Source organism: Vulcanisaeta sp. JCM 16159 (assembly GCF_001316265.1).
In the GTDB taxonomy this organism is placed as follows: domain Archaea; phylum Thermoproteota; class Thermoprotei; order Thermoproteales; family Thermocladiaceae; genus Vulcanisaeta.
This window is the reverse complement of sequence record NZ_BBDN01000007.1, coordinates 52,112-106,508: the sequence shown is the minus strand read 5'-3', so window position 1 is coordinate 106,508 and position 54,397 is coordinate 52,112. Positions and strand designations below refer to the sequence as shown.

Here is a 54,397-nt window from a genome sequence, read left to right as displayed (position 1 = left end):
TGGTAATGTGGTTGCTGTTGTAAGTGGTGGCAATATTGACATGAGTATGCTGTTCAGGGTAATTAGTAAGGCGTTGGCCCTCGAGGGCAGGATTGTGAAGATAAGTGGTTTATTGCCGGATAGGCCGGGCATGCTTGGTAAGGTCACGACAACCCTAGGCGAATTAGGGGTTAACGTGCTTGATGTTTTCCATGAGAGGTTCGACCCAACAATAACGCCAGGCTACGCGGAGGTCTCATTCATCGTGGAACTACCGCCTGAGGAGGATGCCGCAGGTAAGGTCATCAATAGGCTTAGGGAGCTCGGCTTTAACTTTAATATTGAGAAACCATAATGCTTTAAAGTACATGGCATTATTCCCCTAGTAATGCCCAGGGCAACGGTATTTACGGAGAAGGCGCCAAAACCAATAGGTCCTTACTCACAGGCCGTGCAGGTTGGCAACTTCCTATTCGTCAGTGGGCAGATACCCATTGATCCATCCACGGGACAGTTAGTCAAGGGCGGCATTAAGGAACAGACTGAGAGGGTTCTCGAGAATATTAAGGCCATACTCGAGGCCGCCGGTTACTCACTAAACAATGTTACTTGGGTCTTTGTAGCACTCAAGGACTTGAGCAAGTTCTCAGAGTTTAATGAGGTTTATTCAAGGTACTTCAGGGAAAGCCCGCCAGCACGTATTACTGTTGAGGTGAGTAATTTACCCAGCGGTGCTTTGGTGGAGATATCCGTTATAGCCGTTAAGGATTAGGCAATTAAATCAATTTAATTATACATTATTCTTATTAATGATTAGAGAATTAACCAGTGTATCTTTGTGAACAACTCGGTTATTAGGTTTAGTCGGGATCACGTAACCGTCTCTGAAATAGCCCAACAACTTTATTGTGAATATAAGTTACATTTGTCAATAATTGAAGGCAAAGTTCAAACTCCAGCCATGGAAACAGGTATAATAATTCATGACGAGGTATTCAGGGGTAGGAGAGTTAATGAGGAGGAGTTCATTAATGAAGTCAAGAGTAATGAGTTTGTAGTTGCGACGTTACCATTAATGATTAATATAGGCGGAATTAACATAATTGGCATACCAGATGCCGTAGTGTTTAGGAGGGGTATCGCCAAGGCGGTCATTGAGTTAAAGACGAGCAATAAGTGGTTGGATAGGTTATTTGATAGTGAGTATGTACAGGCACAGTTGTATGCATACCTAATTAACAAGCTGGGCTTAGGCGTTGATCCCCTCGTTATGGTGGTGAAGATGAAGCGTGATGTGAGTATTACGGAGAAACTACGTAGGGATATATTCTCCAACGCAATTAAGTACCTAATGAGTGCCGTAGAGTTGCCGGCCAAGGTCAGGTTTAGGGACTACACTATGTACATTAATGAATTCGACAGGTCAATAGAGGCACACCTTAGGTGGGCCCTTGATTATTGGCTAATGCGTAGGGAACCTAGGGCTGCGCCATCAATTGGTAAATGCGCTGTATGTGAGTTTAACGGTAAGTGCCCATTCAGGATCTACGGCCCAATGCAGTGAAAGCCTAAGTCCATCATCCCCTTCTTACTCCTCAATAACCTCGTTGTACTTTTGAACCCGCTTTAGGTTCATGCGCCTCAGCACTGATAATACCTGGTCAATGTACTTATTCACCTCACTTTCACTCAGCCCTTTATCCTTAATTATCACTTCCATAACCCTGGCGTAGCTTCTATACTCCTCATTTAACCTCCTCCAGGGTATGCCCTTCAATGACTGCATTAATCCTTCATTAATCGGCAATAACTTCTTAAGCATTAGGAACGAGATTATTGGGTAACCAATGTAGCCCCTATGTACTGTTCCATTATCTGTACTATCAACCTCCCTCCTGGAAACATCCACATAGACCTTATACACCTCGTACCATCAGAGGACTTAACCACCGCCTCCTTATCATTAATCACCTCAACCCTACCATCGGCAAGGGCCCCAAGAGCCTCGAGAACCTTAATCCTAGGCGGCATCCTTAGGTAGGTGGAACTCACGTAATTATTGCATAACCCTCATTTTTAAGCCATTTTAATAACCTGATTAAAGTTAAATGCCATATAAACACTAGGCTTTAGCATGGGATTCAAGGCTACGAAGACCATAGACCAGGTACTTAATGAGGTCATTAAGCACATTAGGCATGTACCCAGGATAATCGAGGTAACCCTAAGCGAGGCGCTGAATAAGTACATTGCCGAGGATATAACGGCTAGGTTTGACGTACCTGGATTCAACAGGTCTGCAGTTGATGGATACGCCGTGAGGAGTGCGGACACGTTTGGTGCCTCGCCAACAAACCCAATAACGCTTAGGGTCGTGGGATTCATGGCTGTCAGTGATGACCCAGGTAAGTACTCATTAAATCCAGGTGAGGCAGTTGAGATAAGTACAGGCGCTCCATTGCCCGTCAACGCGGATGCCGTGGTCATGTACGAAGATACACGTAGGTCTGGCGATTACGTTGAGGTGCTGAGACCCGTACCACCCATGGGCAACATATCAAGGAGGGGGGAGGATGTTAGGGCAAATGAGGTGATGTATAGGAGGGGGATGAAGATTCTTCTGGGATTTAGGGGTTCTGGCATCGATGGGTGTTTACAGAGTTAAAGTGTTCTCACCGAGGATTGCAATAATAAGCACCGGTAATGAACTCGTGGAGGTAACGGATGTACCAGTTAATGGGCCACCGCCTGGCAGGGTGATTAATAGTTCGAGGTTCGTGATTGAGGGATTACTTAAATCCCTTGGTTGTGAACCGAATTACTTGGGCATTGTTGGTGATAATGAGGATGAGATTGCGAGGACTGTGGGTAATGCCCTTAAGGATTACGATGCCGTAATTACGACGGGCGGAGTATCCGTGGGTAAGGTCGATTATACCATAAGGGCCGTGTCAAGGTTAAACCCTGAGTATTTAAACCATGGACTTTCAATCAGGCCTGGAAGACCAAATAGTATAGCGGTGGTTAATGGTAAGCCCGTCTTCATGCTTAGTGGTTTTCCCGTGGCTGCGGCGACTGGTTTTGATGTATTGGTAAGACCTATTTTGCTGCACATGATGGGTGCCATTGATGATCCCAAACCAGTCATTAAGGGGGTCTTAACTAGGAGGGTTTCAACTCCTGTTAATACTAGGTCTTTCGTTAGGGTTAGGGCCTACCTGGGTAGGGATGGTAGGGTCTATGTTGAGCCATTGGCATTGACGGGTAGTGGCATACTTAGTACTTTGGTTAGGGGTAATGGGATCCTAGTTGTTCCTGAGAATAGGGAGGGTTTTGATGAGGGTGATGAGGTTGAGATCGCATTAATTAGGCCATTATTCGTAGATGAGACACGATAAAGATAGCTTTTTAATCTAGCCTACTTAGTCCTCCCTTTGAAGGCAATGTCATCTTCAATTCCTGAATACTTAAGACAATCAGTGAAGGTTAAAGAAACCATAGATGGTGTGGAGGTTAATTCATTTAGGGTGCCTCCGCACAAGTTCTTTGTTAATGAGGAAATAACGTACCTAACCTTGCCGCTCAATGTTGATGAGAAGGTCATAATGAATAAGATAAATGAGTTAAAGCTTGGTAGAAAAACAATTGAGAAATTATATGCAATAAGGCTTGATGCTGATCCATGGCAATACAACGAACTTGAATTACCAGACCTACTCAGTAATGAGATTGACGGCACGGCCATGGAGAATAAAGGCAACGTGATATACTCAGTCTATATCCATGTGAATGGTATTAAGAACTTCCTTAAAATTATAGCATTTAAGTACGTAAGCTATGTTGAGATAGACATCATAAGACTTGCGGGCTATAGAGGAGTAATCAGATACCTTATTCATTTCTAAGGCAATTGACAATTAATCCTGGGCTTCCTCGGGCTGAGGATTTAAATCAATATTAAATGCCATACCAAACCTCCTCTTTGTTTGTATCTTTAACTTATTTACAGCTGCCATTACATACTCAAGGAATTGATCCTCACCGAAGTTGGCATACTCATGGGCAAGCCAAAGCAATTTATTATAATGTATTGGATCTCTATACATACTCATTAATAAGTTTAAGTGATCATTAATGTCTATTTTATCATAAAATAATTTCCAGGGAACTCCCTGATTAAACATTGGCCAATCATAATACGGTATCTCGACCGTAATTGGGCTATCGCTTTCATGGAACTTAACATACGTCATCACTATCCTCGGAAAATTCACCAATACCCTCCTAACCCTGTTCAGTTCATCGGCGATGTCTAGGTTACCGTAATCATCAACAGTCCTTAACCCCTCACTATCCTCAATCCTATCTTTAATGAACTTAAGGAGATTATCCACCTGAGTTAATGATTTATGGTTTAGGTACGCATCCATGGCACCAATCAACAGTCTTCTAGTCGTTCCAATCCTGATACCCTGCCCCCTAGCCAATTCCTCCAGAAGTATCACATCGGATATCGACTGACTAAGCACCATCCTAATGCCAATCCTAATCAAGTCCTTATGAACGCCATTATAGTTCTTGGCCAATGACAATAACTTATTCCTATAATTCCTGATCCAGACAATGCTATACCAATCAATACCCCTATTAAGTACATCAAGTAACTCCTTACTAACATTGATAAAAGGCGCATCACTAAGTATGATCTCCTTAAGGGCCTTAAACAATATGTAGTCCTTAAAGATCTTCAACTTGGAGTCCTTGGCTACAAAAATAATATTAACACCTAGTTCCCTAGCCCTGTCAAGCAAATTATACAGACTTTCTAAGGCCCTTATTACCTCAGGTATGTAATAGAGATCCAGGAATCCCTTGGTTAAGATGAGTTCGTGAATCAATGCCGTAATCTTAGCGTATAAACTACCATCCAGCAATAGAAAGTTGTACCTACCGCCAGTTATTGCCCTTAATGCAACCTCGCTCTCTATGTATGACAATAATACCCACTTAATAGATGGCGTGAATACTGGTACCCAATTCACAATGACGTCTCTGGTCGGTTGTTCACCGGCATTATTAACCGCAATAGCCCTCGCAATTACTATGGCGCTCCCATCCCTAAGCTCAAGCTCCCTAACACCACCATCAACAGCGACAGCCTTAGCATCACTGGTCCTATTAAGTACTGGGAGGGGTTTCCAGAGATCCTTAATATCACTGGCATTGATTATCCTACTCAACATATCATGTGTTGCATTAATCCTCCTCATACCGTGAGCTCCGTTAAGTTCGATTAATCGTTTATAGTAAATATCGTAGAATATGTCGGCCACTAAGCATTAATGGTTCAATGTTATAATAGTTTTTGCTTATTAATATACCACTGAGTACAGTGTAAGTTTTAATGCAATACCTGAGCGCCATAAGGCGGCATTACATTATAGTAAATATTTATTAATAGGCATGTGTGGAAAGTTATGGTCATTAGTTATGAATATGAAATACGTAATAATAGCCGTGATAGCGGTGGCCATAGTGGTAATAGGTATCGTCGTAGTACCTCAAACACATCCAAGCCTAAATGAATTGCTTGCACGAACAAGTAACAACACCTATACAGCTAGTTATAGTTATTACATTTACTATAACATATTAAATCAAAATAGTAAGGAAAGTGGCATCCTTACATATAGTCAAAAAGGAATCACTGACAGATACATCTTTGTCATTTCGTCAAGCTATCCGCAAATGGGCGCTTACATGGTAACCGCGAAATTAAGTAATGGAACAACAATATTTTGCACGGCTGGACCCACTAGCGCCGGTTGTTCCCCAATTAATCAAACCTTTAACCTGATAAGTCTTATGTTACCCATTATCAATTACTCAAAATTCACATACGCAGGCACGCAAAAATTACTTGGCTATAATGCTACTGCTACATATCAAGAAACTCAACAACACTAGGTTCCATAATGCCCATTGCGATAGAAGCCGGCCTTGGTTCATTACCAATAAATATAATGGGCGAAGTATGCATGACACAGGATGGGATACCACTCCTAATAGAATTAAGTATGTATGGTTCATCTAACGTTAATGGACAACAGATAACTATAAACATGACACAGGTATTACAGGCAACCAGCGTCCAAGATGGAACCTACCTAGTCAGTAATGCAACATCATTGCTCAATAAGCTCGGCATAAATGCGACAGGCTGAAAAATTCAGTAAAAACCGCAATTACCTTAAAAACAAGGCTTAATTGACCACGGAACTGTGAACACCCAAAACATTGAGGTATTCATACACCCGACATGCAGTACCTGCCACACGTTAATCAGGTTATTGAAGCAGTGGGGTTACCTGGATAGGGTTAGGGTGATAGATACGTCCAGGGATCCATACACAGCCATGGAAAGGGGCGTCAGGTCCGTGCCAAGCATCTTCATTAATGGCGAGTTAGTGTTCGCTGGGATAGTTGATTTCAAGAGACTCAAGGCGTTACTGGACGGTGAGTATTTAGGTAATAAGTTCGAGGGTGACTTAAGGGAGCTTGAGGAGAGGTTCTTCAGGGGCGTTCTCGATAGTGTGGCAACGGCATTATGGCTATACGTTAATGAGGACTGCGATGCCTTTCTCAGGGATAAGGAATTCGTAATGGCAATAACGAACCTATCGGTGTATAGTGATCGTGAGGAGCTATACGATGAACTACGCAAGTACCTAGGCAATGTTAATGCGTGCAGGGAGGCCATAAGGAGTAGGGAGGATAGGTTCCTAGCTGTGATAACTAAGAACTTCGCCAGGGAGATTTATTGGCTCCATAACAAGTTACTGGGTTGGGGTGAGGTGTCGAAATTATATAGTAAGGAGGTCATTGCCCACTGGATGATTATACGAAGCGCCCTTGGCAGGGTTGGCCTTAGGGCGTACCCAATCAGTAATGAGAAGTTTAGGGAGAAGGTTGAGAGGGTTTATGATTACATGAGTAGAACGTTTGATGAGTACATGAGGCAAGTCATTGATGAGCAGACAAGCATATTCAGTGATTCGGAGTATGTCGAGGTCATTGAAGGCTTCATGAAAAGTATAAAGGGGTCTTAAGCCATGATTTGGTGAGGCATGGATAGGGTAGTAATACTTGATGGGTATACGGATGAGCCGGCAGGGCTTGGTGTACCGCCCTACTTAGATGTTTATCCGCGTTATGTCGCTGGTGCCGCGTGGAGCGTGGATAAGTCCATCGATGTTAGGTACTTCACGATAGACCAGGTCAGAGGCGATTGGGCAGGCTTTGTTAAGATTGCCAATGAGACCAGGGTACTCATTGTAATAGCCGGCATTGTAACGCCTGGTAAGTACCTTGGGGGCGAGCCCATAAGGCTTGAGGAGATTGAAAGGATTGCCAACATGATTACTAAGCCCATAAAGATCCTCGGAGGCCCAGTGGCCAGGTTTGGTTATGGTTCAGCAGGTAGTGCAATAGCTATTCCTAGGAGTAGGTTTCAGAGGTATTATGACCTGGTGGTCACGGGCGATGCGGACCTGGTCGTTTATGAATTACTGAGGAATAGCTACCAATCATCGAAGGTCTCACCCGCATTGACGCACGTTGACTACGGGCTAATTAATAAATTCGCCGTGCTTGGTGCTCGAGTAGTCACCCAACACCCTAACTACGGCAAGAACCTGATCATTGAGCTTGAGACGTATAAGTCCTGCCCAAGGTACATCACTGGCGGCTGTTCCTTCTGCGCCACTGTTAGGTATGGCCCAGTTAAGTATAGGGAGGCTGAGGCGATTGTTGAGGAGGTTGAGGCGTTATACAGCTTGGGGTTAGGCACTTCAGGCTTGGTAGGCAGGCCGACTTCTACACTTACATGGCCCATGACACGGGTAAGCTGGAATTCCCAAGGCCTAATCCAGAGGCTATTGAGAAGTTACTCGTTGGTATTAGGAACGTGGCGCCCGAATTGGAGACCCTGCACATCGACAATGTTAATCCAGGCACTATTTATCATTGGCCTAAGGAGAGTATTGAAGTTACGAAGATATTAATGAAGTATCACACGCCCGGTGACGTGGCTGCGATGGGTATCGAGACCGCGGATCCAAGGGTTATCAGGTTGAATAACCTTAAGGTGATGCCTGACGAGGCTTACTTCGCGGTCAAGACAATCAGCGAGTTGGGTAGGGCTAGGGGTTGGAATGGAATGCCTGAGCTACTGCCCGGCATTAACTTCGTCATTGGTCTGCCTGGCGAGACAAGAGAGACCTTTAAATTGAATATTGAATTTCTTAGGAGGTTATTGAATGATGATGTTTGGGTCAGGAGAGTTAACATTAGGCAGGTCCTTGTACTACCACCAACACCACTATGGAACCAGGCAGAGGACATCCGGCAATTACTGAGGAGCATAGGAAGTACTTTCTAGCCTTTAAATATTGGGTCAGGAGGTACTTCGACCATGAAATGCTCAAGAGAGTCGTGCCTAAGGGTACAGTATTGAGGAGGTATTCACGGAGGTTCACTATGGAAATGGAACATATGCGAGACAAGTCGGTTCATACCCACTGTTAATTTACATACCTGCAAGGGTAGAGCTTGGGAGGTGGATCGACGTTGTCGTGTCGGAGCACGGCTTCAGGTCCGTGATTAGTGTGCCATATCCTGTAAATGTCAATGAGGCATCGAAACGATTACTTAAGTATGTCCCAACATGAGCAGGGACGTACTTAATAGGATAATTGCCTCAAGGCCGATACGAAGTTACGAGCAGTTAAGGAGCATAATTAATAATAATCACGAATTAAGTAAATACTTAACATTATGAGTACTTCCATCAATAAGTATAAACGCCTTAAATTTTAAGGTGAAATAGGAAATGCGTGAGGAGGCAATTAAGGAGCTTGAATTAGCACGACACCTTCTTGAAATGGGTTACCTTAATTATGCTGTATTTCACTCGTACCAGGCCGCGGAAAAGGCTTTGAAAGCATTAATAATCGAGAAGCTAAGGGTATTACCGCCAAGGACTCATAATTTATTGGAATTAGCCAATAGGTTAAGAAACAGCAGCGTAATTATTGATGAGGTGTTTGATGATTTAAGGGATTAAATCCTCATTACCTGGTTTCTCGCTATCCTGACACTGCCAATGGAGTGCCAAGTAGGTTTACTCAAGGAGGGAGGCTGAGCATTGTGTTGAGGCTGTCTCTCGGGTGGTTGAATGGGTGAGGAGATCATTAATGGGTTAAGGAAGTACGTCAGATGCTTGGTCGAGCATGGTTACAGGATAAACTCAGCCGTATTATTTGGGTCACGTGCGAGGGGTGACTGGCTGATTAATAGTGATGTTGACTTACTAATCATAATACCAGGTTCGGAGAAGAGTTTCCTTGATAGGGTACGTGAATTCATGGCCTGTTGGGACTTAGGGCTAGCCCTTGAGGTATTTACATACACGCTTGATGAGGTTAAGAGACTAATGAATAGAGGCTCGATCTCGCTGTATGATGCCCTGGACTACGGTATTGTAATACATGATGATGGAACCTTTGAGAAATTGAGAGAAATATTCAAGAGGGCAATCAACGAGGGTATAATAAGGAGGGTGAATGGTTGGTGGACAATACCTGAGAAACCATTAATGGAGTAATGGTAAGAAACAGGTATTTTAAGTGAACAGACAAAGCAAAACACTGCCCTTTACCTGGAGAGGGTGTGATCATCATCACTTTACCATTGTTGTTAAAACGTTGTTATGAACTTTTAAGGTACTTCAAACGTAATGCTTTCATAATTACCAACCTTAAGGCCCTTCCTCACGATTAGTCTCAGGATGTTCCCACCACCCATTACCGAGCCCTCCCCAGCGAATTCATACTCAATAATCCTGAAACCCGGCGGGAAGAGCCAGACAATCTCATAATCATACTCGGTAATCTCCTCCTCATAATAATCCTCATACTTGTTAATACCTTTCCTTAAATTGCCCTTGAAGTATATGTAAAACTCTAGGTAGGGCCTATCAAAGGAGCCCCTAAAGCCGAGACTAACGTCAATAACCCTGGCCCTAACGATCTCGTCATTAATCTTAATGGTCTCCTCATCCAGGAAGCCCTGCATATTCCTCATGACAGTCCTCAACTCATTAAGCGACCCCTCCCTATTCCTCAATAGGTCCCTGTAGTAATGATCTTTATCCAGGTACTCAAAAATAAGGTTCTCCCATACACCGCCATCAACCCCCATTGTGAATATGCCCTCGGCATGTATTGGCACCGGCTCACTCATTAAGGGTTAAGATGCGTTTAGATTCAAAAGTGTTGCTTGAGGGCATGATAGGTTTATTAAGGATTTGTTAGTAATGGTTATTGTGGATGAACTTATTTATGTAATTGGTCTGTTGGTTACGATAATAGCCTACCTGGCTCATTCACGTACTGGCTGGGTAGGAAGTTTGAGGGCATTGATTGGAGGTTTAGGGATTTGGAGGAGAAATTGAGCAATAGGATTAAGGAAGTAGAGACTAGGTTGGAAAATAGGGTAGCGAACTTAGAGAATAGAATGAATAATTTGGAAAGTAGAATGAGTAATTTAGAAAGTGGGCTTAAGTCAGCGGTTGTTAATGTTAATTCACTCCTTATTGAGTACATGGGGCTTAAGGGCTTGTTCTCGCAGGATGAGGTTAGGGTATTGACTAACGAGGTTAGTAGGGTTATTGGTATGGTTAGGGCTAACCCAATTAATAAGGAGGAGCTCGAGTTCATCAAGTCCGTGTTCTCCAAGGACCCTGAACAGATGAGCATTGAGGAGCTTGAGAGGGTTATCGAGATTGCAAAGCGTTGGTGGTGGGAGGACAACTCCGAAATAGCCTTCAAGGTATTTCAAGTGGCCAGCATAGTGAGGGCATACAAACTATACGGAAGGAAGAAGCAACAATGATGGGAACACATATTTACTTAATTGGTTGGTTAGAACCACCTTAGCTTATCAAAAGAGGACCGGATACGTGGAAGTGGAGTTTCATAAATTTAAGTACTGAAACTACGTACGTATTAGTACCCTCGGACATTTGGCAACTGGATCCCTCGAAACCCAGTGGATGACCGTCCCTATACGAGATTATTACTGCCACGGCAAGCGTCGCAAATATTGGTGATCCCTCGCTTGGCAATTACATAGGCAATTAATACGCCTCCGATCAGCGTCACGATTAATGTATACACTACAAACGTAGTAGTCCTTCAGGCGAACACCTAGGTTTTATATTAAATTGAGTTTATTTCGTTTACAAATATGGATTAAATATAAATTTTATATGGTAGGCTCGTAGAATCCTACGCTATATTATTTAGTTTATCAATGTATTACGTGTCATAAATCTTACAATAGATCGAGCCGATATATATTAGTTAAATTTGAGTTACCTATGCCAAAGATAATGAAAAGAGAAATAATGTACTTAGTACCCATCCTCGTCATGATCTCCGTAATATCCCTAATGGGTACGTTACTTAGTACGGGTGTACCCACTACACCGTACATGACAATAACGGTCCTAACCCCGCAAAACAGGACCGTGGTAAACGCGTACGTTCAGGTCTTCGCGTTACTACCACCTGGTCATAAGAGGTCATTGGTGGAGGTATGGAATGGCACGACCAATTGGCTTGGGCAGGCCTACGTGCCGTTAAGCAATATAGCCCCAATAGCCAGGGAGTGGGTTGAGGAGGGCTTCGGTAATGCTGGTGTTGGTCTGGAGGTGGTAGTAACCTACGTTAATGGGACGACGCTATACTCGAGATTCTACTTCATAACGTATAACCCCAAGGACCTACTCAACACGGCATCATTGGCAATGCCATTCCTAAACTATAGGACCATAAGTATAAGGCTTGAAAGGCTAGGAACCATCAATATAAACAACGGGATAACCTTAAACATACCAACATCACCAGGACCGCTAGGCTGCCCATTCTGCCAGTGGAATCTCGTTTGGAGTATGCAGACGAACACAACGTATATACCGCTCATATTTGCCGTGGACCAATACACCAGCAACACAAACTTTGTAGGCAATGTTGGTGCTGGTGTTACGCAATCAACAACGCTATACTTCTACGCATCAGTTGCCACAGAAACCACAGAACTCATATATGAAATTAGTGGTCAATCATTCTATCAATCCTTCAGTTATAGTTATAATTACACCGGTGATGGATTTGGTTATGAGTGGTCTATAGCCGCTGTTTATGTACAGGGTACACTGGGCATGGCGGAGTTTGTGAATTCATGTAACTCTAATTATCATGCTTATGAGACCTACGTACAAAGCGCGAATTTAAACGCGCTCTATACGACGCATAAGGTCGGTACGCAATACGTGAGTAATGCATTGAACACTCTGAACCAATACGTAGGTATAGTTACGGTACCCTTCGACGAGTTTGATCTATCATCCGCAGGGCAAGCGTATGAGTATAGTTATCTCTACATGCAAGAATACTTACAAGACTATCCATTCCTCTACGCAATACCTGTCGGTGCCATAATTGACCTACTAGAGCCTCAGCTTATACCATTTAGTCTAGGCATAGAGACCTCGTTGTTTGCTGAGGTGCAGACGCAGTCAACGAGTGTTACATATAGCCTTATTGCGATTATCAATAATCAAAATATGTTTGATTATGGCGATTTATTAGGAATTGGCGCTAATGTCCAGTATCAATATAATGGTCAAACCTTCTACCCAGTACTGAGTGGCTTCTATGTCGAGCCGCCGGGTAGTTACTCCGCATCGACCAACATCGTTGCCTGAGGCCAAATCACACAATATGCAGTGATTCTACGTAGTTCGTTATTCCCGTTAGTATCATCCTATGGCTAGTGCGGCTATTATTAGGCTCATGAACCTGCCAGAACCTTAAGCGTATTACTGCCTAACCTCTTCAGTAGTGGTTGTGAGAACCTAATTATGGCGTACGTGAATGCCGAGCTTAGTAGTGACGCTATTATGACCTCATAAATGGGATATAGTGCTGAGAAGAGTATTAGCTCTGTTATCGTGCCCGGACCAACGAGAAGCGGTGTAACTATTGGCACGAGCACGAACTCCTCAGGCTCCTTAACAGTGCTGACTGCCCTGGGTCCACCGGCCATTAGCGTCTCCATGGCTATGCCCATGAGTAACACGCCGCCTGCTATCCTGAAGGCGTCTAGGTTTACGCCGAAGGCCTGTAGTATGTACCTGCCGCCGACTGCGAATATCACCATTAGTAGGGGTACGCTAATGCCAACTAATTGGTAGACCCTCCTTAGTTGTTCTGGTTCCATGTTTATTATGTATATGGAAAGCGTCGGTATCGCACCTATTGGGTTAAGTATCGCTATTAATTGCCCAGTCATGTTTAGAATGTCTATTAGGCTCCAGGCACGGATAATCAACGCCTAATCACTATAATAACCTTTCACTCAATCATCTCTATCATCACGCGCTCAGTGGGGGGCAAGCGGCTCACTGATCACCAGTGTAGTAATTAATGATGCGTAAAAACTACTTATAGCCCTTACGGTGTTGGGCAATTAGTGATGATGAATTGGGAGCTGATGGGTGACGATGGGTATCCTAACTGATCAGCAAGGATAGCACTCTTCATTTTTATCGAGCCGGTCCGTACTCATCACTTAAAGGAACTATCTCACTTCTCGCCGTACTTCCTCCTTAAAATCTTTGCCGCCTCAGTCATTGAGCGTATCTTGGAGAAGGCTATCCTCCTCTCAAACTTCCTATACATACCAGGCGCAAACCCACAATCTGGGTTCAGCAAATCCTCCTTGGGTCAAGAACCTTCACAACCCTCTCAACCCTCTGCACCACGGTTTGCGGATCCTCAACCTGCGGGTTCCTAACGTCAATGACACCGAGCCCAAGCTCCTTATCGCTGGGCAGATCCTTAGCAAAGACTGCCGGGTCACCACTACCTGGGCTTGCGTACTCAAGTACGTACTGCCTAACCTTTATATCATAGACCTCGGGCGCAAGTCTCTCGAAGCCTATGCCGTAGAATGGTGAGTCTGGGTTTGGCCACCTATCCATGTGCATGCCGATCCTAACACCGTCAATCCCCTTTACCGTCTCATTTATTAGGTCCCTGGCCAGGTAAATCTCGTTCTTAAACCCCCTGTACTTCTGCCCATGTATCGCCTCAATGACCTTCCTATACCTGTCCGGCTCGTTCTCCCTGGCCTCTATTAAGTCACCGAGCATTGGTTCGTCAAGTTGTATGAAATCTACACCGGCGTCCCTGAGCCTAATTATCTCCTGCCTAAGCACCTTACTGTAGTCCTTGGCAAGATCCTCAGGCTGCGGGTATACCTGCCTTGAGTACTTCGCGTCCCAGGTCTCCCACATGATCAAGTACGGGCTTGGCAATGTGACCTTAATTCTCCTCTCTGTGACTGACCTCGTGAACCTGAACTCGTCAAGGGCTATCACGGCATCCCTAATCTGCTCAACAGCCACAGCCCTCCAGTAGGTCAACTGAGCCTTGTACTGCTTCATTATATCTATCGCCTTTGGATTGATGTCCGTCACGTAAATCAACTTAAACCCAGGTATTTTCTGGCCGACGAACGCCACGAAGCTAGTCCTCCTCTGCTCCCCATCGGTTATGACGTCTAAGCCGGCGAGCTCCTCCTCCTTAACCGTCAACTTAACCGCATCATCCAAGTACTCATCAAGCTCCTCCTTACTAATCTCACCCTTATTATACCTATCAAAGGCCTCTATCAACCACCTGGGCCTTGGGAAGCTACCGACCACCGACGTTGTGAAGGTTAGCTCCTGCATTACTTAGTACGAATTACTTAGTTTATAAAGTATTACGCCAAAGCCCAACACGGAAGTAACAACTAATTATTTAGAATTTATAGGGTGTGAAGTTCACGGCGCCGGTCCAATACCAGCAACCTTTGGGTAAGGTCTAGCCTCCCAAACAGCCCTCAAACCACACACATACCTTGTCAGTCTCTCCACGCCAATACCGAAGCCCGCGGTCTTCAGTGGGTATAACTCCCTAAGCATCTCCAGGTACCACCTATACTTATTTGGGTCCTCACCACCCTCCCTCATCCTGGCTATTATTCTCACTGGTTCGTACTCACGCTCAGCACCGCTAATGGCCTCACCAAAGCCTCCGGGTATAGCATGTCGAAGTCCCTGAGTATGCCAGGCCTCTGTGGTCCTCCCTGTCGTAGAATCCCCTAGCACCCTTTGGATAATCAATTATGAAAAGCGGGTTCTCGTGATAGGCGGACAGGAGCTTCTCGCATTCCCATCTAATCTCGGTGTTTTGCGGGTTCTTACATCCAAGTTCATTAACGAGCTCCACAGCCTCCCTATGTGTATACCTCTTAAACGGCTTATTGAAGTCTGGGAGCTGCCTATTGAGCTTTATCTCAAGCTCCTTACCGTAGTTATCCTTAACCCTCCTAATCACGTATATTATCATGTCCTCGGCAAGGTCGATTACCTGGTCGTAGGTGGCGCCGTAAACCTCAAGGTCAAGTTGGTAAAACTCAACAAGGTGCTACCGGTGAAGACGCTATCATTCGGTTCAAACCTAATGTTTGGGCTTAGGAAGTAGATCTTGCCTAGTGACGCGGCCATGTACTGCTTATAGAGTATGGCACTCGACATAACCTTATACTCCATACCATAGAAATCCACGGTGGCTTGCTTCGCACCCCTAATCCCTGGGTCAGTCACTGGGCCTATTATTGGTGCCAGGACCTCGGTAAAGCCCCTTGAGTTGAGGAAGTCCCTTAACGCGTCTATTATTTCGGCCTGAACCTTAAAGACGAGTTTATACCTATCCTCCCTAGCCCACCTCCATGAGTGAGCAAGCCATTCCTTAAGGAACTCCAGGTACTTACTCTGGTCGGAAGCCATCTTCTCGAATTCTAGTACTGCAGGGTGAAAGTACGGTTCTTTCCTCTCGGGCCACTTATTCATATGCTGATTCAAGGCTTAGGTAGCTTTTAAACATACCCCAAAAAAATAACAATAATTAACGAAAATATATTATCATATTATCCATTACTGATCATGAAGTCAATATCCAATACGTTCTTTATTATCGAAGAAAAATTATCAATTTGCCTCAACAATAATTCAATGCTTGATAATCCACGTAAATCACGCCTAGGTAAACCAGCGACCTCCCTAGCCATGTTAAGTACAAAATTCCTAAAGTTAGGGTCACCCAATGAATCATGCAGTGTTATCCCAATTACTAAATCCCTCTCTCTAAACACCCCATCTGCTTGCTCCGTGGGTTTTCCATTCCTTTCCTTGATCATTATTAGTGGTTTCTCATCAACGTACTGAGGAACACCTCTATGTATTTCGTAACCCCTAATCTCAACGCCCTCTATTCCATCCCTCAATCCAATAGCCCTTGATAATGATACGACCTTATCAACACCATAGACAGTATTGACATTAATAAGACCAAGCCCATCATAATTACCTGGAACACCTGCCTCAAGGCCATACGGGTCACTTAATACCCTACCCATTGCCTGAAAGCCGCCGCATATGCCCAATATAACACTTGAACCCTTAATCCTCATTAATGCCCTATCCAGCCCAACCCTCCTCATCCACTCAAGCTAGCGACCACGTTCTTAGAGCCGGGCAATATGACTAGGTGAGGTTCACCTAATTCCCTAGGGCTTCTAACTATCCTAACGGTGATGTCATCCTCGAGAATTAACGGATAGATGTCGTTAAAGTTCGAGACGTATGGATAGGCTATTAATGCAATGTCTAGAGGCCCATTACCAATTGGTCTCAGATCCATAGAGTCCTCAGGCCATAGCCACAAATCATCAACATAGGTATAACACCAAGAACAGGTTTTCCCGTCTTTCTCTCAAGCCACTTTATGGCTGTGCTCAGTAATTTCTCATTACCTCTAAACTTATTGATGATGAAACCCTTAACTAACCTCCTCCATCTCGGCGGTAATGCTTTCATTAATCCAAGTCTTGAATGAATGAACCGCCCCTGTCGATATCGAGGACCACGAATACATTGGCCCCAAGCCACTCGGCAGGTCTGAAATTAGCCAAGTCCTTACTAGCTAAGTTAGGTTCATAGGCCGACCCGGCACCCTCGCCAATTATTACGTCATACTCCTCGGTTAACTTATGTATACTGGTCTTAATGGCATTTATTGCAAGTCTTCGGATAGCATTATTATCACTAAGGTACTCATTGAAGGATAATTGGGCCCTTGGCTTACCGAGAATTATATACTCAGCCTTGTCGTTTAACATGGGTTTTATTAGGACTGGGTTATGATAGATGCTGGGCATTAGGCCGGCCACGTAGGCCTGCATGGCCTGGGCCAGCGCTATCTCGCCACCCTCAATGGACGGGTAGCTATTGAGTGACATGTTCTGCGCCTTAAACGGCGATGCATGGAAGCCCTTGGTACTAAGGATCCTTAATAGTGCACCTACGATCACTGTTTTTCCCGAATCACTCATTGTTGATGTTATGAAAACGTTCACTAAAGTGTGGAATGGTGTTGAGCCAATAAATCTTACCCTGCATTAAGGAAGAAAATTTAAGTAGTTTCTATAGGGAAATACACTAAGTGATGCGTATGACTGAGTGGACCACCGTGAGAAATTACAAATTATGGACTGGTATTGCCTCATGGCATTATCCATATACCTAATCGTTAAGTTATACGACACCCTCTTCCTAAGTCTTAGGGTGCCTATAATGGCTGTTGAAGTTGATGGCTCTATGAGGTTTATCGGGTCAATACACCCCTTTGCAACCCCCGTCCTGGCGTATGATATAGTATTAAGCATGGTCCTAACAGCCATACTATCATCACTAGCCTCAGTACTTATTTACTCCTCATTAATGGGCAATAAGTATAGGAGTGCTGGTGAATGCCAAGACAATTTGGTAATGGGTAGTGATGGCCGCGGAGATGGCGTTAATGCAGTAAGTAGTATTGCTCTATCAACCCTAGAAAAGAGAGCCCTGCAAATAATACGTAGGAGGGGCGGTATGATGACACAGGCGGAGTTAGGGCGTGAATTAGGGCTTAGTAAGTATCAAGTATCCAGGCTTGTGAAGAAGCTTGAGGCTAAGGGGGTTATTGAGAGGAGGAGGGCTGGCGTTACTAATGTTTTAATTTTACATAATGGTTTTAACGCCCTGAACAAGTTCAGTAAGAATAAGGACTAGGTTATCCCTATTGCCCTGAGAATTAACCAGGGTTTCTGAACCCTTATTAGTAAGGTAAACCCCTGAGTACGGTTCCCACCTAATTAGCCCTAGTTTCTTCATTTCATTTAAGTAGCGTATTAGTCTGTCATAGGGCACACCAACCATCATCGCAAGCCTACTCAACCTGTTACAGCTACCATTTTTATCCAGAGCGAGAAGTATGTCCGCGTATATCTCAATCCTAGTCCTTGGTTTCTTCCTGTACATCAAGAGACATAGTCTCTGCAACAGTCTTTAACCATATCGTAAAGGCGCACAGGCAACTAAACGGCAACCTTATTGCAACCTTTAAAGAAGGTTGCAAAACATGGCAATTGTTTTAAATGATTTTGATATTAATAGGGACTTTATGAGTGCTTCTTAATCGATACATGAATTACTGGGATCACCACGCACTTATCATTGCCCGTAATGACAACGTTATTCACAGCACCAAAGTCCACATTAACGTCGTAACCAGTGCCATTAACAATAATGGGGCTTGGTCCAAGGGGTATTTCAAATTTACCGCTCGGTAATGTGCAATTATATGTTTGCCCATTGGCTACGGCCTGAGCACCAGTAACGTATAGTCGTATTATATCGTATGTACCATTGGTTAACGAGCACTGGGCAGCGAGTTGGCTAGTATTAACTAACTGTGCCAGGTCAAAGGTCGTTTGCGTTAGGCTACAGGTTACCCAGGTATTATTGCCACCACCCTCCTTATGAAAAGCGATTTCGCTTATCGTTACGTACAAGTGGTCAACCTTAACAGGCTTGTCGGATAAGTAGACATATACCTGGCTTGTTAGGCCACTCGTTATACTAATCCCATGGCCACTAAGTACTAGGTAGCAATAACCCCTATCACTACTATAACTATTATTGCCCCTATGACCCAACCCTTCATGAAATCACCAATAGGTTGCTTTGTTTTTATTACTTAAAAAAAATACGCCGGGAAAAATCGTGGAAAATCCGTGGAAAGTACCACTACTATTTTTAAATTGTTGAAACCGGCGGAGCCACCGTCATGAGGGAGAGAATTGCGTGGCTAAAGAGGGACCTAAGCACCTTGGAGTTGCTGGCTCTCGGCTACTCAGATGTGTCATCAACATACTACTTCACACTCGGCATAGTGGCGCTGAACTCAGGTCCATTACTGCCAGTAACTATGTTCCTGGGGTCCCTATCCCTATGGCTCGTTGGGTTGCTTATGCCGAATTTGGTAGTGCAATACCAAGGACCGGCGGCGCCTATTACTACGTCCATCGTGAACTGGGCGATACCTGGGGCTTTATTGCAGGTTGGTTACTGAGCTTCGACCAAATACTAATGATTGCTTATGGCGCCTTAGGTACAATTAATTACCTCAGTGCAATGATCCCCCTTGTCTCGCGATGGCCTATTAATTCTGTATTGTCAATACTAGTCATAGTAATGATCATGGTGATAAATATACTTGGGATAAAGGCCTCTGCACGCTTTAACCTAACCCTACTAACAATTGATTTGCTTGGAATAATGACATTATTAGTGCTCGGTTACTACCTGGTAATTAGTCGTGGGATTACTATGCCCAGGTTGTCATTCAATTATGCTTATTTAATTCATGGATTGACATACTCATTTAGGGGTTACACGGGCATCGACGTGATTGCACAATCGACGGGGGAGGCCATGACTCCCTACATATCAGTGCCAAGGGCGATAATTAGTGTCTCCGCGTTATCAACCGCCGTGGCATTACTAATATCACTATTAACAATACTATCAGGCGCATTAACGGCTGTCTCCAGCAATACTGGTGATCCCATAGGTGCCCTGGCCAGGTACTTACTCAATAATACGTATTTATCCGCCTATATCTCAATATCAATAGCAATAGTGCTCCTCATATCCGTCAATGCCGGCATTGTGGACTTCTCAAGGAGCATCTACGTAATGAGTGAAGACGGCTTGTTACCGGGCAGGTTAAGTAGTGTTCATGGTAGGTATAGAACACCCCATTTAGCAATAATAATCTCATCATTAATAGCAATGTTATTCGTGATGCCAGGCAGTGTTGAGCTTATCGCGGACTCCTACGCAATAGCCTCGACCATGGTGTACTTAATGACTATGATCGCACTAATAATATTCAGAAATAAGGAACCTCACTTAATGCGCTACTTCAGGATACCTGGCATAGTCATAAGACGGTTGGAAATACCTATTGTGTCAATTATCGGTATCGCCATATACACATTCTCGATAATTCTCATAATTATAATTAAGTCGATATATGTGTTAGTAGTGCTGTCATGGTTATCCATAGGCATGTTACTGTACATGCTTAATAGATCTTCTCGATGCACTTAACCACGGAGTCCGACGCACCAACAATAAGTAATTTATCACCTGCCTCAATCCTAACCTCCTCATCACTAACTATCACATCCTCACCCCTTATGATCAATGGTATCGCTACACCACACTTCCTAGCAATACCCCTGACCTCCTGGTTTATGTATGGTGACTCAGAACTAATCACGACATAGTATGCCTGCACCTTATCATCGGAATAAAGCAATTGCTTAAATGGCAACCTTAAATAATGAGCAATCTTCGATAGGATGGCGTCCACAATAGGTATTGCGTAGACGCCTAACTCAATGAATGAATCGAGATACTTCTCCTTATTACTAACCAATGCTATTATTGTTGGTACACCCCTCGACTTCGCAATCCTAGCAACCTCCAGGTTGGACTCATCATCCATTGATAGAACCACAACCTCGCTCTCATCAATCCCGGCATTCCTGAGTATTGATTCATCCCTTGGATCACCAACATAGACATAGGCAGGGACGCCCCTACCCAATTTCGCCTCATTTTCATTACCCGCTATCATACCCACATCATAGCCATTACCGACCAATAGCCTAGCAACTACGACACTTATCTCATTTATCCCTATAATTAACGCCTTACGCACAAGCCTTAAGCAAGGCTGTATTTAAAAACCGATTTACCTAAGGTCAACCTGCCTACCATAGCCCTCAAGAAACCTCCTCAGGTCATCCTCCCTAGGCAGGTTCTCCTCATCACCCCTAACCATCACCACCATCGCAGCCGCTGCCGAAGCCCTCCTCATGGCGTTCTCCACATTGTGACCCCTAAGTATTGATGCAAGGAAAACCCCGGCGTAGGCGTCGCCAGCGCCAATCGGTCCCTCACAGGGACCCTAAAGGCATCGACCTTAACGATCTTACCCTCCCAATACGCCACCGAGCCCTTAACGCCAAGCTTAAGCACAATCCTATCAATGCCAAACCTCGAACGTAACTCCCTAAACACATCGTCAACCACAGACACACCAAGTGATAGGTTGGCCTCATCCTCGTCAAGGAACACAATATCCACGAAATTAAGCGCCTTTGAGAGCACGTTAATCGCGTCCTCCACCCGCACCCACAGCTTCCTCCTATAATTAACATCAAATGACGTGGTGACACCCTTACCACGGGCAATCTCCAAACCCCTAAATGCCGCTGACCTGGCGGTGTCGCTAATAGCCATGGTTATGCCTGTCGTGTGAAAAACCCTGGCGCTACCAACGTAGTCCGGGTCCACATCATCAGGGCTTAGGACCGAGGCTGCGGAACCCCTCCTGTAATAAAGCACATCGCTGACGCCAGGTATCGGATAATTCCTCTGGACGAAGTATATGCCCGTGGGCCTCTCAGAGTCGAACCTAATATGACTAACATCAACACCCTCACCCCTAAGCCAATTATAGATAAATAGGCCGAACTCATCAGCACCAAGCCTAGTTATCAACCCACAACTAACACCAAGCCTAACCAAGGCAACGCACACGTTGGCCTCAGTACCCGTTGCGTGCTTCTCGAAGTAAGTAACGTGCCTAAGCGGTCCATCGGTAACGGCATTAAACTGAACCAAGGGCTCGCCCAAAGCCACAACCTCGGGCATTAAAGTGAGGTAATCACGGCATTTATTAAGGAATTACTCTAACAAATTCAAGGAAGCTAAAACCTTAAAAACAACACAGTTAAGGAATCAACGGGGCCCGTAGTCTAGCCTGGTAGGATGCCCAGGGCTGATGCCCCGTACAAGCCTGACGCGCGGGAGATCCCGGGTTCAAGTCCCGGCGGGCCCACCACGGTATTATGTGATCATTTGATTAGGTTTATTAAAGTAATTGGTCCGATCTTTTTAGCTATGGTAATACCCATCACTGTTCTAAGGATTTTGAAGAAGCTTCGTAGGGTTACTCGAAGCGTTGTGTTTTATTCGTTAATTCTATTCCTGGTTATTTTATTTGTTGGTGCTCTCGTAATGTATCTAATCGAGCACGGCAAGAACCCTGGGTTTAATAATTACTTTAATGCTGTTTGGTTTGTTATGGAGACCATAACGACCGTTGGTTATGGCGATGTCGTCCCTAATACATACCTTGGAAAGTTGGTGGATATGGTTATTATGCCTGTGGGTATTGCTACGATAAGTCTATTAACTGCATCAATAGCCACGGAACTAACGAACATGGCGATAACGAGGAGTATGGGTCATCACGCAACCTCAAAGGGTAGGCATGTCATTATTATTGGTGATGCTGATAGGTCGTTGAGGGTTATTAATGTTATTGAGGAATTAATGAGTAGGAGGAGTGAGGTCGTTGATATTCTATATATAAGTAATGGCGATAGGCCGCCGTCATTACCTAGTGATGTTGAGTTTGTTCATGGCGATCCATTTAATGCCAATGACTTATTGAGGGCTGGCGTAGATAGGGCTTCCACCGTCGTTATACTCCCATTTAATGATGTTGATGTCAAGGCCGCGGATGCGAAGGTTATATTGTTAACCATGAGTGTCAGGAAGTTGAACCCCAACGCTTACATAATTGCTGAGGTTCTTAATGAGGCTGATAGGGACTATGCCTGAGTGCCGGTGCTAATTCCGTGATATCCCTGGGCTCCTTCACGACTGTTATGATAGCCAATGAGGTCTTTGATCGTGGGTTATCCTCAGTATTAATGAACATAATTAACAGGGGTAACCTGGCTTAATGGAGGCCAGCGAGTATGTTGGGAGGCTGTTCATGGAGGTCATGCAATTGGTTAAGTCTAGGTTGAATTACTTAGTCATTGGTGTGATCAGGAATGGTGAGGTCATTCTTAACCCAGGTAATGATTTTGTGATTCAGCCAGGCGATTCATTACTCATCATTAAGTGACCCACCAATAGCCTTAAAACACCATTTAGCGTGTACTCACTTGGAGTTAGGGGATTTATGCCATCACTCCTCATGTAGCTTTCCGTAACCCTACCAATGGCTATAACGGACTTACCCCTAAGCTTATCCCTGACGCAGTTTCTCACTGCCTCATAGGTCATGGGGCTCATGAAGATGACATAGTCAACGTAATTAATGAGCTTGCACGTAATTTCAACACCCACGGGGTTTGGCCTCACATCGTAGAGTCCATACTCAATTACATCGTAATTGAGTTTCCTAAGTTCGTTAATGATATAATTATTACCCCTCAGTGACCTTAACACCACGACCTTACCACGCGGTAAATCACGCATCATATTTATTATACCATAGCTCGAGAACTCCCTAGGCACTATGCATGCAACACCCAGTTTTTCCACCTCGTTACATGTTTGTGGGCCAACACCGATTATCTTCACGTCATTATTTAACTGCCGTAGCTTTTCGCTAACGTACCTCACCACGGTAGTGCTCATTATGATCACGTAATTAACACCGTTAAGTGAGACCTTACTAATCACGTCCTCATTGGGTACGATATCAATGACTGGTACTTGAATTACGTCAACGCCATTAACGTGAATTGGCCTGATCTTTCCCGAGGCCCTAAGAATGAGCACCTTCATTACCAACACCAAGCTCCTCAGCCAGTGACTTGGCGGTGAGTTCGATAGCCTCCCTACTGCTCATGCTTGGTCTCCAGCCGACCTCCCTGATTATTTTATCGATTGATAATAACATTCGCTTAACATCGCCAGGCCAGCCCCTCCCATCTGGTGTTGCTGGTTTATACTTGATTCTTGGGTTGAAGCCGGATGCCTTGATGACTATGCTCACTATATCCCTAACACTTATTGAGTCCCGATTCCCAACATTGTACGTGTAAGCACCGCCGTTCTTCACGGCATATTCCCAAGCCTTTAATGTGGCGTCTATAGTATCGGTTATGTATAGGTATGATTTTTCCTGCGTGCCATCACCAAGGACCTCAAGCTCACCTGGATTTTTCTTCAACTTCATTAGTAGGTCGTAGATTACACCATGCCTAAGCCTAGGCCCAACGATGTTCGCATATCTGAGGACCACACAGTTAATTCCATAGAGCCTTGCGTAGGTTCCGCACATAATTTCGCTAGCCGCCTTGGCAGCACCGTAGACACTTATTGGCTGTATTGGATGATCTTCAGGTGTTGGTATGATCTTGGCATCGCCATATACAGTACTTGATGATGCGTACACGATATTCTTAACCCCGTACTTACGGGATAACTCAAGCACGTTAAACGTAGTCACAACATTCTCGTCAAAGTGTATCCTGGGTTCGGTTACTGATATCCTAACCTCTGGGTTAGCCGCTAGGTGAAACACCGTGTCAACGCCCCTAAATGCCCCGGGGTCGCTTAAGTTCTTTAGGTCATCCTTAATGAACTTAACCCTATCAATAACATTCCTAAGCCTATTCAACTCACCTGAACTTAGGTTATCAATAATAAGCACATCGAAACCCTCCTCCACAAGTCTCTCCACTAAGAAAGAGCCTATGAAACCGGCACCACCCGTCACAAGTAACTTCGTTATGTTGATCACCTCATTAACGCGAGACTAATAAGGCCAATTATTAACCCAAGTATAAGCCCAACATTACCTAGGAAAATCTGTATTATGAATAAGACCAGTAAAGTCACCTTTATGGATTTACCTACCTCATGAGCTTTACCTTGCAATGCATTAACTACTATGTACATCATTATTAGCACTAGAATTATCGATACGGTACCCACTATCCCAAAAAGGCCAAGTTGGAAATCACCATTTAACTGGGATACGTATGTTGGAGGTAAAAGAGCCATCACGGGTTCTATGAAGCTCGGGTTTACGTAATACTCAAATTGAATGTAAATAGTTAGGCTCGCATTGATTAGGTACAGTAGTAGGCTTATCCCATATAAAATGTGCCATGCCTTAACTCCCTGCACCCTACTCATTAAGTGGTATCCCTACCCTTGGGTTATAAATATTGCAATAATAACCCCAGCGAGAAAACTTATAAAGTGACCAAGCCTATTAATACCAATATTACCTATCACAAGCACGGGCGGTATTGGTATTAATAACCACAGTGATTCATACGCCATGTATAGCATTATTAGAAAATTGAAGGCATGCATAAGCCTAATTGGTCCCCTTACAATGTTTATTAATGACGCCATTAAAACAGCACCCAGCAACCCCATGGTCATTGCTGATAATCCATAAGTCACAATAACCCTGTTGTATATTAGGGTTAGAATTACCGTAGAAAAACCAATACCAACCATACCAGTTAGAACACTGGTCAGTAGGTAATACTTCAATCTGAGCTCTAGCACGGCAATGGCGGTTATAAAAATAAAAATGGGCAATGTACCGACTAGATCTGCAACACTATCGGGCAGTAATGATACGAGTAAGTAAATAATAACGTAGAGAAAGCCCTTAACCATACTCTGCCTCATTTCCATAAATGCCTTATTCAAAATAAGACCAGGCCTTATCAGGAAAACTGACGCGTAGCTAATCAGTACTATTATTGCTACAACTACCACATAGGCGTAGTTAATGCCTAGTCCTCTACGTAACCTGGCCAACACGTAAATAAACAACATGGATAATATAAACTCTGGGAGTAGGGCGTAGTAACTTGGCACTAGCACTGCGATTAACGTGCTTAATGCCGCGATCATTAGTACGGCCGGATAATAGAGTACAAGTGTCGAGACCTTAATTCTCATGCTCATTCCTGGTTCATGGGGTATTAAGTTTTTAATATGCATTTCATTAAGTGGGTTATCGACACCATGTGAGGATTGTTATTGTGCTTCATGGATCGCGGGACCCCGGTTACATAAATAGCGTAAAGCATTTCGCGGATAGAGTTGGCATTGACTATGCATTTACCTCATTTTCTAAACCCTTAATAAATGAGGTGAGCGGTGATGTATATATACCATTGTTCATCGGTTATGGTAAGGATTATGACCAGGCAGTTACAATGACAGGTTTCGAGGCACCACCATTACTTAGGTGGCCACGTGTGAGGGATTTCCTACTGAGCCTTGGACCTGGCTTATATGTGCTTCACGGTGATAATGACCCAAGGTTCCTCAATGACGTAAGTAGGCTAAATATCCGTGATATTGCCTTCCTCAAGATTGAGCCTACAATCAGGAATTACTTGATGCATCATTGCCCAGGTAAGGTAGTGCCTGTGGTTTTTACGAAGGGCGTGATTTATAGGGAAATTTTAACTACAGTAAGTGAGACTTGTCGAAAAACTGAGGTGTTGAGACCTTTGTTTGAACTCGAGACATTTATAACGTATTTCAGAGATTTATTACCATGGCTCGTACAAAACACAAGGCCAATAGGGTAACTTTGTGAGACAACCATGCTCGAGGTATTAATGCTATACTACGTTGTGATACTAATGGCCTCGGTAATACTTGATACCGTGCTTGGCGAGCCCAGGGGCATATTCATAAAAACACATCCCGTGGTTATTAGTGGCAATATTGCATTCAAACTATTTAAGCCAGGTAATAAGCTCTTTGGAATATTATTATGGTTTATTTCCGTTATCCCAATAATGATCATTTACTACTTAATACCGCGCATCTTAATAATGGTTAATGTCGTGGTGGGGATCATAGTTTATGCCTATATCCTGAAATTGACATTTTCCATAAAATTAATGAGAAATTATGCCAAGAGAATATTAAGGAATATTGAGTCAGGAAATCTAGACAAGGCCCGCATGCTGACCCAGGAAATAGTCAGGAGGAACGTATGGGATTTGGATACTCCCCACCTAATATCTGCCGTTATTGAAAGTCTCGCTGAGTCCTTCGTCGATGGTATCCTCTCACCACTATTTTACTTCGCATTGCTTGGTTTACCAGGAGCCTTGCTACAGAGGCTTTCCAATACCATGGATTCGGTAGTTGGTTATAAGGGGTGGCCGTATGAGGATGTTGGTTGGTTTTCCGCCAGGGTTGATACCGTGCTGAACTATATACCCGCAAGGCTGTCCTCAGTAATAATCGCGGTGGCATCCGCATTAATGGGGTTGAACTGGAGGAATAGTATCAAAGTGGCTATTCACGAACACGATAACGTGAAAAGTATTAATTCGGGTTGGCCCATGGCATCCTTTGCTGGTGCCTGGAGATCATGCTAGAGAAGGTTGGCGTGTATAGAATTAATGGAGGCATAATGGTGCCTGACGCAGCTAAGTTAAGATTAGCAATTAAATTATTCGACTTCGCAGTTATTATCACGTTAATAATTATTTCAGCGTCTTTAATCCTTAGAGTGTTCTTTATACCATTATTTATTTAGTGAAAAATTTCAACATAATGGATAATTAAATTATTACCAGTATGTAATTAATAGCCTTTATTTTTTTACGGCGGAGTGTGTGATAGGTCACATATAATATTTAGGAATAACCTTTTTATACTAGAGCTACATACCCATTTGGTAGATTACTATGGCTTCCATAACCACATCAAGTGGAGAGACAACACCGGCCGAGATTGAGAGACAACTAACAGAGAGACAGCTGCAAGTACTTCAATACCTGCTTAAAAAGGCTGTCCCACTTAAGGTATACACAGTATATGCCGACCAGGATGAACTAGCCAGAGAGCTGGGGATGACTAGGCAAGCACTCAGTGTTCACCTTAAGAAACTTAAGGACTTTGGGTTGATAAGGACTGGCCGTGAATTCGTTGACGTCACTGACAAGGCACTTAGGGTATTGAGGATGAGCTCCAATGAAGCGATAATACTCGTTAAGGTCCAGCCTCGATATAGGACAATAATTTACGAAAAGATTAAGGAGTTACCCATCGAGAAGGCCTACAGGGTTTCAGGCGATTATGACTTAATACTAATAACCAGGGAGGTCAACGTTAACGATATACTACGTGTACTCAGTATGATGGAAGGTATTGAGGATACAAAAACCTTCATATCCCTGGAAACACTCAGAGAATGATAGCATCACTTGATCACATACTGATTAAACATTACGGCGGTAATCTCCTTATTATTACGCTGGAAGGTTTATTAACCATATAGGGATTAGGCATTACGTAATACCATGGAGGCCGTCAATCCTGAAATAAGGATTGATGCATACATAAGGAATGTGGCCAACGCACTTGATCAAATAGAGAAGGAGGGCATTAAGAATGAAGTAATCGAGATAGCCAGGGCATACCTAAAGGACTCGATCTACTACCTATCAAGGGGTGACCAATTTACCGCACTGGCGACAATAGCCTACGCCGAGGGCTTACTCGATGCGTTGAGGCTCCTTGGAATGGCCCATTTTAATTGGAGTAGGACTGATGACTTGATCAAGAGGGCTCAGAATAAGGTGTTCGTGGCAGGCACGTTTGAGATAATACACCCAGGTCACATAGCCTACCTGAGACGTGCCTGGACCCTCGGCCGTGTCGTCGCGGTTATTGCCCGTGACTCAACGGTTAAGAAGATCAAGGGTAGGGACGTGGTAATACCCGAAAACCAGAGGTTGGAGGTTATTAGTAATATTGTCTATGTTCATAAGGCTAGGCTTGGCTATGAAGGTGACATGTTTAGGGTTGTTGAGGAGGAGAGACCAAATATAATACTGCTCGGGCCCAATCAGCCGTTTAATGAGAATTCATTAAGGGAGGAATTAAAAAAAGAGGGATTTGGGTAATATCGAGGTCATTAGGTTCAATGACTATGTAGACTGCCCGCTATGCAGCACGACAAAGATACTCAAGGCCGTAAGTAATAAGTTCGGTCAAGGCAGTTCATTACCCTAATCACTATTGCCCAATGCAAATTATTTATTTAAGGATTTATTTAAGGATCCCCACATGGGTGAGCCAATACTTAGGATTAAATCCGCACCCCTTAGCCTTACCGGCTTCATGGCGGTCCTATTCATCATAGTCCTATTTTGGGTTTTATTTGATGTTATGACCTTTATGTTAATACCAAGAACCCTATTAAGCATGATGCTGAGCCAGATTACTTGGCTAATAATTATTTTCATACTTCAATTATTCTTCCTAATAATATTCGTGGGTAATCTACGTAGAACAATGAAGTTAATTAAATGGCGTAAATCCCTAATTACAGAACTCACGATATATGATGATTACGTATCATTCCTCACATATGATGGTGACGAGTATAAAATGAGTATTGAGGACTTTAATCCGTGCATTATTGAGTATATACCACCTACGCAATCATCACCTTCTCCACCACCGCCAATACCACCTCCACCCCTAACCTTCATGCCACCCATCTACGGCCCCGGCGGATTTGTGATTAGGATTAACTATGGCGTTAAGGAATACTTCTTATTCATAATGACGTACCAATACCCCGAAATAAGTGACGCTTTAAGGAGGATTAAAAAGCCACTAGATTGGTGCAGTGATTCCCTAAGGTCCCGTCACAGGGCATAGCGGATCATGGAACAAGCCCCCTCGTTATTTGTGAGAACTCGTTCTGATTAAACGTGAATGAGTAGTTAATTAGTGTCATATTTATGTTCATGAGTACATTACCAACCATACCCTGGCGCGCTGGGTATATGTACATCGTTATGTTCGTCGGCACGCCATTACTTAATAGGCATATCTCCGTCACATTAATCACCATAGGCACTCCCTGTAGCTCACCCTGGTTTGGCTTTAATGACATTGACGCCGTGAAACAGTACGTGGTCTTACCATTCCAGCTACCCTCCCTATGTACTTGCTTTCATTTAGGGTGAGTACTACGTACTTAGTGAGATTTATGTAAGGTACACAATGAGCCTCTGTTTGTTGACCCATGAAATTAAATGCTATTGCGTAGCAATACTCATTGCCATACCTCCAAAGCGCCAGGCCAAAGTTAATACCGACCCTATATAGTGCCTAATTGCTAATGTGCCGTTTATCACCATTGCATCATCTACCGGTGTTCTAGAAATCGTAATAATGCCCATCAACGGTCCTGACGGAAATGGAACATTAGGTACACCCTGAACTATATTATTTATCATAAATGTTGAACCAATCACGAAGTCGTAAGTCACCGTGACATTCCTCGAAAACAACCTCTTAGCATTTAGGAGAGCTGATTGGGGCCTCGTTCATTGATATGGCAAGGTACGCGACGGCACCGGCAACCACCACTACCACTAGTATTACCGCAATTAGTAATGAGGTCTTCATCAAAACAACCAAGCATGTCAAGTTATTATAAGGTTTTTGACTCAATACCTCCTCGCAACTCTTAACCAGTAACTCGCCTGCTTATCACCGCATGCCAGGTCTTTTAAGCCGCCAATGTCCTTACTCGCATCCTCATCCATAGGCACGCCCAATGCATCAGCATCGAGCAATTGCTGTATCCTCATTCCGCAATCATTATCGCCACTCCAGGGAACCTCAACGACACCGCCACTGTCAAGATGCTTCCTGGCCTCGTCCACTGTAGTTACCTTAGCCGTCATGGACCTCAGGAACTCCCATGCCATACTCCTCATGTTATCATTTATTGCATTAAGCAATTCCCTAACTGTATCGGCAATTCCCTCACGCGGCGCAACGTACTTCTCCATAGTATCCCTCCTGGCCAGGACAACCTGCCTATTCTCAACGTCCTTAGGGCCAACCTCTATCCTGAGCGGTGCACCCATCATCTCCCAATAATTATACTTCCAACCAGGCGTCCTATCGGTCCTATCATCAACCCTAACCCTAACACCAGCGTTTGTTAACTCCTCCGTTATTGACCTAACCTCCCTCATTATAGCCTCCTCCGTGCCCTTATACATTATTGGGACTATCACGACTTGTATCGGCGCCACGTTGGGCGGTAATGCCAGGCCCTTATCATCACCGTGCACTGCAATCATCGCCGCAATAACCCTTTCTGAGATTCCATAGCTCGTGGTATGCACGTACTCCCAATCACCGTTTGGCGTTAAGTACTTAACATCGAAGACCCTCGAGAAGTTAGTGCCCAGGTAATGAACGGTACCAATCTGCATTGTTTTTCCATCGGGCATTACCGTGTCAAAGGCTATCGTGTACACGGCACCCGCGAACTTATCCCACTCGGGCCTTTGACTGATTAGGTAGGGTACTCCCAAGTAATCAAATATCTTCTTGTAAATTTCCACAGCCTCCCTAACCTGCCTCTCCGCATCCTCCTATTTGCATGTGCCGTATGGGCCTCCTTAAACATTGATATCTCCCTAAGCCTAATCATGGGCTAGTGGCCTTAGTCTCAGCCCTAAACACACTAACTATTTGGTAAACCCTGAATGGCAGGTCTGTGTGGTCCTTAATCCATAATTTGAACATGGGCATCATTGCCGTTTCACTGGTAGGCCTTAGCACAAGCCTCTCCTCACCAGTACCACCCTTACTTACCCAGAAGACCTCGTTCTCAAACCCCCTAATGTGCTCGCTCTCCTTTGAGAAGAATTCGTAGGGTATGAAAACGGGGAACAGCACCTCCTGATGCCCCGTCTCATCATGGACAAATCTGACGTATGACTCAACGAGCCTCCTAATCTTCACACCATACGGTCTCCAGACATACGCGCCCTTCACTGGGTATCTATAGTCATAAACCTCCGTCTCCATTATAACCCAGTTAAACCAGTCAGTGAAGTTCCTCCACTTCTCCCTAGGTCTCTTCTCCCAGACTTGATGAGTTGTAGCTTGGCAATAAAGATCACCTCGACGATTGAGTAAGTGAGGTCTTAAAAGCATTGTGCCCCTGAAACTAGGCAGTAACTATTTAAGCAAGCGTAATTGTCCTCACTAATGAATTTTAGACTAAGGATTGAAGTACTGAGTAATTGCATTGGATGTGGGATATGCTGGACCGTGTGCCCAAAGGGTGTATTAACAGGCAGGTTAAGGGATAAGGCACGGGTACTGAATGATTCATTATGCTCAGGGTGTTTCTCCTGCCAAAGTAACTGCCCATACTCGGCAATCAGGGTTATACCCACGCAGTACTAAGTAATTATTGGTAATCCTGCCGACCTAACGAAGCTCATGTATTCACGGTTATTGATCAACCGTAAAAACGCCTCCGTTAAATCCCTACTCACAACCACGTAATCCCCTATGTAACCAATGGCATAATTAACGGCCTCAGCCAGGTAATCAATGCTTAATTTACCACTTGATATAAGCGCCACCAGATCAATGAGCGTCGGTATCAACGGCCCTAGCAAAATAACATTACTAACCCTGGTATAATTCTCTATGAAATACGCATAATCATCGATCACAACAACAGGTCGATCCGGCGGTACCAAGGAAATCGTATTCCTTCTAAAAAGCCTTAACCACTCGTCATAATCAACCCTACCACTAAGCCTAAACCTAATTACTAACCTAGCAATCTCAACGCCTAATTCCACAGATCTCCTAAGCCTATCAATACTATCATAGCAATCAAGGGTAGTTAAAGGCTCGATAACCATGATATCCCTAAGGAATGCCGGCACCCAACCCCAAAGCCTAGCGAATGAACTTCCAAGTCCCGTAAGGAGCCTAAAGGACTCGCCTGGATTCATAATAGCCAATCTGCAGAATTCCTTAGGCAATGGTAGTGCCAATGCCTTATATCGCTTAGCAGTCATCAATAGTATATTCCTTAGTATGGGCATTGATGCTTCAATCCTCGGTACGTAAAGCACCAAGTCCACAATGACCATATAATGATGCCCATATTAAAGATGGGCTTCATCAGTAAAACCCGAGTTCCTCATCACCATTAAACCTCAGAGGCCTGTCTTCCTCATCAATTAGTTTACTTAATATTAATGCCATTAATTAAGTTACTTCAATGGCTAATTACGAGGTATTCACTGGGATATGTGAACGCATTAACTGCCCGAGGGGCTACGTAGATCTCGTACTCGGGGAACTATCGAGACTAGGCGTGACTGAAGTCCTTAATGACGGAGCTGTCGAGTTCATGGGCTTTAGGCTACTGGGTAAGGGCCAGAATAGTCTTGTATTTAAATGCCGAATTAGCAATAATTATTATGCCTGCAAGGTTAGGCGCTTTGATTCACCCAGGCCAAACCTGCTAAATGAGGGCTATTACCTAAGGCTTGCGAATTCCGTAGGTGTTGGGCCAAGGCTATTCGAGTACACAGACAACGTACTAGTTATAGAGTTGATAAATGGCATACCCATACAGAAGTACATAACCACTGCGAGCCCGGCGGAAATAAGGGCCATCCTCACAGACCTCCTTTGGCAATGCCGTAGGTTAGATTCCATAGGCCTGGCGCATAATGAATTAAGTAAGCCGCAGGACCACATAATCATTAGCAGCAATAAGGCTTTTATAATCGATTTCGAAAGCGCCAGCCTAAACAGTAGGGTTAGTAATGTAGCCCAATTACTAAACGCCCTAATAATGGGCAGGGGATTCATCCAACACCGCGTTAAATTAGCCATAGGAACAAGCATAAACCTCGAAGAACTACGAAATACAATCAAGAGATACAAATCCACGAGAAACGATACAGACTTCATGCAGATACTCAAGATACTAAACCTCCTAAACAATCACAGGTAATTCACAGCCCAACAAATAAACCCAGGAACCAGACTACGAAAAATCTACATAAACGTAGGAACACCCGCGTTTATGCGGAATTGATTGTGATGGAGGAAGTGGTTGGTGGTGTGGTAGGGTCGTGGGAACAGGCATGTTCATGTGAAATAGAACGCAAACAACAGAACATTGACGAGCTTATAAGGCACACCGTGAGAACAAGCATGCACCATGCATGTTCGTGGGCATACCTGTTCCGATAGTCATAAGCGTTATGCGAAGAAAGACTTATAAGTAAGCTTAAATAGTAACGTCTCAGATATTCTCTAAAGAGAATAGAAGGGGAACTCCTGGTGGACATAGTCATGGTAGACCCTCACATCATGGATATTCTCTAAAGAGAATAGAAGGAAGCAGTAACAACACAACTACGGCCACAACCCTAACGTACACACCAGATATTCTCTAAAGAGAATAGAAGGCTTAAACAGTATGAGGTCTGGCTCAATATCAGTAATTGGCAGAACGATATTCTCTAAAGAGAATAGAAGGGTGATGAACATAATGAGTGGTTTCTTCACGATAAGCATTAAGTCTATGTGATATTCTCTAAAGAGAATAGAAGGATGACGTGTTCACATTCGCGTCAATTGCATACACGATTGAGTCTCCGATATTCTCTAAAGAGAATAGAAGGCAATAATTGCGTAGCCAAACCCCTCGGCAATGGGTAGTATCGTTGCCCGATATTCTCTAAAGAGAATAGAAGGATGATTAATATGTCGAGTGTTGTCATGGCGCCAAACAACAACGTGAGATATTCTCTAAAGAGAATAGAAGGGTATCATGTTCATTAGCTCTAGGCTATTGGCATATGCGTTTTCGGCCCGATATTCTCTAAAGAGAATAGAAGGGCGGAATCCCATAGTCATTACCACCTCTGCCCTGGGTCAATACGATATTCTCTAAAGAGAATAGAAGGCCTAATGAAGCCCAGCACCTGCTCCCTTAGTAACTTCCCGAATTCACCAAGATATTCTCTAAAGAGAATAGAAGGACGGCAGTAGCTTCGCATTTGTTGGTGACATCAAGGAGGGAGAAGATATTCTCTAAAGAGAATAGAAGGCGCCTGCTGTGGACGGCTACGTACAATTCAGCTTCGGCTTAATTCAGGATATTCTCTAAAGAGAATAGAAGGTTGCTGTGGCGATTAGGACATAGAACACCTGTAGTGTTGCGTGATATTCTCTAAAGAGAATAGAAGGTATAGGTTTGTCTCGGTTGGTGCCGTGAACGCTGGGAAGGCGTTCCAGATATTCTCTAAAGAGAATAGAAGGAGTTTTTTTTCACCGTGTCAACCCACTTAATGCCTTCATCAACGACCTCGGATATTCTCTAAAGAGAATAGAAGGTATGCGATATAAAGTTCTCTGATTGATAGGATAAGAGTAGGTAAGGATAAGAGCACTTAGTGATGTGTCAGCTTTGTGTCTTGAGCAATTCCTTTGCGAGGTTCCATAATTTATCATTTAGGTGATGTATTACCTTAATGACTTTGCCTTTGCTTGCGTTTCTTATTTCGTCGGCTGTCATGAGCGATATCCCAATGGCTATGTACCTGCCTTAAGATCCCTAATTAGTAATACATCACCGGCACCAAAGTTGCCGCTTATGTCCTTAATGCCTGGTCTCATTACGTCTGCTCCATTGACTATGTGCGGCACTGCGCCGTCGTCGACGGTAATCATTGGATAGTTGGGCATGTACGTTGGGTTTAGGTAGAAGTACATTAGTAGTGGTATTACGTATTCCCTCTGGTTTGAGTCAACTTTTACGGTTAATTTCGCCACCAGTGGTTTATCATCAATTACGTATACAGTTGTTGCTTCGTTGAGTTCATAAACCTCAACCTTCTTGGCGTTCCTGAATATTGGGCCTAGTTCACCAACTGCGTTGCTTAATTCCTTAATGTCCTTATTGCTAAGGAAGTATCTCTTAACCACAGGTAGTATCTACAGGGCTCATTAATAAGTATTTAGTACGTAACTCAATATTTAATAGTGGGTATTTAGCCTTTGTTATTGTGTCGACGGAAACTATAACAAGGGCTGAATTTGAAAAGGTAGTGCTTAAGGTTGGTAAGGTAATACATGCGGAGAGGGTTCAGGGTTCAAAGAAATTATTGAGACTTATTGTCGATGTTGGTGACGAGAGGAGACAAATAATTACAGGACTTGCAGAGTTTTACAGACCTGAGGATCTAATTAATAAGTACGTGGTCGTGGTCACGAATTTGGAGAGTAGGAAGATCTTTGGCTATGAGAGTCAGGGAATGATACTGGCTTCATGCGATGAGAAAAACCCTACGATAATAACGATTGATAAGCCACAGGATGAACAAGTGGGCAAGAGGGTTTGTTGAAAGGTGTATTGCTTTAAATTCCCCTTTTAAAATCGATGACGGTGGAAATAGAACAATACGTTCTAAATAATGGACTCAGACTATTACTGAGTAGGATTGAGGCTCCAACTGTGGGAATAGCCATTGGGGTGGGCATAGGATCAATTTACGAAGATAAAGATATGAGGGGTATAAGCCACTTCGCTGAGCATATTGTTTATAGGGCGTACCCAAACATTGACCTGGAGATAGAGGGCCTTGGAGGTGTGTCTGATGCGTATACAGAGCGAACACTCACCATGTACCTATTCGAGGTAATACCAAGTGAATTGAGGAATTTACTGAGACTTATTCATAAGATGCTCAGTAACAGGAGAGTGAGCGAGGAGGATTTTGAGAGGGAGAGGAAGGTCATACTTTCAGAGATAAAGATGAGGAATGATGACCCAGGTACGCTGATTTACGACCTAGGGCCCAGGGCATTGTTTGGAGATAGTGATTATGGAGCCCCGATTATTGGTACTGAGGAAAGTATTTCATCAATGACTGTAAGGGATATTGTGGATTTCCTTGAGTCGTACTATACGCCGGATAACATCGTGATAAGCATGGTGGGTCCTATAAACATGGCGATTAATGAAATAATGGAAATTTTCAATAAGTGGGATGGTAAGGCAAACCGCAAAAAGGAACCAACAATTGGTGAGGGAGGCCCATAATCATTAAGAAGCCCGTTGAGTCTGCTTATTTATCGTATTCCTGGCAGTACAACGTAAACAATGAGGACCCATTCCTACTCTCGATAAAGTCATCACTTCTGGAATTCCACCTGGTGAGCGGGCTTAGTTCATACCTAATGTCGAGGTTCAGGAATAAGGGGCTAACATATACAATAGATATGGATAGAGATTACCTACCAGGTACTTATTACTACCAGTTAGTCATATCGGCAGTTGATGAGGGGGGAATTGAACCTGTAAAGGAAGAGTTGATTAATGCATTATTAAGTATTGATAATTTATTCAGAGATGAGTACTATTTAAGTAAGCGAATGAATTATCTTAAATACTTATTAAGTGATTATTTGCGTAGGCCTGTTCAGATTGCCGAGTCCATGAGCTATATGGAGTTGAAACTTGGAAATCACGATGTTACTAAATTCAATGAGGGACTTAAAGAGCATTTTAGAGATTCCCCGAAGAATCTAATAACTACTGGCGTATGGTCTGAAATAATACCCTCATAATATTTACGTATTTCAGTATACGTAAACATTACGTATACGCATTACAGATAATCATATTATTAGAGTATTACTGTATCCCCAATCTATCCTTAATCTCCTTAAGTAGCAGGGTCATTGCGTCGCCGGCTTTGCATTGTATGATAACATCGGCGATGTAATCAAGCTCCGTGGGTTCCATATTAATGATAATTACTTTACCACCCATCTCCTTAACAAATATTGGTACGTAGGCAGCGGGATAAACAGATAGTGAGGAACCAATGACTAGGACTGCATCACTCATTAAGGCTAGTTCTCTGGCCCTGTCAAAATCCTTAACAGGTTCGCCAAATAACACCGTGTCTGGCTTGAGAATACCGCCGCACTCATCGCAGAGTGGCGGTATTTGCCCACTATCTATCTTCTTGATAACGACATCCATCGGGTACGTACGGCCACAGGCAAGGCACACCGCCCTCCTCATTGTGCCATGGAGTTCAATCACGTTACTGGACCCAGCTGCCTGGTGCAATCCATCAACATTCTGCGTAATGACCGCCTTGATAATACCCATCTTCTCGAGCTCGGCCACGGCATAGTGTGCCCTGTTCGGCTTAGCCGCGAATAACGTACTCATCCTCATCCTATAAAATAACCAGAATTCCTTTGGATGCTGTAGGAAGTAATCAATGCTTGCCAGTTCAGGGCTATATTGTTTCCATAACCCCTGTGGACCCCTGAAGTCAGGTATACCTGATTCTGTGGATATGCCGGCGCCCGTGAAGGCTATTGCGTGGTGTGCATTGATCAAGATATCGGCGGCCTTCTTAATATCCTCAGTATTGCATTGTTTTTCGCTCATAATAAACAGTGGACATAACTACTTAATAAGTTATTAAGTATTAATCCTAGCGAAGCAATGGGATTTATTAAGGGTGTGACAAAATTACTTAGGTTGTGATGAACTGACGACGGACTGAAGTCACTGATGAGCGCGTTGGTGACTGATCTCTTCGTAAATAGCCCTAACGTCATTAATAGACCTGATTTCAACCGCGTTTATTCCGTAATGAACCTGAGGGATTCATACGCTGACTTATTATGGGCAATTACACGGAACGCCGAGGAGAAGGTGTACTTTTCCCAATCCCTTATTGCTAGGCTTAATAGGCTTATGTCGTCGCCAGATCTGAGGGGTTCCGTGGAGTACACACTGACTATGTATGGTATCTTAAGCCTTTGCGAAATAACCTTGGCAATAACCGCCGCGATCCAGTCATGGGCATGCACGAAATCCGCATCCCTGGGTATTACGTAGGGTGACCTAGACAGTATCTCAACCAGTAGGTAGTGCATGTACGTAACCACGTCACTAAACCACCTATCGCTCACTGCGTATACATGCGCATTGCCATCCATGTAATTACCATCAAAATTAGCTGGGTGTATTAGGTATATATCGTATTTACTGGATAGGCTCATAATTAGGTCCCTGACTTGGAAGGCCAGTGAACCAATGACCCTGTGCGGTGGGTACTCGGTCGATATATGTAAAACCTTAACCACAGGCTCAACAGTAAATGCTGCTTAATTTAATTATTGCAGTTGATGTTAGGTGTACGGAATCATTAATTGTATTAACGTAACCAAGCACCTTAAGCCTGTCGACAATGCTCCGAACCTCATCAACCCTTAGTCCAACAATCCTGGCCAAATCCTCAAGTCTTATTGCCCTCTCCTTATCAATGGCGGCCAATGAATGTAATGTCTGCATTATCGTCCTTATCTTCGACTCATAACCAACCTCCACAAAAGTTATTGATCAATTTCCATATTAATAAATTTCTCTATTCTTGGTCCGTGGATTAGGAACTGAAACAACAAGAAGCACTTATATAATTACCTAATCCGTAGTGAAGATGGTGTCCATAGAATTAATAACGAATAAGGCGCTATACGAACCAGGTGAGGACATAGCAATCAATGTAGTGGTGAAGGGATTAACCAGTGGGGAGGATGTTGAACTAACGGTGATTAAGGATTCCCAGGAAATAACTAAGCGGGTATTGCATGTAATACCTCCCGAGTCAGAGGTTGTGGATTACATAAGGATAACCAATGTTGGTATTTACGAAATTAACGCCAAGTGCTGCGGGTCGGAGGCCAGGGTACCGCTAATGGTCATTAATAAACCGGAGGCTCCATTAAGATTTATCATGGTATTCCACAATCATCAACCAATCCATAAATACCCAAGCGGCATTTATCACGGACCCTGGGCGTTCCAACACACCTGGTCCCCAGAGTTCTACCCAATTTATGATGTGGGTCCCTACCTACTGCATGCCAGGTTAGTGAATAAGTACAGGGTCTCTATAACTTATAACCTAAGCCCAAGCCTGCTGTGGCAATGGAATGACTTACTAAGTAATGGTGCGTTTATTGAGGATAATGACTTAGCCGAGTATATCGGTCCTTGGGACCCACGGACAGCCCTAATTAGGGAGGCGATTGGCACGTATTCGAAATTAGCAAGTGATGGTGTCATAGAGGTACTAACGAGCTTCATAGCGCACCCCATAGCTGGTTACCTGGTTGAGCGGTTTGGTATTGACGACTTACTACGGTGGGAGTTAAGCAGGGGTAAGGAGGTCACTAAGAAGGTGCTGGGCGTGGATGCGGTGGGTATGTGGCTGCCGGAGCTCTACTTCTCTGAGAAGTTAAAGGGCATACTATGTGATGAGGGTATTAGGTTTACAGTACTCGATAGTGTGTATCACATGAGTGAGGTCATTAAGGACAGGAGTTCCATATACAAGGTTTATAGGCACGACTGCCTAATAATACTGTTCAGGGATACAGCACTCAGTGACTTACTGAGTTTTCAACTGAACAAGGCCAGTAATGCCCAGGAAGCCGATGTCAATGCAAGGAGACTAATCATTGAACTAATGATGAGATCTAACTATGTTGGGGATGGGGTGGTGACGGTAGCATTAGATGGTGAGAACTGGATGATATTACCAACACCAAATCCATACGCTGCACTTCTGCTTGAGAAAATAATGATGTATTTATCACAGGCTAGGTCTGATGGTTACATAACACCCATTAGGCCATCAACCATTAAGGAGTTTCATGATGAGATCAAAGAAATACCAACAACATCATGGCTAGGCTCACCGGCCAAGTGGGTTAGCGAGAGGGCTGATGTTCAGTCAAGGCTTTGGTCTATGGCTCAGGTGGCGATAGACAGGTGGAGAATCTACGAGGAAGTCTTCGGCGAAGATGAGGAGTTGAGGATGTCCCTGGCGATGGTGCTTGATAGTGATTATTATTGGGCAGAGTTCGTAAACGTCAATCACGTTGGTGAGTGGACATACCACGTGGTAAGTAGGGTTGAGAATGCGCTTAATTCATTGAGGATGGGATTTGGTTTAAGGGATGGTCAAATGGAGGTCATCATAAGTAATAACTGGATTAAAGACGCAAGCCTAATACTAGGCGTTGAGACACCTGAAACATACATGGAATACGGCATTAAGGTCCAGGCGGGTTCCTCCGAGTACATTAGGATTAATGGTTTCAACAACATGGTCATATCATTACTGACGCCAAAAACAAGGTATCGGATTAGGAAGGCCATTAAGATAGTGCGTGGGGCTACGTGATCCTGGTAATGCTTGAGCCATCGATTAAGTACACAATATCCCCGCTGGATATGCGGGTCGTTAGGTATTCATACACATAGTCCAGGCTCATGTTCTCATACCCAATGCGTAGAGCTACACCCCTCATGGTTTCTCCCTCCCTTATGATGTAGCCGAAGCCCCAAGACCAAGCCCAGGAGGTGGCCATGTTAAGTATTGTGTGTGAATTCAATTCACCATTCATTAGAAGTCTCATTACCTTCATTTCATCCCAAAGATCGGGTTCTATTAACGCGACATTATCAGTGCCAATTAATGGTTTCAACCCCCTCCTCAACATTGCACCTACCCTCGCCAACCTACCAACAAACTCAATATTAGACCTTGGGCACGTGACCACGGGTAGTGTGGGTATTTTTGCCAAGTCCTCCTCACTTAACTGCGTTAAATGTACGAATACGGTGTTACCAGTCACTAGGGTGGTTAATGCCCTACCTAGGTCGTTATCAAGGTACGTATCCTCGGTCTCAGACACATGCGTACTAATTGGTAGTCCACGTGAACCACTCAACCTAGAGACAAGCCTTAACTCAGCCATTGTGTAGTTAAGTGGCGATATAAGTGATACACCAAGCCCATTATCAACGAAGTACCTAACATCATCCTCAAATCCCTCATCCACATCCTCCTCCTCGCCAGGTTTAACATAAACTCTAAATGCACTAGGTTCAGCCAGCGGTATTATGCATAAACCTACCCTTCTAGCTTCGTTAATTACTACGTCCGTAAATAACCTGCCATACTCAATGATGGCCAATAAACAACCAATGCCGTAATTTCTAATTCTACGGAAAACCATGGCCAATCCATTTCTTAACGATTCAGGGTTAACTCTACGTAGGTAATAGTACTTTAGGCCGTACGGTGCACCAACCACATCATCAATGTAGTACTTATTGAATATGTCCATTAGGAAGTAATCAAGTACATGTACGTGCGCATTGGTTAACTGCGGTATTAGTAATGTATTTCCCAAGTCACTACGTTATTACTGCCTGGGATCCTCCCAATACCGGTTATCTCATCATCGGAGATATCAATAACGGTATCCCTAATGGGCCGCAACTCCTGATCAACTAACGCGATTGCTGACTTAATACTTAACCTACGCATTCGAGGAAAATGAAGTTTAAGTAATTAAATTAATGCTTTATTTGATGAGAATAGCGATTATAGGATTAAACCCGGGGACGGCCATTTACGCACAGTACCTGGCTAAGGATGGTCACGAGGTTACAGTACTCACGGAGAGCCAGAGTGATGTAATAGTGACGGACCTAATACCGCATGCATCGCTTAATATCATAAACAGGGAGTCCATTAAGTTATTCACTAGGGAGTACCTCGAGGACATACTTGGGATTAGTATATTGGGTGTGAGGTTGAGCTCGGTAATGATTAATGAAGGCAAGGTATTAGTGGTGGATTCAGTGAATGAACATGGCATTATGGGTAGGTATGATAGGATCGTGGTGGGCTCCGAGATGTTACCAAGAGACTCAGGTGATTGCATAAGTATTTATAGGGCCACCCTATTCCCGGGTCATTATGTGATTAATGGGAATGATGCAGGTAAGAATACCGAGTCGCTACTGCTTATAACAGATCTTGGTGGGTCCGCTATTACGGGTTCGTCAATGGCAATCGACGATGACGTCCTCAAATCCCTACCAATAAATGGTAGTGCGGAGACTGGAGGGTGCCTATCCACTGACTATGAGGTGATTAAGCCAATGGTGGGTACTCTCGGTGAAGGCAATTTAACCATCGGTAGGGGTTTCAAATTAAGGGATTCGTTAAGTGGCATTGAATATGTGGTTAATAGGGACTATCAATTAATAATGATGGGAAAGTTACTGGCGCTAAGGGACTTGGGCATTATTGATTCGCTGCCATTAATGCCGCGTCTTGAGGTAGGCTTCTCCCGTAACTGGGCATTCCTATCAATAGGGCTTACACGGAATGAATTAAAGGCGATATTTAGGGACTTATCATCATCTAAGGTGGCCTATCACTCGAGCGATGCCGATATGACTGCTAAGATTATTTACAGAAGAAATAGATTATTAAGTCTTCAGGTGTTGACCAGAGGTATTAAGCTGCTCAATTGGGTTTCCTACATTTACTCATTAATAATGCTTAATAATACGGCTTATCTACTGCTTGATGCGGGTTATGAGATGGTTTTCAATGCATTACGCGGATTACTTGAGCAGTTAGTGTTGAATTTATACAATATATAGGTGATCACAATTAATAAGTTAATTAATAAGCTTTATTAATGACCCAGCCACATAATAAATAGTGCCTGGCATCTTAGCTAACGTTGATTATGAGGAGCCGCTCACCAGGTACAGGATAAGGGAGGTTCTCATTGAGGCACGTAAGCGGTCAATAAGTTATGTAGATAAGATGAAACACGAAGTATTGGCTGACTCATTCTACGTACACTATAGACAACCAATACTCAGAATACCCACTGGCAATGAGGATTTGGAGACGTCGTTATGGAGATTCGTGGTATTCACGTACATCAGGAGCGAGGCCTACGGTGACGTATCCAGGATAACCAGGTTGAACGGTAGGTTGTCCAGGGTAATGGCGATTAAACTGCTCAAGGTGTATAATAGTATACTGAGCAAGATGGATAGGAATGACTCCTTTAGGCAGATGGTTGAGTCCGCCATGGACCAGAAGAACGCATCATCCAGGGAGAGTAGGATGAACCTAGAGCGGGAGGTTAGGTCATTAATAAACTTCTACGTTGGCAGTATGAAGAAGGTGAGCGAGACGGTTAACAAGGTTAAGATGCTCTTTGGGGATTCCGTGGGCCATGAAATAGCGGATATATTACTAAGCACGGACATTGACCCATACAGGCTAAGGTTAATCTCAATGCTAAACTCACTGATTAGGTTGATCGTGGACACCAGATACACGGTGGACGTTATCGAGGACGTGGATGCCGAGCAGGTTGGTACAATTGGCGGGGTTAAACGCATGACAAGGGCGTCAGAGCTCAGGGACATGATACCAAGCGAGAGGATGCTAATGAAATTCGCCAAGCCAGTATTCGCGTATAAATTGGCCATGGGCAATGTACTGGTTAGGGAGAGGAGGGCCGTCAAGAAGCCAAAGATCTACATGCTAATTGACAAGAGCGGCTCGATGTTCTACACGGTTAATATAAACATATTCGAGGTGGGGGCCATTAGTAAGATCACGTGGGCCACGGCCCTGGCCGTAATACTCTCCATGAAGGGTGGGAACTTAGCCGTGAGGTTCTTCGACCAGCAGGTATACCCAATGCTAACGAATAAGAATGATGTCATAAAGATGCTCCTCTCATTAATACCACTGGGCGGTACGGACATAACAAATGCCGTTAGGGCCGCGGTACAGGATGCCCTGGAGAAACCATCACTGAGGGATTATAAACTGGTAATAATAACCGACGGTGAGGACGACAATGTGGATCCAACGGTATTTAACAAGGCTAAGTCCGTATTTAGGTCCGTCAAGGCACTACTTGTCGGTGGTGAAAATGGTATTATTGAGGAGAATGTAGATACGATAAAGATTCAGGAACTAACCAGCGAGAGCTTGTCCCGCACAATTAAGAAGATTTAGCCTCAAAGCAATTAATCGGTGAATCACAGACAATTACCTGAGCCTCGGTAACGTCATTAATACCCAATTTCCTCAAGATCTCCGTCACCCTATCCATGAAGTACCAAGCAACGCACTCACCAGTGGCTCCCTCAGGTATGCAGGGTACCTCGACAAACTCGCTGGGCATTAATCCCTGGGTATTTTCCATGCTTGACTTTATGTACTTACCATCGAAGGTATTAACGATACCCTGGACCTCACGCCTAATCCCATCAATATCAGTCACGAGCATCCTCCTACCCCTAACACAGAGCCTTATCGTGATGTCATAATTATGCCCATGAACACCACCATAAACATCACTAAACCTAACCCTATGGCTCCAGAGAACATGAACTTCATGGATAGGCAGGTAGACTCAACCACGAATACCTACAATAATACGCATAAAAATGCATTTCCCATAGATTAATGGGGATGGTTGGCAAGGTCATCATTGCAGGAGGAGGACCTGGTGACGAGGGGCTACTGACGCTGAGATGTATCGAGGCCCTGAGGAATGCTGATGTGGTGATTTACGACAGGTTAATACCCAGGTCAGCCCTGAATTATGTGCGTCAGGGGGCACAATTAATCTATGTAGGTAAGGAGCCGGGTAGGCACACGATGGAGGAGGACGAGATAATAAGAGTTATGATGAGCGAGGCAGGCAGTGGCAAGATCGTAGTTAGACTACATGGCGGTGATGCATTCCTATTTGGCAGGGGCTTTGAGGAGTGCATTGCCGTGCTAAATGCTGGGATACCCTGTGAGGTCATTCCAGGGGTGACCTCAGCCATAGCCGCGCCGGAGGCCTACTTAATACCGCCGGTTTTGCGCGGCGTCTCTAGCTCGGTGGCCATAGTGACAGGCATGGAGGATCCGAGGAAGGGCAGGGCATTCGTGAACTTCAGGGAATTGGCTAAGGCCGTTAATACAATCATAATACTAATGGGCGCATCGAGGATAGGCGAGATAGCTAAGGAATTGATTGAGGGTGGCCTCGACCCAGGGACATACGTGGCAATAATAACGAGGGCATACATGGGGAATAGCAGGGTCACAATAACAACGGTGGGTAAGTTAGCCACTGGGGAGGTAAGTGTGGAGCATCCCTCCGTGATAGTGGTTGGGGATGTCGTACGTGAGGGATTAAAGGCTATGAAAATTGCGGGGATAAACTTCGAAATGGATGCTTAATAAAAGGTACTATGAATAAACCACAGGTGATGAGGCACGAGCGTGGCGGATACGTGACGAGCTTGCGCCCATGCTGACCCAGGTTATGCATTAAAGCCCTGGCTAGGGAAGTTAATTCAAGTCATGAAGAGGATCCTAGTATTAACGGAGGTAGAACTCCCAAGCGACTTTCCGAGGCAGATTGAGCATTACCTAGGTAATTTAGCCAGGGTTGAGATGAGGATGACGGACTTCGAGGGGCTGAAGTCCCAGTTCAGGGATGTCAGGAGGGGTCAAATAAGGGCTGATGCGCTCCTTGATTACCTGGAGCCAGGGTGAGGGGTTACGAGAGGTTCGACAAGATAGTGCTCGTGATAAACGATGATGGTTATGTGGAGGGGTTAAACTTCGTATTCGGAGTTGCAAAGATAGGTGGGGCGCTGGCCTGGTATTCACGAAGAGACTACGCGGGGAGCAATCACTTTACCACCTAAGGATACTCAAGGAGGTACTCCACGAATTAGGGCACTCCTTCGGGCTAGACCACTGCGCAGACCCCAGGTGCGTCATGTACTTCAGCAATACGATAGAGGACACAGACAGAAAGGGCCCAGGATACTGCCAAAGATGCATGGCAAGGTTACGCTCATTACTGCGATGATTAATAATCACCACAAAATGCGTGTAGTGAAGGGAATTAATACCCATACCAGGATTTCCAGGGCACCTAAGGCATGCAATGCGCCACATGCAATGAACCTAAAGAATAGATAATCCCAAGTACTCATTTACTACACGATCAACATCACTCATGTCTTGTAAATCCACACTCATGGCCCTTGATGGGACGGGGATGGCTAAGTAATCATTTTCGAGCAACCTCGTCCATGTCTGCGAAATCTTCCTCCCGAACACAGCCAATAACTCCCTAAATATCGATGAGTTATACCAAGCGGCGATTAATGGATTATTCGTCCTAACTATGTAGAAATCCTTCGAAGCGCACAACGGCTTGTCACTATAATTAGCGATGACTTCATGCCTCCTTAAGTCCACCTTATCGTGAATAAATACGTAACCATACGGTCTCTTAACCCGCAGCTGCCTCCACACGTGCTGGTACCATTTATCCCCAAACTTCAGGCTGGGATGCCCATACTCACGCCCCACTCAATGTACTTCCTAAGGTCACCCTCCGGCTCCTCACTTATTGAGAGGACGTAGTATCTCGGGTCACTTACGTATATCCCATCGCCGTAGTACTCAGGCTTCCTCAGGCACTTGACCAGGTACTTCCTGGGTATTACAAGTCTCATGCCATTACCCTTATTACCTATGGTAATTGATGCCTCGTCCTCCCTCACAATGAACCAGTGAGCATTGGGTATGAAGAAGAAGTCAGGACCATACATCTCAACACCCCTAACAATCTCATCCCTACTCAGGTAACGTAGTAAACCATTATCCAGAGTCTCCTCAACCACCGAAATGAGCTTACTCGCCCTCTCATAATCAAATAGACTAAGCCAATTCCTATCCGCGAAGGCAGGTAATCTCCGTAGGTTTATTGCCCCAACCCTCCTTAAATCCCACTCATAGTAGTAAATTCCCGTCTCCGTATCTAAACCACCAACAAAACCTGCCGAACCACCCCTCTTCCTGACGAAGATTATCAACTCCTTAAAGCCACTACCATCGCTAAACGACGGACGGACCCTATTCTCAACAAGCCCTATCACGTCATACCTCAACTTCAACAACCTCTTCACCCCCTCACCTTGCTCCGTGTAAAACGTGGACGCCGGCATCACGAGAATTGCGTAACCACCATCCCTAAGTATGTGGTCTATCAGGAAAAACGAGAGAACATGAAGACCAGGATCCCTCCTTACTATAAACCTCCCATAACCCATCGATTCCACCAACCTTAACAACTCACCCCTATTACGAACCAGGTGCCACCTAACGAAGGGTGGGTTCGTAATAATGAGGTCAGCCCTATAACTCCATGCAACCCTAAAGCATCGCCGCACATCACCTCAACATCACTATATAATGAGGATAGAATTCTACGGGCTAACTCGCAAGGTCCCTCATTAATCTCTATAGCTATCACCCTCCTAGGCCTAACAAGGTCATTTATAGCCGATAATGTAACCCCCGAACCCGCAAACGGATCCATAACCACCACGTCCCTCCTATACTCCTCACTCAACCCCTTAAGGAAACTCCTAATTACGGCTAAGCCATCACGACTAGTGTAATACGAAGAAGTACCCTTCCTATCCACGGCACTCTGAATCTCATACTGCTCATCAACTAAGTACAAGGTCCCCTCACCCAACCCTCACTTCACTAGGAAAGACCCTCGAATTTAATAGCTTCTCTAAAATTCAACCAACATTATGCTATGCCGCGTTGAAAGACCCATCTATTTTTACGACTAGCAACATCCTCATCAAAGCACTAGATTAAGTGCATCACCGCCGGCACGAATAGTTTAGTAAAAATAATGGTAAATGAGGTAAACACCATAGGCATTAAGGTCCTAAACTGGTTATTACTATTAAGTATTAGTAATAATGAAAGAAATAACGTAACGATTACCAACGTAAGGACATTAAAACAAAGTATGGAAGAGGTGGTAATTAATGTCGAACTTGAACTCGAGCTTCCTGAAGATAGGCAATAAACTGATCATTGGACTCCGCATAAAGAAGGAAGTAAATGCTTGGGACCTGGTTCAGATGCTCGATGGGCTGAGGATCACGGTTATAAGGGATGAGGTGGGGCTCATAATACTGCACACGCCGGCTCACATCCCGCTATTCACAGCTATACATAGGGATAGGATAAGGCACTTACTCAATAAGTGGGTTGATTACGTGGAACCATTACCATCAGGAATAACGCTTAGCGTAATCGATAATGTATCAATGAGTTTCTCGGAAGTTAAGGTAAAGGCAATACCAGAGGTCCAGGTCTCCACACCCACTATAATAACAATGTGCAAGCTAAGCAATAACCAGTGAGGTACTCATTATTCCTAAGAGGAAGCACTCACGGAAAAACTGACATACTCACATGCAGCAATAAGGCATTTCTACAACGACTCAGGAATAACATGGACCTAACCCTTAAACCATCGCCAAGGCCGGGTCACATGTTCATGAGCAATTACTACCCAATAGACATAGACTTAACGAGACACTTAATAATACTTGACGCCACGGGCTCTGGGAAGACCACGCTCGTGAGGCTGCTAATAAACGATGTACTCCAAAGAAATACGTTTAACAGAATCGTAATCTTCGATCCAACGGGTGAGTACTCGTTATACCTGGCGGGTCGCGGCTACGTGGCTATACCCGGGGTGGACATTGCCGTAAACCCATTAACGTTACCCAGGCATAGAGCCAGCGAATTGCTCTCAATGGCGATTCAAGCTGCAGCTCTCATGTATGGCGAGAGTGATAATGGCGGTTTCTCATTCATTCAGCTTGAGGTCCTTGAGAAAGCTCTTGATAGATTAGGCGATAGGGATACTTTGAGGGATCTGTACGTGGCGTTAAATGGTCTTGAGCAGGAGTTAAGGAGGAATGATTACTTAAACGCTATTTCTGCGGTGAAGGCGTAGGTTGAGGAAGATTATGATAACAGCGCTCATGAGGAATGCACTAAGTAATAGTGCTGTTCGGTCTAGGTTATTGGTCATAAACATGGCACCGTTATACTACGTATCCCAACTCGCCGCTGTGATATTCACACTAACGTTTCTTGAGGTGCTTAGCAGTTTGTTGAGCAACTCCCTCATTATTGTTGATGAGCTCATAGAATTCTCAATAGGTATGTGGTTGGTGAGTCGATTATTGAGAGGTTGATTAGGGAGGGTAGGCATGACGGTGCTACGCTTATCCTCGTGACTCAGGACCCACTCGATGTTAAGAGGAATGTGCTTGACATTGTTGGTCACTACGCTGTCTTTAAGCTTAATGGTAGGTCGGCTATTGAGACTGCGGATTTGCTTGGTGTTAATGAGGAGGGTATCATTAGGTTGAGACCACTTGAGTTTTATTGTCATGGTGATGGCATTACCGTTAAGGCATACATAATGGGTAATCAGGGAGGTAACTACCCAATCACTTCGGACATTATTTATAGGAAAATGCTCGAGAGAATTGATGATCAGGACTACGTTGGTGCCATGATTAGGAGGTTTGGGCGTTCGCTGAATCCTGTACTTGTTCCTCAAGTAATTGAGTTGGGTAGGAAGTTGGGTTATGATGTTAGGTCCATTATTCAATTGGCTGCGAGGAAGGATCCTGAGTATTACAGGTTGCTTTCGAGGGTGGTTATTGGTGAGGATTAGGTTAATTATCGCTATCGTTATTGCAATCGCTACCTACGTCATTGACCATAGGGCTTACTTAATCGTTATCAATACTCTAATACTCCTCATTTTGATTAAGGACTTAATCGGCCTTAGGGTATGGGTTAGGTTGTTCATTAATAATGGAGACCCTGTGGAGTCTGTGAGGGTTGGGTTGGAAGGTATTGAAGTAAATGGTAGGGAAATTGTGGGTCTTAGGGTATTAAGTACACCGTATACATTTGATTCCTCGTTTGAGGAGGCCTTGACCAGGGCGCGTGCATTGATTAAACTGTTCTCTAGGTATAGGGTTATTGTCTTGATGTCGGCGGATGAATACATGGTTGGCGTTGATAGGGGTTCTTACCATGAGTTCACATCCGAGCTTGAGAGACTTGGTATTAGGGCTACTAGGATTAGTGGCTTTGAACTAGCTAATGCTCTTAGGATGCGTATTAGACGAAGGTCATTAAGCAGGCTGTGGTTATTGAGTGGGCAGTATAGGGCCTTGGTTCTACGCCAAGGATTACCTAGGCCGATTAAATTATTTCAACTCTTTGTTTCTAGGGAGTTAATAATGGAAAAACGATGAATAATTTTGAGAGGAAATGCCAATAAGTAGTATTCAACTCACGTTCTCACCTTTATCTTCACTGCTAACCTTAATATCGGTGTAGTATGACCGATCTGACATGAAGACCTCGACCTTCTTGGCATTTAAGCTCTTGGCTATGTACTCGAAGGCAGCCATTGGGTTTGTGTGGCTACCGCAGGTGTATACGTCTACCGTGGCATACTCATGCTCGGGCCAGGTGTGGATTGATATGTGGCTCTCGGCAACTATGGCAACTACGGATATCCCACCATTAACCCCAAACTTGTAATAAAACGTTGAAACAACCAACGCGCCAGCAACATCTGCCGCCTCCTTAACGACCTTTAATAGATATACCTCATCCTTAAGTAATTCCTTACTGCAACCATATAAATTTCCATATACGTGTACCCCATACACTAATGCATTTTTCTCCCTGCCCCCCAGTTCTATTAGGGTTTGGGTCGTCATTTTCCCCAATATTGGACGTTTTTTTGAGTAATGCGTACCCAACCCATATATAAACATATCCCCTTGAAAACTAGCGGTAATACCTTAAATAAATAATAACATGCATGGTGCAGAATCGGCGGGGATAAGTGTTAAATACTTTTAGGTGCATTCTTTTGTTGGAATGGAGAAGCTTAATTATTTTAAGAGTGCGTATGTGGAGATTGGAAATTTTATTTTGAATGCCCTCAATGTTATTGATGTTAATGATATCGAGCTATTCATAGATTCTTTAATAAATGTTTATAAGAGTGAAAGGAAGGTCCTTGTTGTTGGCGCGGGTAGGTCGGGGCTTGTGGGTAGGGCATTCGCAATGAGACTTATGCACCTTGGTTTTAGGTCCTACGTACTTGGCGAAACCATAACGCCCAGTGTTGGTGCGGGTGACTTGGTTGTGGCTATTTCGGGTAGTGGTACGACGACTATGGTAGTGGCCGCTGCGGAGGCCGCTAAGAAGATGAAGGCTATGGTAGTGGCAATAACGAGTTATAAGGATTCGCCACTGGCCAGCTATGCCGACTTAATTGTTCAAGTCCCAGGTAGGACTAAGGTGGCTAAGATGGATGATTACTTCGCGAGACAGATACTCGGTCTTCATGAGCCATTAGCACCCCTGGGGACTCTGTTCGAGGATACGGCAATGGTCCTCCTAGACGCGGTAATTGCGGAGTTAATGCATAGGCTTAATAAGACTGAGGATGAGATAAAGACGAGACATGCAAATATAGAAGTGCCCTAGGTCTTATTCCTCGCTTTCCATCGCCCTGATACCAACGTTTATGAGACGCTTAAATACCCTATCAATAAGCCTAACGTAAACGCCCTTCTGCCCCACAAAGGCCCCAAAGGCGTTCTTCCTAACTGTGATCATAAGTTCAGGGCCTGCAAAATCCACATCAACGATGTGCTTACCAATCCAACCCACTGGGTGAAGCGCCCTAATCCACTCCTTGAAGTTTAGGTTCATCTCCACGGTCCTAACCCTCAGGTTGCTCTCACCCTCAATAGCCTTAATCCTCTCGCCACCCTTACCAACCACCCTGCCGAGGTGACCCTCCTTAGCTATTATTAATGCGTCAGGCACGCCCTCGCTCTTAATGCCTAGGTTCTCCTTCTCCTGCTTAAACTCAATCACCGTAACCACATCAGCGTCCGGTGCGTGAACCCTTATCAAGTCAAGTATCTGCCTCTCCATATTGCTTAGTTCCCTCCTTCTCATCCTTAACTCGAAGGATACCTTAACACCCCTCTTGGCGCCTGGCCTAACAATGTCCTTAAGGCCCAGGTCCACAACCACCGCATTCTCCTCATTAAGAAGTACCTCCCTGAGCAGTGTTGCGCCATCCTTCTCAACACCGAGCGGTCTCTGAAGCACTGGGTCACCTGCAATTATCAATCGCGAATTCCTGCCAATCCTCATGAGTATCTCGGCTGCGTTCTCTGGTTGTGTGTTTTGGGCATCATCCAGGAATATCAATGAGTCATCAAAAGTCCTACCCCTTAGGTAGGATACGTCGGTAACCATTACCTTACCCTCCTGGAGAAGCTTAGTTATCTCCTCCCTATCCATTAACCCCTCAAGGATATCCTCAAGATATGCGGAGGCAACTTTATAGTACAGGTCGCCAAGTTCCTCAGGCGTTAGTGACTTACCCGTGCTCACGTCAACCACGGGCCTGGCAATTATGAATCGCTTATAGGTCCCAGCCAGTACTGAGGATATACCGTATACAGCCGATATTAAACTCTTGCCAGTACCCGTTGGCCCAAAGACACCCACTATCTCATTCCTTGAGTCCTTGAGCGCGTTTAGGAGTCTTTCCTGCCCAATGCTCATGGGCTTAATCTTGTCCAGTAATGACGACATCGGTTCATGATTAATTAATGGGTTTTTAAATCCTTACTCATGACTAACCAAACGCTGTTCTCACGGGTGTAATCCTCTCGTGACAAACCTCCCTCGCCAATTTAATCGGGTCGTCAAAGTACCTAATCCTGACCACTTTCCTATCATCAACATATTCAGGAAATGCCTTAGGCAAAGCATCACTGCTTAGGTTGGTACCAACTAATACATACGCGGGCTTACCCATCGCGTAAGCCAGTAATACCTCAATCATAGTCCCAGCGCCGCCGCCCAATGCCACGAGGGCGTCACTCGACCTAACCATTATGACAGACCTACACCTAAACTCACACCCACTATCAATCCTAATAACACCACTTGGTGGCTCAACGCTTCTCTCGATCGGTAAAATCATGACAATCCTAAAGCCAAGCTTCAGTGCCTCATCAACTATTGTCTTCATGAATCCCCAATAACCACCGAGTAATAGCGTGGTCGTTGGGCATTGAGCATGGAGTTCCTTGAGGAATTCCCTGGCCATGGCCTCGGTCTTAGGATCCACGGGGCTTGAATGGGCCGCTATGGCAATCTGCATCGCTGTTACGCTGAACTAGGCGCTTATAATGCTTAATCCTCATCGATTATTTAATGACTCCCTGAGCATTGGTATTACGTAATTATCAACTATGTAGTTAATCACTTCCCTACA

General features: G+C 44.3%; 71 protein-coding genes, 1 tRNA gene, 9 pseudogenes and 1 CRISPR repeat array (2 of these 82 cut by a window edge). Of the genes and pseudogenes, 44 read left to right on the top strand and 37 right to left on the bottom strand.

Annotated elements, in window-relative coordinates:
• The 3 genes and pseudogenes from ilvA to JCM16159_RS08140 all read left to right on the top strand — a co-directional run.
• Positions 1–334: pseudogene (ilvA, locus tag JCM16159_RS08150) on the top strand (threonine ammonia-lyase) (it extends 904 nt beyond the left edge of the window).
• 33 nt (positions 335–367) lie between these two features.
• Positions 368–751 (top strand): RidA family protein, encoded by a 384-nt coding sequence (locus tag JCM16159_RS08145; RefSeq protein ID WP_054857500.1) that lies wholly within the window; start codon positions 368–370, stop codon positions 749–751.
• 189 nt (positions 752–940) lie between these two features.
• The gene (locus JCM16159_RS08140; RefSeq protein ID WP_243666381.1) at positions 941–1,543 is read left to right on the top strand and encodes a PD-(D/E)XK nuclease family protein; all 603 of its coding nucleotides are present in this window, start codon (positions 941–943) and stop codon (positions 1,541–1,543) included.
• Positions 1,544–1,567: 24 nt separating this feature from the next.
• Here the strand turns inward: JCM16159_RS08140 and JCM16159_RS08135 are convergent, their stop codons facing one another.
• Both JCM16159_RS08135 and JCM16159_RS16255 read right to left on the bottom strand, forming a co-directional pair.
• Entirely contained in the window at positions 1,568–1,888 is a 321-nt protein-coding gene (locus tag JCM16159_RS08135; protein ID WP_243666380.1) for a hypothetical protein, read from the bottom strand.
• Complete coding sequence (locus JCM16159_RS16255; RefSeq protein WP_243666379.1) at positions 1,813–2,031, bottom strand: hypothetical protein; 219 nt, start codon at positions 2,029–2,031, stop codon at positions 1,813–1,815. Before JCM16159_RS16255 ends, JCM16159_RS08135 begins: the two co-directional genes overlap by 76 nt.
• 82 nt (positions 2,032–2,113) lie before the next feature.
• Here JCM16159_RS16255 and glp point away from each other — a divergent pair.
• Together glp and JCM16159_RS08125 are read left to right on the top strand one after the other, a co-directional pair.
• Positions 2,114–3,377, top strand: a pseudogene (gene glp, locus JCM16159_RS08130) (gephyrin-like molybdotransferase Glp).
• 81 nt (positions 3,378–3,458) lie between these two features.
• Positions 3,459–3,884, top strand: coding sequence for a hypothetical protein (locus JCM16159_RS08125; RefSeq protein ID WP_243666378.1), 426 nt, complete (start codon positions 3,459–3,461; stop codon positions 3,882–3,884).
• 12 nt (positions 3,885–3,896) lie between these two features.
• Here JCM16159_RS08125 and JCM16159_RS08120 read toward each other — a convergent pair whose 3' ends face one another.
• On the bottom strand, positions 3,897–5,312 hold the full coding sequence (locus JCM16159_RS08120) for a DNA double-strand break repair nuclease NurA (RefSeq protein WP_054857498.1): 1,416 nt from the start codon (positions 5,310–5,312) through the stop codon (positions 3,897–3,899).
• A 642-nt stretch (positions 5,313–5,954) separates the two neighbouring features.
• Here JCM16159_RS08120 and JCM16159_RS16250 point away from each other — a divergent pair.
• From JCM16159_RS16250 to JCM16159_RS08095, 5 genes and pseudogenes are all read left to right on the top strand, one after another.
• The gene (locus tag JCM16159_RS16250; RefSeq protein ID WP_243666377.1) at positions 5,955–6,203 is read left to right on the top strand and encodes a hypothetical protein; all 249 of its coding nucleotides are present in this window, start codon (positions 5,955–5,957) and stop codon (positions 6,201–6,203) included.
• Positions 6,204–6,260: 57 nt separating this feature from the next.
• The gene (locus JCM16159_RS08110; RefSeq protein ID WP_054857497.1) at positions 6,261–7,088 is read left to right on the top strand and encodes a thioredoxin family protein; all 828 of its coding nucleotides are present in this window, start codon (positions 6,261–6,263) and stop codon (positions 7,086–7,088) included.
• A gap of 18 nt (positions 7,089–7,106) precedes the next feature.
• Positions 7,107–8,818, top strand: a pseudogene (locus JCM16159_RS08105) (radical SAM protein).
• 51 nt (positions 8,819–8,869) lie between these two features.
• The gene (locus JCM16159_RS08100) at positions 8,870–9,103 is read left to right on the top strand and encodes a HEPN domain-containing protein (protein WP_054857496.1); all 234 of its coding nucleotides are present in this window, start codon (positions 8,870–8,872) and stop codon (positions 9,101–9,103) included.
• A 111-nt stretch (positions 9,104–9,214) separates the two neighbouring features.
• Positions 9,215–9,643, top strand: coding sequence for a nucleotidyltransferase domain-containing protein (locus tag JCM16159_RS08095; RefSeq protein WP_054857495.1), 429 nt, complete (start codon positions 9,215–9,217; stop codon positions 9,641–9,643).
• 113 nt (positions 9,644–9,756) lie between these two features.
• Here the strand turns inward: JCM16159_RS08095 and JCM16159_RS08090 are convergent, their stop codons facing one another.
• Entirely contained in the window at positions 9,757–10,281 is a 525-nt protein-coding gene (locus tag JCM16159_RS08090) for a hypothetical protein (protein WP_054857494.1), read from the bottom strand.
• A gap of 82 nt (positions 10,282–10,363) precedes the next feature.
• On the opposite strand from JCM16159_RS08090, the gene JCM16159_RS19095 reads away from it, so the two are divergent.
• The 3 genes from JCM16159_RS19095 to JCM16159_RS08080 all read left to right on the top strand — a co-directional run bounded on the left by JCM16159_RS19095 (position 10,364) and on the right by JCM16159_RS08080 (position 12,808).
• Complete coding sequence (locus JCM16159_RS19095) at positions 10,364–10,492, top strand: hypothetical protein (RefSeq protein ID WP_367834396.1); 129 nt, start codon at positions 10,364–10,366, stop codon at positions 10,490–10,492.
• The gene (locus tag JCM16159_RS08085) at positions 10,477–10,932 is read left to right on the top strand and encodes a hypothetical protein (protein ID WP_243666376.1); all 456 of its coding nucleotides are present in this window, start codon (positions 10,477–10,479) and stop codon (positions 10,930–10,932) included. The genes JCM16159_RS19095 and JCM16159_RS08085 overlap by 16 nt, the downstream gene beginning before the upstream one ends.
• Positions 10,933–11,431: 499 nt before the next feature.
• Positions 11,432–12,808: a hypothetical protein gene (locus JCM16159_RS08080; protein WP_243666375.1), complete on the top strand. Its 1,377-nt coding sequence runs from the start codon at positions 11,432–11,434 to the stop codon at positions 12,806–12,808.
• 86 nt (positions 12,809–12,894) lie between these two features.
• On the opposite strand, the gene JCM16159_RS08075 is transcribed toward JCM16159_RS08080, so the two are convergent.
• From JCM16159_RS08075 to JCM16159_RS16240, 6 genes and pseudogenes are all read right to left on the bottom strand, one after another.
• Entirely contained in the window at positions 12,895–13,434 is a 540-nt protein-coding gene (locus JCM16159_RS08075) for a MarC family protein (RefSeq protein ID WP_243666374.1), read from the bottom strand.
• Between the two features lie 254 nt (positions 13,435–13,688).
• A pseudogene (locus tag JCM16159_RS08070) lies at positions 13,689–14,839 on the bottom strand (cobalamin-independent methionine synthase II family protein).
• 93 nt (positions 14,840–14,932) lie between these two features.
• Positions 14,933–16,003 (bottom strand): annotated as a pseudogene (locus tag JCM16159_RS08065) (asparagine synthetase A).
• Positions 16,004–16,080: 77 nt separating this feature from the next.
• A pseudogene (locus tag JCM16159_RS16245) lies at positions 16,081–16,853 on the bottom strand (hypothetical protein).
• Positions 16,844–17,029: a hypothetical protein gene (locus tag JCM16159_RS19090; RefSeq protein ID WP_367834395.1), complete on the bottom strand. Its 186-nt coding sequence runs from the start codon at positions 17,027–17,029 to the stop codon at positions 16,844–16,846. Before JCM16159_RS19090 ends, JCM16159_RS16245 begins: the two are co-directional and overlap by 10 nt.
• Positions 17,029–17,568, bottom strand: coding sequence for an AAA family ATPase (locus JCM16159_RS16240; RefSeq protein WP_367834394.1), 540 nt, complete (start codon positions 17,566–17,568; stop codon positions 17,029–17,031). Before JCM16159_RS16240 ends, JCM16159_RS19090 begins: the two co-directional genes overlap by 1 nt.
• Before the next feature lie 130 nt (positions 17,569–17,698).
• On the opposite strand from JCM16159_RS16240, the gene JCM16159_RS08055 reads away from it, so the two are divergent.
• On the top strand, positions 17,699–18,262 hold the full coding sequence (locus tag JCM16159_RS08055) for a MarR family transcriptional regulator (protein ID WP_243666373.1): 564 nt from the start codon (positions 17,699–17,701) through the stop codon (positions 18,260–18,262).
• Here the strand turns inward: JCM16159_RS08055 and JCM16159_RS08050 are convergent.
• Together JCM16159_RS08050 and JCM16159_RS08045 are read right to left on the bottom strand one after the other, a co-directional pair.
• Positions 18,212–18,511 carry a winged helix-turn-helix domain-containing protein gene (locus JCM16159_RS08050; protein ID WP_054857491.1) on the bottom strand — a complete coding sequence of 100 codons (300 nt, stop codon included), beginning with the start codon at positions 18,509–18,511 and terminating at the stop codon, positions 18,212–18,214. The genes JCM16159_RS08055 and JCM16159_RS08050 overlap by 51 nt on opposite strands.
• A 140-nt stretch (positions 18,512–18,651) precedes the next feature.
• Positions 18,652–19,188: a DUF4382 domain-containing protein gene (locus JCM16159_RS08045; protein ID WP_243666372.1), complete on the bottom strand. Its 537-nt coding sequence runs from the start codon at positions 19,186–19,188 to the stop codon at positions 18,652–18,654.
• A 131-nt stretch (positions 19,189–19,319) separates the two neighbouring features.
• Between JCM16159_RS08045 and JCM16159_RS16235 the strand changes: the two genes are divergently transcribed.
• Both JCM16159_RS16235 and JCM16159_RS08040 read left to right on the top strand, forming a co-directional pair.
• Entirely contained in the window at positions 19,320–19,604 is a 285-nt protein-coding gene (locus tag JCM16159_RS16235) for a hypothetical protein (protein WP_243666371.1), read from the top strand.
• Positions 19,523–20,647 (top strand): APC family permease, encoded by a 1,125-nt coding sequence (locus tag JCM16159_RS08040; protein WP_243666413.1) that lies wholly within the window; start codon positions 19,523–19,525, stop codon positions 20,645–20,647. The genes JCM16159_RS16235 and JCM16159_RS08040 overlap by 82 nt, the downstream gene beginning before the upstream one ends.
• Here the strand turns inward: JCM16159_RS08040 and JCM16159_RS08035 are convergent.
• Positions 20,622–21,263 carry a TrkA family potassium uptake protein gene (locus JCM16159_RS08035; protein WP_054857490.1) on the bottom strand — a complete coding sequence of 214 codons (642 nt, stop codon included), beginning with the start codon at positions 21,261–21,263 and terminating at the stop codon, positions 20,622–20,624. The two genes, JCM16159_RS08040 and JCM16159_RS08035, sit on opposite strands and share 26 nt — an antisense overlap.
• A gap of 33 nt (positions 21,264–21,296) precedes the next feature.
• Positions 21,297–22,261 (bottom strand): annotated as a pseudogene (gene kdgK / locus JCM16159_RS08030) (bifunctional 2-dehydro-3-deoxygluconokinase/2-dehydro-3-deoxygalactonokinase).
• A gap of 93 nt (positions 22,262–22,354) precedes the next feature.
• On the opposite strand from kdgK, the gene JCM16159_RS08025 reads away from it, so the two are divergent.
• From JCM16159_RS08025 to JCM16159_RS16230, 3 genes are all read left to right on the top strand, one after another.
• Positions 22,355–22,451: transfer RNA gene (locus JCM16159_RS08025), tRNA-Val, on the top strand.
• A gap of 59 nt (positions 22,452–22,510) precedes the next feature.
• Complete coding sequence (locus JCM16159_RS08020; protein ID WP_243666370.1) at positions 22,511–23,236, top strand: ion channel; 726 nt, start codon at positions 22,511–22,513, stop codon at positions 23,234–23,236.
• A 124-nt stretch (positions 23,237–23,360) separates the two neighbouring features.
• A complete protein-coding gene (locus tag JCM16159_RS16230) occupies positions 23,361–23,528 on the top strand; it encodes a TrkA C-terminal domain-containing protein (RefSeq protein ID WP_243666369.1) in 168 nt (55 codons plus the stop codon).
• Here the strand turns inward: JCM16159_RS16230 and JCM16159_RS08015 are convergent.
• Genes JCM16159_RS08015 through JCM16159_RS08000 form a run of 4 tightly spaced genes read right to left on the bottom strand, consistent with a single transcriptional unit; the run spans position 23,495 to position 26,347 of the window.
• A complete protein-coding gene (locus JCM16159_RS08015) occupies positions 23,495–24,190 on the bottom strand; it encodes a uroporphyrinogen-III synthase (RefSeq protein WP_243666368.1) in 696 nt (231 codons plus the stop codon). The genes JCM16159_RS16230 and JCM16159_RS08015 overlap by 34 nt on opposite strands.
• Entirely contained in the window at positions 24,177–25,148 is a 972-nt protein-coding gene (locus JCM16159_RS08010) for an NAD-dependent epimerase/dehydratase family protein (protein ID WP_054857523.1), read from the bottom strand. The genes JCM16159_RS08015 and JCM16159_RS08010 overlap by 14 nt, the downstream gene beginning before the upstream one ends.
• A gap of 5 nt (positions 25,149–25,153) precedes the next feature.
• Positions 25,154–25,555 (bottom strand): hypothetical protein, encoded by a 402-nt coding sequence (locus JCM16159_RS08005; protein ID WP_054857488.1) that lies wholly within the window; start codon positions 25,553–25,555, stop codon positions 25,154–25,156.
• A gap of 12 nt (positions 25,556–25,567) precedes the next feature.
• Positions 25,568–26,347 carry a hypothetical protein gene (locus JCM16159_RS08000; protein ID WP_243666367.1) on the bottom strand — a complete coding sequence of 260 codons (780 nt, stop codon included), beginning with the start codon at positions 26,345–26,347 and terminating at the stop codon, positions 25,568–25,570.
• Positions 26,348–26,391: 44 nt separating this feature from the next.
• Between JCM16159_RS08000 and JCM16159_RS07995 the strand changes: the two genes are divergently transcribed.
• From JCM16159_RS07995 to JCM16159_RS07975, 6 genes are all read left to right on the top strand, one after another.
• Positions 26,392–26,982, top strand: a complete 591-nt coding sequence (locus JCM16159_RS07995) for a hypothetical protein (protein ID WP_243666366.1) — start codon at positions 26,392–26,394, stop codon at positions 26,980–26,982.
• A 15-nt stretch (positions 26,983–26,997) separates the two neighbouring features.
• Complete coding sequence (locus JCM16159_RS07990) at positions 26,998–27,786, top strand: cobalamin biosynthesis protein (RefSeq protein WP_243666365.1); 789 nt, start codon at positions 26,998–27,000, stop codon at positions 27,784–27,786.
• Positions 27,780–27,947: a hypothetical protein gene (locus JCM16159_RS16225; protein WP_243666364.1), complete on the top strand. Its 168-nt coding sequence runs from the start codon at positions 27,780–27,782 to the stop codon at positions 27,945–27,947. Before JCM16159_RS07990 ends, JCM16159_RS16225 begins: the two co-directional genes overlap by 7 nt.
• 151 nt (positions 27,948–28,098) lie before the next feature.
• The gene (locus JCM16159_RS07985; RefSeq protein WP_054857486.1) at positions 28,099–28,608 is read left to right on the top strand and encodes an Lrp/AsnC ligand binding domain-containing protein; all 510 of its coding nucleotides are present in this window, start codon (positions 28,099–28,101) and stop codon (positions 28,606–28,608) included.
• Between the two features lie 105 nt (positions 28,609–28,713).
• Complete coding sequence (locus tag JCM16159_RS07980) at positions 28,714–29,319, top strand: cytidylyltransferase family protein (protein WP_243666363.1); 606 nt, start codon at positions 28,714–28,716, stop codon at positions 29,317–29,319.
• Between the two features lie 163 nt (positions 29,320–29,482).
• Complete coding sequence (locus tag JCM16159_RS07975) at positions 29,483–30,082, top strand: hypothetical protein (protein WP_054857485.1); 600 nt, start codon at positions 29,483–29,485, stop codon at positions 30,080–30,082.
• A 4-nt stretch (positions 30,083–30,086) separates the two neighbouring features.
• On the opposite strand, the gene JCM16159_RS07970 is transcribed toward JCM16159_RS07975, so the two are convergent.
• The 3 genes and pseudogenes from JCM16159_RS07970 to proS form a co-directional block, all read right to left on the bottom strand.
• Positions 30,087–30,284 carry a hypothetical protein gene (locus JCM16159_RS07970; protein ID WP_054857484.1) on the bottom strand — a complete coding sequence of 66 codons (198 nt, stop codon included), beginning with the start codon at positions 30,282–30,284 and terminating at the stop codon, positions 30,087–30,089.
• A gap of 181 nt (positions 30,285–30,465) precedes the next feature.
• Positions 30,466–30,720: a hypothetical protein gene (locus JCM16159_RS07965; protein ID WP_243666362.1), complete on the bottom strand. Its 255-nt coding sequence runs from the start codon at positions 30,718–30,720 to the stop codon at positions 30,466–30,468.
• Positions 30,721–30,879: 159 nt separating this feature from the next.
• A pseudogene (proS, locus tag JCM16159_RS07960) lies at positions 30,880–32,323 on the bottom strand (proline--tRNA ligase); the annotation flags it as partial.
• Between the two features lie 120 nt (positions 32,324–32,443).
• Here proS and JCM16159_RS07955 point away from each other — a divergent pair.
• Positions 32,444–32,644 carry an ATP-binding protein gene (locus JCM16159_RS07955; RefSeq protein ID WP_054857482.1) on the top strand — a complete coding sequence of 67 codons (201 nt, stop codon included), beginning with the start codon at positions 32,444–32,446 and terminating at the stop codon, positions 32,642–32,644.
• On the opposite strand, the gene JCM16159_RS07950 is transcribed toward JCM16159_RS07955, so the two are convergent.
• Entirely contained in the window at positions 32,641–33,348 is a 708-nt protein-coding gene (locus JCM16159_RS07950) for a hypothetical protein (RefSeq protein WP_243666361.1), read from the bottom strand. The genes JCM16159_RS07955 and JCM16159_RS07950 overlap by 4 nt on opposite strands.
• Before the next feature lie 131 nt (positions 33,349–33,479).
• Between JCM16159_RS07950 and JCM16159_RS07945 the strand changes: the two genes are divergently transcribed.
• Complete coding sequence (locus JCM16159_RS07945; protein WP_054857481.1) at positions 33,480–34,223, top strand: RIO1 family regulatory kinase/ATPase; 744 nt, start codon at positions 33,480–33,482, stop codon at positions 34,221–34,223.
• A 297-nt stretch (positions 34,224–34,520) separates the two neighbouring features.
• A CRISPR array of direct repeats spans positions 34,521–35,614; the repeat unit is 25 nt; unit sequence GATATTCTCTAAAGAGAATAGAAGG.
• 67 nt (positions 35,615–35,681) lie between these two features.
• On the opposite strand, the gene JCM16159_RS19085 is transcribed toward JCM16159_RS07945, so the two are convergent.
• Together JCM16159_RS19085 and JCM16159_RS07940 are read right to left on the bottom strand one after the other, a co-directional pair.
• Positions 35,682–35,795, bottom strand: a complete 114-nt coding sequence (locus tag JCM16159_RS19085; RefSeq protein WP_367834403.1) for a hypothetical protein — start codon at positions 35,793–35,795, stop codon at positions 35,682–35,684.
• Positions 35,793–36,205 (bottom strand): annotated as a pseudogene (locus JCM16159_RS07940) (DUF1947 domain-containing protein); the annotation flags it as partial. The gene JCM16159_RS19085 and the pseudogene JCM16159_RS07940, both read right to left, overlap by 3 nt.
• An 80-nt stretch (positions 36,206–36,285) precedes the next feature.
• Between JCM16159_RS07940 and metG the strand changes: the two are divergent.
• From metG to JCM16159_RS16215, 3 genes are all read left to right on the top strand, one after another.
• Positions 36,286–36,624, top strand: coding sequence for a methionine--tRNA ligase subunit beta (metG, locus tag JCM16159_RS07935; protein ID WP_054857480.1), 339 nt, complete (start codon positions 36,286–36,288; stop codon positions 36,622–36,624).
• Between the two features lie 35 nt (positions 36,625–36,659).
• The gene (locus JCM16159_RS16220; RefSeq protein ID WP_243666360.1) at positions 36,660–37,322 is read left to right on the top strand and encodes a pitrilysin family protein; all 663 of its coding nucleotides are present in this window, start codon (positions 36,660–36,662) and stop codon (positions 37,320–37,322) included.
• A gap of 137 nt (positions 37,323–37,459) precedes the next feature.
• Entirely contained in the window at positions 37,460–37,849 is a 390-nt protein-coding gene (locus tag JCM16159_RS16215; protein ID WP_243666359.1) for a hypothetical protein, read from the top strand.
• Positions 37,850–37,916: 67 nt separating this feature from the next.
• Here JCM16159_RS16215 and cobB read toward each other — a convergent pair whose 3' ends face one another.
• The 3 genes from cobB to JCM16159_RS07915 all read right to left on the bottom strand — a co-directional run bounded on the left by cobB (position 37,917) and on the right by JCM16159_RS07915 (position 39,638).
• On the bottom strand, positions 37,917–38,690 hold the full coding sequence (gene cobB / locus JCM16159_RS07925; protein ID WP_054857479.1) for an NAD-dependent protein deacetylase: 774 nt from the start codon (positions 38,688–38,690) through the stop codon (positions 37,917–37,919).
• A gap of 197 nt (positions 38,691–38,887) precedes the next feature.
• A complete protein-coding gene (locus tag JCM16159_RS07920) occupies positions 38,888–39,394 on the bottom strand; it encodes a glycosyltransferase (RefSeq protein WP_243666358.1) in 507 nt (168 codons plus the stop codon).
• Between the two features lie 4 nt (positions 39,395–39,398).
• Positions 39,399–39,638 carry a hypothetical protein gene (locus JCM16159_RS07915; protein ID WP_054857478.1) on the bottom strand — a complete coding sequence of 80 codons (240 nt, stop codon included), beginning with the start codon at positions 39,636–39,638 and terminating at the stop codon, positions 39,399–39,401.
• Between the two features lie 109 nt (positions 39,639–39,747).
• Here JCM16159_RS07915 and JCM16159_RS07910 point away from each other — a divergent pair, with 109 nt between their 5' ends.
• Positions 39,748–41,499, top strand: coding sequence for a glycoside hydrolase (locus JCM16159_RS07910; protein ID WP_243666357.1), 1,752 nt, complete (start codon positions 39,748–39,750; stop codon positions 41,497–41,499).
• Here the strand turns inward: JCM16159_RS07910 and JCM16159_RS07905 are convergent.
• Positions 41,492–42,514 carry an amidohydrolase family protein gene (locus JCM16159_RS07905; protein ID WP_243666356.1) on the bottom strand — a complete coding sequence of 341 codons (1,023 nt, stop codon included), beginning with the start codon at positions 42,512–42,514 and terminating at the stop codon, positions 41,492–41,494. The two genes, JCM16159_RS07910 and JCM16159_RS07905, sit on opposite strands and share 8 nt — an antisense overlap.
• Positions 42,496–42,651 carry a hypothetical protein gene (locus JCM16159_RS16210; protein WP_243666355.1) on the bottom strand — a complete coding sequence of 52 codons (156 nt, stop codon included), beginning with the start codon at positions 42,649–42,651 and terminating at the stop codon, positions 42,496–42,498. The genes JCM16159_RS07905 and JCM16159_RS16210 overlap by 19 nt, the downstream gene beginning before the upstream one ends.
• A 44-nt stretch (positions 42,652–42,695) precedes the next feature.
• On the opposite strand from JCM16159_RS16210, the gene JCM16159_RS07900 reads away from it, so the two are divergent.
• A complete protein-coding gene (locus JCM16159_RS07900) occupies positions 42,696–43,781 on the top strand; it encodes a hypothetical protein (protein ID WP_054857476.1) in 1,086 nt (361 codons plus the stop codon).
• Between the two features lie 61 nt (positions 43,782–43,842).
• Positions 43,843–45,168: a hypothetical protein gene (locus JCM16159_RS07895; protein WP_054857475.1), complete on the top strand. Its 1,326-nt coding sequence runs from the start codon at positions 43,843–43,845 to the stop codon at positions 45,166–45,168.
• Here JCM16159_RS07895 and JCM16159_RS07890 read toward each other — a convergent pair.
• Positions 45,155–45,556: a 6-carboxytetrahydropterin synthase gene (locus JCM16159_RS07890; RefSeq protein WP_243666412.1), complete on the bottom strand. Its 402-nt coding sequence runs from the start codon at positions 45,554–45,556 to the stop codon at positions 45,155–45,157. The two genes, JCM16159_RS07895 and JCM16159_RS07890, sit on opposite strands and share 14 nt — an antisense overlap.
• Before the next feature lie 71 nt (positions 45,557–45,627).
• Between JCM16159_RS07890 and cobA the strand changes: the two genes are divergently transcribed.
• From cobA to JCM16159_RS16195, 4 genes are all read left to right on the top strand, one after another.
• Positions 45,628–46,389: a uroporphyrinogen-III C-methyltransferase gene (gene cobA, locus JCM16159_RS07885; protein ID WP_054857474.1), complete on the top strand. Its 762-nt coding sequence runs from the start codon at positions 45,628–45,630 to the stop codon at positions 46,387–46,389.
• Between the two features lie 123 nt (positions 46,390–46,512).
• The gene (locus tag JCM16159_RS16205) at positions 46,513–46,707 is read left to right on the top strand and encodes a hypothetical protein (protein WP_243666354.1); all 195 of its coding nucleotides are present in this window, start codon (positions 46,513–46,515) and stop codon (positions 46,705–46,707) included.
• Positions 46,704–46,862, top strand: coding sequence for a hypothetical protein (locus tag JCM16159_RS16200; RefSeq protein ID WP_243666353.1), 159 nt, complete (start codon positions 46,704–46,706; stop codon positions 46,860–46,862). The genes JCM16159_RS16205 and JCM16159_RS16200 overlap by 4 nt, the downstream gene beginning before the upstream one ends.
• Positions 46,814–47,029: a matrixin family metalloprotease gene (locus tag JCM16159_RS16195; RefSeq protein WP_367834402.1), complete on the top strand. Its 216-nt coding sequence runs from the start codon at positions 46,814–46,816 to the stop codon at positions 47,027–47,029. Before JCM16159_RS16200 ends, JCM16159_RS16195 begins: the two co-directional genes overlap by 49 nt.
• Before the next feature lie 98 nt (positions 47,030–47,127).
• On the opposite strand, the gene JCM16159_RS16190 is transcribed toward JCM16159_RS16195, so the two are convergent.
• From JCM16159_RS16190 to JCM16159_RS16180, 3 genes are read right to left on the bottom strand one after another with little or no spacing between them, the layout of a single operon-like run.
• A complete protein-coding gene (locus JCM16159_RS16190; RefSeq protein WP_243666352.1) occupies positions 47,128–47,481 on the bottom strand; it encodes a hypothetical protein in 354 nt (117 codons plus the stop codon).
• Between the two features lie 26 nt (positions 47,482–47,507).
• Positions 47,508–48,290 (bottom strand): hypothetical protein, encoded by a 783-nt coding sequence (locus JCM16159_RS16185; RefSeq protein WP_243666351.1) that lies wholly within the window; start codon positions 48,288–48,290, stop codon positions 47,508–47,510.
• 5 nt (positions 48,291–48,295) lie between these two features.
• Entirely contained in the window at positions 48,296–48,697 is a 402-nt protein-coding gene (locus JCM16159_RS16180) for a DNA methyltransferase (protein WP_243666350.1), read from the bottom strand.
• 183 nt (positions 48,698–48,880) lie between these two features.
• Here JCM16159_RS16180 and JCM16159_RS16175 point away from each other — a divergent pair, with 183 nt between their 5' ends.
• The 6 genes from JCM16159_RS16175 to JCM16159_RS07865 are packed head-to-tail and all read left to right on the top strand — an operon-like array spanning position 48,881 to position 51,329.
• Positions 48,881–49,060, top strand: coding sequence for a hypothetical protein (locus tag JCM16159_RS16175; RefSeq protein WP_243666349.1), 180 nt, complete (start codon positions 48,881–48,883; stop codon positions 49,058–49,060).
• A complete protein-coding gene (locus JCM16159_RS16170) occupies positions 49,020–49,400 on the top strand; it encodes a hypothetical protein (RefSeq protein WP_243666348.1) in 381 nt (126 codons plus the stop codon). The genes JCM16159_RS16175 and JCM16159_RS16170 overlap by 41 nt, the downstream gene beginning before the upstream one ends.
• Entirely contained in the window at positions 49,397–50,005 is a 609-nt protein-coding gene (locus JCM16159_RS16165; RefSeq protein ID WP_243666347.1) for a DUF87 domain-containing protein, read from the top strand. Before JCM16159_RS16170 ends, JCM16159_RS16165 begins: the two co-directional genes overlap by 4 nt.
• 1 nt (position 50,006) lies before the next feature.
• Positions 50,007–50,249 carry a hypothetical protein gene (locus JCM16159_RS16160; RefSeq protein WP_243666346.1) on the top strand — a complete coding sequence of 81 codons (243 nt, stop codon included), beginning with the start codon at positions 50,007–50,009 and terminating at the stop codon, positions 50,247–50,249.
• Positions 50,219–50,737: an ATP-binding protein gene (locus JCM16159_RS16155; protein ID WP_243666345.1), complete on the top strand. Its 519-nt coding sequence runs from the start codon at positions 50,219–50,221 to the stop codon at positions 50,735–50,737. The genes JCM16159_RS16160 and JCM16159_RS16155 overlap by 31 nt, the downstream gene beginning before the upstream one ends.
• Positions 50,727–51,329 carry a hypothetical protein gene (locus tag JCM16159_RS07865; protein WP_054857473.1) on the top strand — a complete coding sequence of 201 codons (603 nt, stop codon included), beginning with the start codon at positions 50,727–50,729 and terminating at the stop codon, positions 51,327–51,329. The genes JCM16159_RS16155 and JCM16159_RS07865 overlap by 11 nt, the downstream gene beginning before the upstream one ends.
• A gap of 33 nt (positions 51,330–51,362) precedes the next feature.
• On the opposite strand, the gene speD is transcribed toward JCM16159_RS07865, so the two are convergent.
• A complete protein-coding gene (gene speD, locus JCM16159_RS07860) occupies positions 51,363–51,803 on the bottom strand; it encodes an adenosylmethionine decarboxylase (protein WP_054857520.1) in 441 nt (146 codons plus the stop codon).
• A gap of 163 nt (positions 51,804–51,966) precedes the next feature.
• On the opposite strand from speD, the gene hxlB reads away from it, so the two are divergent.
• Positions 51,967–52,581, top strand: a complete 615-nt coding sequence (gene hxlB, locus JCM16159_RS07855) for a 6-phospho-3-hexuloisomerase (RefSeq protein ID WP_054857472.1) — start codon at positions 51,967–51,969, stop codon at positions 52,579–52,581.
• A 3-nt stretch (positions 52,582–52,584) separates the two neighbouring features.
• Here the strand turns inward: hxlB and JCM16159_RS07850 are convergent, their stop codons facing one another.
• The 3 genes in view from JCM16159_RS07850 to JCM16159_RS07840 are tightly spaced (at most 43 nt apart) and all read right to left on the bottom strand, a layout consistent with a single transcriptional unit that may run on beyond the window.
• Positions 52,585–53,709 carry a PhoH family protein gene (locus JCM16159_RS07850; protein ID WP_054857471.1) on the bottom strand — a complete coding sequence of 375 codons (1,125 nt, stop codon included), beginning with the start codon at positions 53,707–53,709 and terminating at the stop codon, positions 52,585–52,587.
• A gap of 43 nt (positions 53,710–53,752) precedes the next feature.
• Positions 53,753–54,283 carry an LOG family protein gene (locus tag JCM16159_RS07845; RefSeq protein ID WP_054857470.1) on the bottom strand — a complete coding sequence of 177 codons (531 nt, stop codon included), beginning with the start codon at positions 54,281–54,283 and terminating at the stop codon, positions 53,753–53,755.
• 39 nt (positions 54,284–54,322) lie between these two features.
• Positions 54,323–54,397, bottom strand: the 3' portion of a protein-coding gene (locus JCM16159_RS07840) for a GTPase (RefSeq protein WP_054857469.1). The gene runs 978 nt beyond the window's last position; the window shows 75 of its 1,053 coding nt (coding positions 979–1,053); its start codon lies off the right edge, out of view; the stop codon is at positions 54,323–54,325.

What these genes read in the sequence shown, in the direction of transcription:
- JCM16159_RS16175 (WP_243666349.1), top strand. Translation starts at nt 48,881, where the DNA reads ATGGTAAATGAGGTAAACACCATAGGCATTAAGGTCCTAAACTGGTTA.
- JCM16159_RS16220 (WP_243666360.1), top strand. Translation starts at nt 36,660, where the DNA reads ATGACGGTGGAAATAGAACAATACGTTCTAAATAATGGACTCAGACTA.
- cobA (WP_054857474.1), top strand. Translation starts at nt 45,628, where the DNA reads ATGGTTGGCAAGGTCATCATTGCAGGAGGAGGACCTGGTGACGAGGGG.
- JCM16159_RS16170 (WP_243666348.1), top strand. Translation starts at nt 49,020, where the DNA reads ATGTCGAACTTGAACTCGAGCTTCCTGAAGATAGGCAATAAACTGATC.
- JCM16159_RS07900 (WP_054857476.1), top strand. Translation starts at nt 42,696, where the DNA reads ATGAGAATAGCGATTATAGGATTAAACCCGGGGACGGCCATTTACGCA.
- JCM16159_RS08095 (WP_054857495.1), top strand. Translation starts at nt 9,215, where the DNA reads ATGGGTGAGGAGATCATTAATGGGTTAAGGAAGTACGTCAGATGCTTG.
- JCM16159_RS19090 (WP_367834395.1), bottom strand. Translation starts at nt 17,029, where the DNA reads ATGAAAGCATTACCGCCGAGATGGAGGAGGTTAGTTAAGGGTTTCATC.
- JCM16159_RS07845 (WP_054857470.1), bottom strand. Translation starts at nt 54,283, where the DNA reads ATGCAGATTGCCATAGCGGCCCATTCAAGCCCCGTGGATCCTAAGACC.
- JCM16159_RS08080 (WP_243666375.1), top strand. Translation starts at nt 11,432, where the DNA reads ATGAAAAGAGAAATAATGTACTTAGTACCCATCCTCGTCATGATCTCC.
- JCM16159_RS07945 (WP_054857481.1), top strand. Translation starts at nt 33,480, where the DNA reads ATGGCTAATTACGAGGTATTCACTGGGATATGTGAACGCATTAACTGC.
- JCM16159_RS07950 (WP_243666361.1), bottom strand. Translation starts at nt 33,348, where the DNA reads ATGGTCATTGTGGACTTGGTGCTTTACGTACCGAGGATTGAAGCATCA.
- JCM16159_RS07985 (WP_054857486.1), top strand. Translation starts at nt 28,099, where the DNA reads ATGGCTTCCATAACCACATCAAGTGGAGAGACAACACCGGCCGAGATT.
- JCM16159_RS08005 (WP_054857488.1), bottom strand. Translation starts at nt 25,555, where the DNA reads ATGAGTAGGGTGCAGGGAGTTAAGGCATGGCACATTTTATATGGGATA.
- JCM16159_RS08145 (WP_054857500.1), top strand. Translation starts at nt 368, where the DNA reads ATGCCCAGGGCAACGGTATTTACGGAGAAGGCGCCAAAACCAATAGGT.
- JCM16159_RS08020 (WP_243666370.1), top strand. Translation starts at nt 22,511, where the DNA reads ATGGTAATACCCATCACTGTTCTAAGGATTTTGAAGAAGCTTCGTAGG.
- JCM16159_RS07980 (WP_243666363.1), top strand. Translation starts at nt 28,714, where the DNA reads ATGGAGGCCGTCAATCCTGAAATAAGGATTGATGCATACATAAGGAAT.
- speD (WP_054857520.1), bottom strand. Translation starts at nt 51,803, where the DNA reads ATGACGACCCAAACCCTAATAGAACTGGGGGGCAGGGAGAAAAATGCA.
- JCM16159_RS19085 (WP_367834403.1), bottom strand. Translation starts at nt 35,795, where the DNA reads ATGACAGCCGACGAAATAAGAAACGCAAGCAAAGGCAAAGTCATTAAG.
- JCM16159_RS08000 (WP_243666367.1), bottom strand. Translation starts at nt 26,347, where the DNA reads ATGAGCATGAGAATTAAGGTCTCGACACTTGTACTCTATTATCCGGCC.
- JCM16159_RS16225 (WP_243666364.1), top strand. Translation starts at nt 27,780, where the DNA reads ATGCTAGAGAAGGTTGGCGTGTATAGAATTAATGGAGGCATAATGGTG.
- JCM16159_RS16230 (WP_243666369.1), top strand. Translation starts at nt 23,361, where the DNA reads ATGGAGGCCAGCGAGTATGTTGGGAGGCTGTTCATGGAGGTCATGCAA.
- JCM16159_RS16210 (WP_243666355.1), bottom strand. Translation starts at nt 42,651, where the DNA reads ATGCGTAGGTTAAGTATTAAGTCAGCAATCGCGTTAGTTGATCAGGAG.
- JCM16159_RS07955 (WP_054857482.1), top strand. Translation starts at nt 32,444, where the DNA reads ATGAATTTTAGACTAAGGATTGAAGTACTGAGTAATTGCATTGGATGT.
- JCM16159_RS16215 (WP_243666359.1), top strand. Translation starts at nt 37,460, where the DNA reads ATGTCGAGGTTCAGGAATAAGGGGCTAACATATACAATAGATATGGAT.
- JCM16159_RS08090 (WP_054857494.1), bottom strand. Translation starts at nt 10,281, where the DNA reads ATGAGTGAGCCGGTGCCAATACATGCCGAGGGCATATTCACAATGGGG.
- JCM16159_RS16250 (WP_243666377.1), top strand. Translation starts at nt 5,955, where the DNA reads ATGCCCATTGCGATAGAAGCCGGCCTTGGTTCATTACCAATAAATATA.
- hxlB (WP_054857472.1), top strand. Translation starts at nt 51,967, where the DNA reads ATGGAGAAGCTTAATTATTTTAAGAGTGCGTATGTGGAGATTGGAAAT.
- JCM16159_RS08100 (WP_054857496.1), top strand. Translation starts at nt 8,870, where the DNA reads ATGCGTGAGGAGGCAATTAAGGAGCTTGAATTAGCACGACACCTTCTT.
- JCM16159_RS07990 (WP_243666365.1), top strand. Translation starts at nt 26,998, where the DNA reads ATGCTCGAGGTATTAATGCTATACTACGTTGTGATACTAATGGCCTCG.
- JCM16159_RS07850 (WP_054857471.1), bottom strand. Translation starts at nt 53,709, where the DNA reads ATGTCGTCATTACTGGACAAGATTAAGCCCATGAGCATTGGGCAGGAA.
- JCM16159_RS16235 (WP_243666371.1), top strand. Translation starts at nt 19,320, where the DNA reads ATGAGGGAGAGAATTGCGTGGCTAAAGAGGGACCTAAGCACCTTGGAG.
- JCM16159_RS16205 (WP_243666354.1), top strand. Translation starts at nt 46,513, where the DNA reads ATGAAGAGGATCCTAGTATTAACGGAGGTAGAACTCCCAAGCGACTTT.
- JCM16159_RS08055 (WP_243666373.1), top strand. Translation starts at nt 17,699, where the DNA reads ATGGACTGGTATTGCCTCATGGCATTATCCATATACCTAATCGTTAAG.
- JCM16159_RS07910 (WP_243666357.1), top strand. Translation starts at nt 39,748, where the DNA reads ATGGTGTCCATAGAATTAATAACGAATAAGGCGCTATACGAACCAGGT.
- JCM16159_RS08140 (WP_243666381.1), top strand. Translation starts at nt 941, where the DNA reads ATGGAAACAGGTATAATAATTCATGACGAGGTATTCAGGGGTAGGAGA.
- cobB (WP_054857479.1), bottom strand. Translation starts at nt 38,690, where the DNA reads ATGAGCGAAAAACAATGCAATACTGAGGATATTAAGAAGGCCGCCGAT.
- JCM16159_RS08050 (WP_054857491.1), bottom strand. Translation starts at nt 18,511, where the DNA reads ATGTACAGGAAGAAACCAAGGACTAGGATTGAGATATACGCGGACATA.
- JCM16159_RS07975 (WP_054857485.1), top strand. Translation starts at nt 29,483, where the DNA reads ATGGGTGAGCCAATACTTAGGATTAAATCCGCACCCCTTAGCCTTACC.